The 57114-nt window shown below is 63.1% G+C and carries 51 protein-coding genes and 3 pseudogenes (2 of these 54 only partly in view); 18 read left to right on the top strand and 36 right to left on the bottom strand.

Features of this window, described 5'->3' with window-relative positions; translation table 11 throughout:
- The 10 genes in view from HB675_RS09240 to HB675_RS09195 are tightly spaced (at most 12 nt apart) and all read right to left on the bottom strand, a layout consistent with a single transcriptional unit that may run on beyond the window.
- Nucleotides 1-10: the start of a type II secretion system protein N gene (locus HB675_RS09240; RefSeq protein ID WP_213877906.1), read on the bottom strand. It extends 503 nt beyond the left edge of the window; the window shows 10 of its 513 coding nt (coding positions 1-10); its start codon is at nucleotides 8-10; the stop codon falls past the left edge of the window.
- A complete protein-coding gene (gspM, locus tag HB675_RS09235; protein WP_213877904.1) occupies nucleotides 7-612 on the bottom strand; it encodes a type II secretion system protein GspM in 606 nt (201 codons plus the stop codon). The genes HB675_RS09240 and gspM overlap by 4 nt, the downstream gene beginning before the upstream one ends.
- The gene (locus HB675_RS09230; RefSeq protein WP_213877903.1) at nucleotides 587-1633 is read right to left on the bottom strand and encodes a type II secretion system protein GspL; all 1047 of its coding nucleotides are present in this window, start codon (nucleotides 1631-1633) and stop codon (nucleotides 587-589) included. The genes gspM and HB675_RS09230 overlap by 26 nt, the downstream gene beginning before the upstream one ends.
- Nucleotides 1633-2352 (bottom strand): type II secretion system protein GspK, encoded by a 720-nt coding sequence (locus HB675_RS09225; RefSeq protein WP_213877901.1) that lies wholly within the window; start codon nucleotides 2350-2352, stop codon nucleotides 1633-1635. Before HB675_RS09225 ends, HB675_RS09230 begins: the two co-directional genes overlap by 1 nt.
- Nucleotides 2349-2954 carry a prepilin-type N-terminal cleavage/methylation domain-containing protein gene (locus tag HB675_RS09220; RefSeq protein ID WP_213877899.1) on the bottom strand — a complete coding sequence of 202 codons (606 nt, stop codon included), beginning with the start codon at nucleotides 2952-2954 and terminating at the stop codon, nucleotides 2349-2351. The genes HB675_RS09225 and HB675_RS09220 overlap by 4 nt, the downstream gene beginning before the upstream one ends.
- Entirely contained in the window at nucleotides 2951-3316 is a 366-nt protein-coding gene (locus tag HB675_RS09215) for a prepilin-type N-terminal cleavage/methylation domain-containing protein (RefSeq protein ID WP_213877897.1), read from the bottom strand. The genes HB675_RS09220 and HB675_RS09215 overlap by 4 nt, the downstream gene beginning before the upstream one ends.
- The gene (locus tag HB675_RS09210; RefSeq protein WP_213877889.1) at nucleotides 3313-3765 is read right to left on the bottom strand and encodes a GspH/FimT family pseudopilin; all 453 of its coding nucleotides are present in this window, start codon (nucleotides 3763-3765) and stop codon (nucleotides 3313-3315) included. The genes HB675_RS09215 and HB675_RS09210 overlap by 4 nt, the downstream gene beginning before the upstream one ends.
- Before the next feature lie 10 nt (nucleotides 3766-3775).
- Entirely contained in the window at nucleotides 3776-4195 is a 420-nt protein-coding gene (gene gspG, locus HB675_RS09205) for a type II secretion system major pseudopilin GspG (protein WP_213877888.1), read from the bottom strand.
- A gap of 12 nt (nucleotides 4196-4207) precedes the next feature.
- Complete coding sequence (gene gspF / locus HB675_RS09200) at nucleotides 4208-5416, bottom strand: type II secretion system inner membrane protein GspF (RefSeq protein WP_213877887.1); 1209 nt, start codon at nucleotides 5414-5416, stop codon at nucleotides 4208-4210.
- On the bottom strand, nucleotides 5409-7118 hold the full coding sequence (locus HB675_RS09195; RefSeq protein ID WP_213877885.1) for an ATPase, T2SS/T4P/T4SS family: 1710 nt from the start codon (nucleotides 7116-7118) through the stop codon (nucleotides 5409-5411). The genes gspF and HB675_RS09195 overlap by 8 nt, the downstream gene beginning before the upstream one ends.
- Before the next feature lie 524 nt (nucleotides 7119-7642).
- Between HB675_RS09195 and HB675_RS09190 the strand changes: the two genes are divergently transcribed.
- Both HB675_RS09190 and HB675_RS09185 read left to right on the top strand, forming a co-directional pair.
- Nucleotides 7643-7897, top strand: a complete 255-nt coding sequence (locus HB675_RS09190) for a hypothetical protein (protein ID WP_256737503.1) — start codon at nucleotides 7643-7645, stop codon at nucleotides 7895-7897.
- Entirely contained in the window at nucleotides 7894-10632 is a 2739-nt protein-coding gene (locus HB675_RS09185; RefSeq protein ID WP_213877883.1) for a glycoside hydrolase family 3 C-terminal domain-containing protein, read from the top strand. Before HB675_RS09190 ends, HB675_RS09185 begins: the two co-directional genes overlap by 4 nt.
- A 15-nt stretch (nucleotides 10633-10647) precedes the next feature.
- Here HB675_RS09185 and HB675_RS09180 read toward each other — a convergent pair whose 3' ends face one another.
- The 12 genes and pseudogenes from HB675_RS09180 to HB675_RS09130 form a co-directional block, all read right to left on the bottom strand.
- Entirely contained in the window at nucleotides 10648-11307 is a 660-nt protein-coding gene (locus HB675_RS09180) for a TetR/AcrR family transcriptional regulator (RefSeq protein WP_256737502.1), read from the bottom strand.
- A 28-nt stretch (nucleotides 11308-11335) separates the two neighbouring features.
- Nucleotides 11336-12685, bottom strand: a complete 1350-nt coding sequence (locus HB675_RS09175) for an MATE family efflux transporter (protein WP_213877882.1) — start codon at nucleotides 12683-12685, stop codon at nucleotides 11336-11338.
- The gene (locus HB675_RS09170; RefSeq protein WP_213877880.1) at nucleotides 12682-17907 is read right to left on the bottom strand and encodes a DUF4011 domain-containing protein; all 5226 of its coding nucleotides are present in this window, start codon (nucleotides 17905-17907) and stop codon (nucleotides 12682-12684) included. Before HB675_RS09170 ends, HB675_RS09175 begins: the two co-directional genes overlap by 4 nt.
- Nucleotides 17908-18028: 121 nt before the next feature.
- Nucleotides 18029-18154 (bottom strand): annotated as a pseudogene (locus HB675_RS25795) (VapC toxin family PIN domain ribonuclease); the annotation flags it as partial.
- Nucleotides 18147-18815, bottom strand: a complete 669-nt coding sequence (locus HB675_RS09165) for an HAD family hydrolase (protein ID WP_213877878.1) — start codon at nucleotides 18813-18815, stop codon at nucleotides 18147-18149. The pseudogene HB675_RS25795 and the gene HB675_RS09165, both read right to left, overlap by 8 nt.
- A 66-nt stretch (nucleotides 18816-18881) precedes the next feature.
- On the bottom strand, nucleotides 18882-20420 hold the full coding sequence (locus HB675_RS09160) for a sodium:solute symporter family protein (protein WP_213877876.1): 1539 nt from the start codon (nucleotides 20418-20420) through the stop codon (nucleotides 18882-18884).
- Nucleotides 20417-20662 carry a hypothetical protein gene (locus HB675_RS09155; RefSeq protein WP_213877874.1) on the bottom strand — a complete coding sequence of 82 codons (246 nt, stop codon included), beginning with the start codon at nucleotides 20660-20662 and terminating at the stop codon, nucleotides 20417-20419. The genes HB675_RS09160 and HB675_RS09155 overlap by 4 nt, the downstream gene beginning before the upstream one ends.
- Before the next feature lie 226 nt (nucleotides 20663-20888).
- On the bottom strand, nucleotides 20889-21824 hold the full coding sequence (locus tag HB675_RS09150) for a choline kinase family protein (protein ID WP_213877872.1): 936 nt from the start codon (nucleotides 21822-21824) through the stop codon (nucleotides 20889-20891).
- Nucleotides 21821-22765, bottom strand: a complete 945-nt coding sequence (locus tag HB675_RS09145; RefSeq protein WP_213877870.1) for an aminoglycoside phosphotransferase family protein — start codon at nucleotides 22763-22765, stop codon at nucleotides 21821-21823. The genes HB675_RS09150 and HB675_RS09145 overlap by 4 nt, the downstream gene beginning before the upstream one ends.
- Nucleotides 22762-24042: a Zn-dependent hydrolase gene (locus HB675_RS09140; protein ID WP_213877868.1), complete on the bottom strand. Its 1281-nt coding sequence runs from the start codon at nucleotides 24040-24042 to the stop codon at nucleotides 22762-22764. Before HB675_RS09140 ends, HB675_RS09145 begins: the two co-directional genes overlap by 4 nt.
- The gene (locus HB675_RS09135; protein ID WP_213877866.1) at nucleotides 24020-24778 is read right to left on the bottom strand and encodes a DeoR/GlpR family DNA-binding transcription regulator; all 759 of its coding nucleotides are present in this window, start codon (nucleotides 24776-24778) and stop codon (nucleotides 24020-24022) included. Before HB675_RS09135 ends, HB675_RS09140 begins: the two co-directional genes overlap by 23 nt.
- Nucleotides 24779-25006: 228 nt before the next feature.
- Complete coding sequence (locus HB675_RS09130) at nucleotides 25007-26410, bottom strand: amidase family protein (protein WP_213877926.1); 1404 nt, start codon at nucleotides 26408-26410, stop codon at nucleotides 25007-25009.
- 275 nt (nucleotides 26411-26685) lie between these two features.
- Here HB675_RS09130 and HB675_RS09125 point away from each other — a divergent pair, with 275 nt between their 5' ends.
- Nucleotides 26686-28569 (top strand): methyl-accepting chemotaxis protein, encoded by a 1884-nt coding sequence (locus HB675_RS09125; protein WP_213877864.1) that lies wholly within the window; start codon nucleotides 26686-26688, stop codon nucleotides 28567-28569.
- Between the two features lie 29 nt (nucleotides 28570-28598).
- On the opposite strand, the gene HB675_RS09120 is transcribed toward HB675_RS09125, so the two are convergent.
- A complete protein-coding gene (locus HB675_RS09120) occupies nucleotides 28599-29567 on the bottom strand; it encodes a hypothetical protein (RefSeq protein ID WP_213877862.1) in 969 nt (322 codons plus the stop codon).
- A 107-nt stretch (nucleotides 29568-29674) separates the two neighbouring features.
- Nucleotides 29675-29899, bottom strand: coding sequence for an arginase family protein (locus HB675_RS25790; protein WP_345945757.1), 225 nt, complete (start codon nucleotides 29897-29899; stop codon nucleotides 29675-29677).
- 14 nt (nucleotides 29900-29913) lie between these two features.
- On the opposite strand from HB675_RS25790, the gene HB675_RS25785 reads away from it, so the two are divergent.
- From HB675_RS25785 to HB675_RS09100, 4 genes and pseudogenes are all read left to right on the top strand, one after another.
- Nucleotides 29914-30108 (top strand): hypothetical protein, encoded by a 195-nt coding sequence (locus HB675_RS25785; protein ID WP_345945756.1) that lies wholly within the window; start codon nucleotides 29914-29916, stop codon nucleotides 30106-30108.
- Between the two features lie 84 nt (nucleotides 30109-30192).
- Nucleotides 30193-30435, top strand: a complete 243-nt coding sequence (locus tag HB675_RS09110) for a CopG family transcriptional regulator (protein ID WP_213877858.1) — start codon at nucleotides 30193-30195, stop codon at nucleotides 30433-30435.
- Nucleotides 30395-30709 carry a type II toxin-antitoxin system RelE/ParE family toxin gene (locus tag HB675_RS09105; RefSeq protein WP_213877924.1) on the top strand — a complete coding sequence of 105 codons (315 nt, stop codon included), beginning with the start codon at nucleotides 30395-30397 and terminating at the stop codon, nucleotides 30707-30709. Before HB675_RS09110 ends, HB675_RS09105 begins: the two co-directional genes overlap by 41 nt.
- Nucleotides 30710-30862: 153 nt before the next feature.
- A pseudogene (locus HB675_RS09100) lies at nucleotides 30863-31270 on the top strand (phage baseplate assembly protein V); the annotation flags it as partial.
- A 9-nt stretch (nucleotides 31271-31279) separates the two neighbouring features.
- Here the strand turns inward: HB675_RS09100 and HB675_RS09095 are convergent.
- Nucleotides 31280-32003: pseudogene (locus tag HB675_RS09095) on the bottom strand (site-specific integrase); the annotation flags it as partial.
- Nucleotides 32004-32104: 101 nt separating this feature from the next.
- Here HB675_RS09095 and dusA point away from each other — a divergent pair.
- Both dusA and tal read left to right on the top strand, forming a co-directional pair.
- The gene (gene dusA, locus HB675_RS09090) at nucleotides 32105-33118 is read left to right on the top strand and encodes a tRNA dihydrouridine(20/20a) synthase DusA (protein ID WP_213877856.1); all 1014 of its coding nucleotides are present in this window, start codon (nucleotides 32105-32107) and stop codon (nucleotides 33116-33118) included.
- A 144-nt stretch (nucleotides 33119-33262) separates the two neighbouring features.
- Nucleotides 33263-34192, top strand: coding sequence for a transaldolase (gene tal, locus HB675_RS09085; RefSeq protein ID WP_213877854.1), 930 nt, complete (start codon nucleotides 33263-33265; stop codon nucleotides 34190-34192).
- Nucleotides 34193-34264: 72 nt separating this feature from the next.
- On the opposite strand, the gene rssC is transcribed toward tal, so the two are convergent.
- Together rssC and rssB are read right to left on the bottom strand one after the other, a co-directional pair.
- Nucleotides 34265-34747: an anti-sigma factor antagonist RssC gene (gene rssC, locus HB675_RS09080; protein WP_213877852.1), complete on the bottom strand. Its 483-nt coding sequence runs from the start codon at nucleotides 34745-34747 to the stop codon at nucleotides 34265-34267.
- Entirely contained in the window at nucleotides 34744-35931 is a 1188-nt protein-coding gene (gene rssB, locus HB675_RS09075; RefSeq protein ID WP_213877922.1) for a two-component system response regulator RssB, read from the bottom strand. The genes rssC and rssB overlap by 4 nt, the downstream gene beginning before the upstream one ends.
- Nucleotides 35932-36204: 273 nt before the next feature.
- Here rssB and HB675_RS09070 point away from each other — a divergent pair, with 273 nt between their 5' ends.
- On the top strand, nucleotides 36205-36498 hold the full coding sequence (locus tag HB675_RS09070; RefSeq protein ID WP_213877850.1) for a PilZ domain-containing protein: 294 nt from the start codon (nucleotides 36205-36207) through the stop codon (nucleotides 36496-36498).
- Between the two features lie 66 nt (nucleotides 36499-36564).
- On the opposite strand, the gene HB675_RS09065 is transcribed toward HB675_RS09070, so the two are convergent.
- A complete protein-coding gene (locus HB675_RS09065; protein WP_213877843.1) occupies nucleotides 36565-37266 on the bottom strand; it encodes a VacJ family lipoprotein in 702 nt (233 codons plus the stop codon).
- A 202-nt stretch (nucleotides 37267-37468) separates the two neighbouring features.
- On the opposite strand from HB675_RS09065, the gene HB675_RS09060 reads away from it, so the two are divergent.
- Nucleotides 37469-38038 (top strand): phosphonoacetaldehyde phosphonohydrolase-related protein, encoded by a 570-nt coding sequence (locus HB675_RS09060; RefSeq protein ID WP_213877841.1) that lies wholly within the window; start codon nucleotides 37469-37471, stop codon nucleotides 38036-38038.
- A 106-nt stretch (nucleotides 38039-38144) separates the two neighbouring features.
- Nucleotides 38145-38408, top strand: coding sequence for a DUF4404 family protein (locus HB675_RS09055; protein WP_213877839.1), 264 nt, complete (start codon nucleotides 38145-38147; stop codon nucleotides 38406-38408).
- A gap of 3 nt (nucleotides 38409-38411) precedes the next feature.
- On the opposite strand, the gene queF is transcribed toward HB675_RS09055, so the two are convergent.
- The 4 genes from queF to HB675_RS09035 all read right to left on the bottom strand — a co-directional run bounded on the left by queF (nucleotide 38412) and on the right by HB675_RS09035 (nucleotide 42574).
- Nucleotides 38412-39242, bottom strand: coding sequence for an NADPH-dependent 7-cyano-7-deazaguanine reductase QueF (gene queF, locus HB675_RS09050; protein WP_213877838.1), 831 nt, complete (start codon nucleotides 39240-39242; stop codon nucleotides 38412-38414).
- Nucleotides 39243-39388: 146 nt separating this feature from the next.
- Complete coding sequence (locus HB675_RS09045; RefSeq protein ID WP_213877837.1) at nucleotides 39389-40633, bottom strand: lipoprotein-releasing ABC transporter permease subunit; 1245 nt, start codon at nucleotides 40631-40633, stop codon at nucleotides 39389-39391.
- Nucleotides 40633-41316 (bottom strand): lipoprotein-releasing ABC transporter ATP-binding protein LolD, encoded by a 684-nt coding sequence (lolD, locus tag HB675_RS09040; RefSeq protein WP_213877836.1) that lies wholly within the window; start codon nucleotides 41314-41316, stop codon nucleotides 40633-40635. Before lolD ends, HB675_RS09045 begins: the two co-directional genes overlap by 1 nt.
- A gap of 7 nt (nucleotides 41317-41323) precedes the next feature.
- Nucleotides 41324-42574, bottom strand: coding sequence for a lipoprotein-releasing ABC transporter permease subunit (locus tag HB675_RS09035; protein ID WP_213877835.1), 1251 nt, complete (start codon nucleotides 42572-42574; stop codon nucleotides 41324-41326).
- A gap of 95 nt (nucleotides 42575-42669) precedes the next feature.
- Between HB675_RS09035 and HB675_RS09030 the strand changes: the two genes are divergently transcribed.
- Nucleotides 42670-43254, top strand: coding sequence for a PilZ domain-containing protein (locus HB675_RS09030; protein WP_213877834.1), 585 nt, complete (start codon nucleotides 42670-42672; stop codon nucleotides 43252-43254).
- Nucleotides 43255-43292: 38 nt separating this feature from the next.
- Nucleotides 43293-44015, top strand: a complete 723-nt coding sequence (locus HB675_RS09025) for a glycerophosphodiester phosphodiesterase (RefSeq protein WP_213877833.1) — start codon at nucleotides 43293-43295, stop codon at nucleotides 44013-44015.
- Between the two features lie 42 nt (nucleotides 44016-44057).
- Here the strand turns inward: HB675_RS09025 and sthA are convergent, their stop codons facing one another.
- Nucleotides 44058-45452, bottom strand: a complete 1395-nt coding sequence (gene sthA / locus HB675_RS09020; RefSeq protein ID WP_213877832.1) for a Si-specific NAD(P)(+) transhydrogenase — start codon at nucleotides 45450-45452, stop codon at nucleotides 44058-44060.
- A 392-nt stretch (nucleotides 45453-45844) separates the two neighbouring features.
- Here sthA and HB675_RS09015 point away from each other — a divergent pair, with 392 nt between their 5' ends.
- Nucleotides 45845-47134: an MFS transporter gene (locus HB675_RS09015; protein ID WP_213877831.1), complete on the top strand. Its 1290-nt coding sequence runs from the start codon at nucleotides 45845-45847 to the stop codon at nucleotides 47132-47134.
- An 89-nt stretch (nucleotides 47135-47223) separates the two neighbouring features.
- Here the strand turns inward: HB675_RS09015 and HB675_RS09010 are convergent, their stop codons facing one another.
- Nucleotides 47224-48687 (bottom strand): glyceraldehyde-3-phosphate dehydrogenase, encoded by a 1464-nt coding sequence (locus HB675_RS09010; RefSeq protein ID WP_213877830.1) that lies wholly within the window; start codon nucleotides 48685-48687, stop codon nucleotides 47224-47226.
- A gap of 181 nt (nucleotides 48688-48868) precedes the next feature.
- Between HB675_RS09010 and mfd the strand changes: the two genes are divergently transcribed.
- Complete coding sequence (gene mfd / locus HB675_RS09005; RefSeq protein ID WP_213877828.1) at nucleotides 48869-52321, top strand: transcription-repair coupling factor; 3453 nt, start codon at nucleotides 48869-48871, stop codon at nucleotides 52319-52321.
- Complete coding sequence (locus HB675_RS09000) at nucleotides 52322-54631, top strand: DEAD/DEAH box helicase (RefSeq protein WP_213877826.1); 2310 nt, start codon at nucleotides 52322-52324, stop codon at nucleotides 54629-54631. It begins immediately after the preceding gene.
- Nucleotides 54632-54672: 41 nt separating this feature from the next.
- Here the strand turns inward: HB675_RS09000 and nagZ are convergent, their stop codons facing one another.
- Nucleotides 54673-55683, bottom strand: coding sequence for a beta-N-acetylhexosaminidase (gene nagZ / locus HB675_RS08995; RefSeq protein ID WP_213877824.1), 1011 nt, complete (start codon nucleotides 55681-55683; stop codon nucleotides 54673-54675).
- Nucleotides 55684-55692: 9 nt separating this feature from the next.
- Complete coding sequence (locus HB675_RS08990; protein ID WP_213877822.1) at nucleotides 55693-56403, bottom strand: TetR/AcrR family transcriptional regulator; 711 nt, start codon at nucleotides 56401-56403, stop codon at nucleotides 55693-55695.
- Between the two features lie 242 nt (nucleotides 56404-56645).
- Between HB675_RS08990 and lexA the strand changes: the two genes are divergently transcribed.
- Nucleotides 56646-57114, top strand: the 5' portion of a protein-coding gene (lexA, locus tag HB675_RS08985; RefSeq protein ID WP_213877820.1) for a transcriptional repressor LexA. 143 nt of this gene lie beyond the right edge of the window; only the first 469 of its 612 coding nucleotides appear in the window; its start codon is at nucleotides 56646-56648; the stop codon falls past the right edge of the window.

Genomic DNA, 57114 nt, shown 5'->3' with positions numbered 1-57114 from the left:
GCGGCTTCATGCCTGGGGCTCCCTGGCGGCCGCGAGGTAACCGCGCAGCAACAGTTGCACCTTGAGTCGACCGGGGCCGCCGGAGGACGCCGCCGTGGTGGGGCGATGAACACTCAAATCCTCGACAAACAGCGTGGGCTGCGAATACTCGAAATCATGCAACAGGCGCATCAAAGGCTCAGTGGCGCATTCCAGCGTCAGGCTCACCTTGACCTGCCGATACGGTACCGTCGCGTCTTGCTCGGGCACCATGGGCATGCGCTGCGTCACGACGCAGCCCGGCCCGACCAGGGCCTGGGCCTTGACCCTGTCGACAGCGTATTGCATCAACTGCGCGGCCGCCGCGTTGGCGTCTTCGCCGGCCAGCAGGCTGGCGCGGCTGTCCGGGTCCTGACGGGCCTGATCGAGTGACGCACGCAGCGCCGGCCCCTGTTCCAGCACGCGGGCATAGCGCTGGTGCTGGCTTTGCAGCAGCTGCGCCTGCTCATCCAGTGCCGCCATGGGCGTGGCGAACCAACTGTCGATCAGCACGTACCAGCCTGTCCACAATAGCAACGCCAGCAGGGCCAGCGCTGCGATGCGACGTTCATTGACGGTCAGGGCGCGGCGCATCAGGGCTCTCCTGTGTGAGGTGGGCGACCAGCGAAAAGCGGTCATTGCCGCTCTGCGGGTCGGGCTGGATGACCCCTTGAAATTGCGGCCCCTGCACGCTGAAGCACGCCGAGACTCGGCCGATCAAGGCACTGGCATGCTTGCTTTGCCCGGTCAGAGAGAGGTCTGTCCCGTCCTGGACCTGTAACTGTTCAAGCCAGGTGTCGTCGCCCAGGCAAGCGCTCAAATCGGCCAGCATGAGGCTGACGGTGGGCCGCTGGGACTTCAGGCGGCTGAGGTAGCTGGCGGCATCACGGGTAACCTGCAACTCGCGCCGGGAAGTTTCCAGCTCGGCCACCTCGGCGCGCTGGCTCATGACCGCCTCGCGCAGGCGCTCCACCTGCCCTTGGCGCTGGTTCAGGGTGGTCACCATCAAGGCCACCAGCAACACCAGCGCAATGCCCGCCAGCATCCGGTTGCGACGCGCCGCCACCGCCACTTTCGGGCGCAGCGCAGCGGGCAACAGGTCACCGGGCAGGATCGGTCCCGGGGGAGCCTGCACGCGCAGGCCGATCACACTCAGGCCAGCAACCGCCGACTGTTGCAGGATTGCGGCCAGGCGTTCCTGAGCGATGGCCAGCAGCAATACCGAGGCCCGGCCCGCCGCCTGGCCCACCACGGTCGCCGTGAAATGCACCTGCTCCGGGGCAAAGGGGGTGTATTTGTCGATCTCGAACGCCAGCACACGCAGCAGGTCCCGGGTGGCCGTGGTGGGCAACGCGATGTGCTGCACCAGCACCTCATGGGGCGCCAGCAACAACACGGCCGGCCGCGTCGGGTCCGCCGCTGCGGTCAAGGGCCAGGCCAGCCGCTGCATCTTGGGCCCCAAGGTCACCTGGTCGCGCAGGCGCACCGGTAGCAGGCCATGCAATTCCAGCAACCAGGCCTGCAACCCGCGCCGGGCGAGACTGGCCCACCAGCGGTTGTTCCATTCGGTCGCGAGCTGCTGCAGATGCCGCAGCGCGCTTGAAAATAATGCCATCATTCTTGCCAGCGCAGGACACGGTATGGCCTGGCGCCCTCCTTTGCCGAAGTCAAAATCAAGGTCACTCGCAACTCCGCGTGCCCGCCATCAGGCAGGCGTGCCTCGCTGTCGAGGGTGAATATCTGCCCCGCCTGCGGATTGGCTGCCCGGGCCGCCGGCAAGCCCAATGCTCGAGCCAGCTGCGGGGGCGCCAGGCTGGGGTCCGGTTGGGCCTCTCCCGACCACACCGTCACCAGCGGTGCCATGGCGCGGTACAGCTCGAAACTCATGCCGGGCAACGCGCGCAACGCTTCCACGGTGCGCACGGGTGCCGGGCCGTTGCGCTGTTGCTCAAGCGCCCGGGAAATAGCCTCGGCGGCCTGAGGCGAAGCGCCGGCGCTTTGCAGCAAGCGCCGTACGGCACTCAAAGGTGCGGAGTTGAGGTCCAGCTTGCCGCGCTCGCTGCGCACCCTCACCACCAGTCCCGCATCACCCAGACGCGCGATGTGCGGCTGCCCATCAGCCGCCCAGCGGGCCGCCGGATCACGGGCCTGCAGCGCAATCACGGCCTGATCGATACCGCCCTCGGCCGCCAACAGCGCCTGAGTCTGCCCTCCCAGCCACTGCGCCTGGTGCAGTTGCAGTTGCACCGTGGCCGCCAGCGCCGCCAGCAACACGCTGAGCAACGCCAATAACCACAACACCAGCAACAGCGCTACGCCACGCTCAGGCTTCATCCGGCATCGGGCTCGCTGGCCAGGTCCAGGTGCAGGTTCACTTCCTCGGTGACCCACGCCACCGGGCCGCCCAACCGGGCCTGGATGCGCACCTGCCGAGGCAACCGCTGCGGCCACGGCCAGGCCGTCAGCCAGCCACTGTCCTGAGCCAGTGGCGACAAGCCGCGATAACTGAAACTGACCTGCTCGACATCTCCCAGCAGGGGCTGAAACTCACCCACCGGCGCTAACGCCTGGCCATCGAGCAAGGCAAAACGCACCAGCAAACGGTGCTCGCTGTGGCTGACCTGCTGCTGATAGAGGCCGCCCCCGAGGGCGTCCGGCAAGGGTGCAAAAAACACCATGTGCTCGGCCTCCCCGATAAACCGGACCGGCTGACCGGCGGCCGGGGAACCCGCCGCCACCGGCAACGCCTGAGCGATCCCCATGCGCAAGTACTGCTGGGCAGCGCGAATTTCATCCAGCCGCGCACTGAAACGCTGGGACTTGGCCTGAGAGGCCGTGGCACTCAACAAAAAGGTACCGATCAGGCCCAGCAGCATCCCCAGCAAACTCAACACCACGAGCATTTCCAGCAAGGTAAAGCCTGACTGACGCCTCATGGCGGGGTGCCCCCACTGCGGGCCCTGAGGGTGCTGAACAGCACCTGGTGGCGACCGTCCCGGACTGTCAGATCAATGCGCCACAGGCGCGCCGCGCCGGCAACCACCGGCACCTCGGACACCTCGCGCTGCCAGCTCAGGTCATCCCACTGCCCTTCACGGCGGCCCGCCTGCAAGGGGCCGGCCTCCAGATCGTCCATCACCGAGCGTGCGGCCAGACTCATGCGGTCGCGGCTGGCCACTTGTTGCAAGGTGCGCGCGCCTTGCCCGAAGGCCACCAGCAAGACGCTGGCACACAGCGCCAGTACCGCCAGCGCGGCGAGCATTTCAAGCAAGGTGAAACCGCGCTGCCCCCCTTTCATGGCAGCTCACGGGCCACAACGGTACCCGTCAGCCAACTCACATCGATGCGCCACTGACGCGCCTCACGGCTGATCAGCACGTTGCCACCGCTGGAGCCGCCATCCGGGTAAAACGCGTACGCAGCGCCAAGCTGTTCGGAGGTCTGCAAGCGCACCTGCCAGTCGGCAGGCCAATGCACAGGCTGCTTGCCGAGTGCCTGTACGGTGCGTTGCTGCAGGTCGAAGACCGCTCGCGTCGGCTGGCCACTGACCACTGCCATGACCCGCGCCGCCCGCAGCGTGTCGACCATCTGCGTCAACGCCTTGCGCTCGGCTGCCGCATGCAGGCCACGACCAAGGCCGACCCCCAGCAGCACCATGGCCACGCCGATGAGCACGATCACCACGAGCATCTCGAGCAAGGTGTAGCCGCGATCACGCCGCACCGGGGCCGCCCACGTGGCAGACATCGACACCCGATTATTCCCAGTTGCCCAGGTCAGCTTTGTAGCCTTCACCTCCGGGCTGGCCGTCCTGGCCGTAGAAAATCAGGTCGAAGCTGCCATGCTCACCGGGAAAGCGATAGCCGAAGGCATGGCCGAACGGGTCGTTCAGATCCGATGGTTTGGCATAGGGGCCGGCCCAGCCTTTGGCCGTAGCAGGCTTGTGCAGCAGTTGCTCAAGGCTGGCCGGGGGCGCGCCGACGTCCAGCGCGTAGCTCTCCACCTTCATGCTCAGGCTGGCCAGTTGCGCTTTGCCCGCGCCGTACTTGCCCTTGTCGACATTGCCGCCGACCTGGCGCACCACAATGGTCGCCACGATGCCCAGCAACACGATCACGGCGAGCATCTCAAGCAAGGTGAACCCGCCCTGGCGACGGGCAGACGAAATGGATTTCATGGGGGTAGTTCCTCAAATATTACTGGTAAGGCTCATCAGCGGCAGCATGATGGCGAGCATGATCAAGGCGACCATGACCGCCATGACGAGGGTCAGGGTGGGCACCAGGGCGGCCAGCAGCCGGTCGATGCCACGCTTGACCTCGATGTCGAATACATCGGCGACCTTGAGCAGCATCGCGCCCAGCTGACCAGACTGCTCGCCCACCTCGATCATCTGGATGGCCAGCTCCGGCAACAGCGGTTGCAGGCCGAAACCGGCAGCCAGCGTGCCGCCGCCCTTGACGTGTTCGGTGGCCTGCTCGACTTGGGCGCGCATGGCGAAATTGCTGCTGACCTGGCGCACGATCAGCAGCGCCTGCAACAGCGAAACGCCATTGCCCAGCAAGGTGCCCAGGGTGCGGGCCAGGCGCGCGGCCTCGAGACGCTGCAGCAGCGGCCCGAGGACTTTCAGGTGCAGCAGGCGAACATCGTGACGCTGGCGCCGCGCGGGGTTGCGCCGGGCAGCGGCCAACCCCATCACCGCGACAATCGAGCCGCCGAGTAACAGCAGCCCGTACGCGCTGACGAACTCCCCCAGGGCAAGAATCGCCTGAGTGATCCACGGGATCGGCACCCCCAGGTCGCGAAAGATCGGCACGAACTGCGGCACCACATACGCCAGCAGCAAAGCCAGGGAACCCAGCACGCCCACCACCAGAAACGCGGGGTAGATCAGCGCATTGGTCACTTCACCGCGCAGCTTCTGACTGCGCTCCAGATAGGTCGCCAGTTGCGCGAGGGCAACATCCAGCGCGCCACCGGCCTCGCCCGCACGCACCAGGCTGACGTACAGCGGCGAGAATTGCCCGCCTTCATCCTCCAGCGCCTGGGATAACGGAGCACCCGCTTTGACCTGCTCGCGAATGCGTTGAAACAGCACCGCGCGGCGCGCCTGGCCGGCCTGTTTGAGCAGGATGCCCAGCGCCCGCTCCAGCGGCTGGCCCGCATTGAGCAGGGTTGCCAGTTGCTGGGTGAAGCTGACCAGTTGTGCACCATCGAGCACGCGCGCCACTGCCCTCTGCTGCCCCGCCAGGCCACCGGGCTGGAGGTTGAGAACCAGCCAGCCACGCGACTGCAAGCGCGCTGCGGCACCGTGTAGGTCATCGGCGTGGATAAAGCCTTTGTGCTGTACACCATCACTGGCCAGCGCTCGGTAGCGGAAGCTCTGCGGGTCAATCATTGCGCGCTACCCGCAGAACTTCTTCCAGTGACGTGATGCCCGCCAGGGCCTGGCGCAAACCGTCTTCGAACAGGCTGAGCAAACCATGACGGCGCGCCGCCTGCTCCAAGGTGGCCACATCGGCCTGGCGCATGAGCAAGCTGCGCAATTCATCGTTCATCACCAGGAGTTCGGTGATCGCGCTGCGGCCGTGGTAGCCGCCGCCGACACTGTCAGGGTCGGGTCGGTACAGCACAATCGGGCGCTGCTCGGTGTACAGGTCCAGGCGATGGCGGGTGATCAGTTCGGCGGGCGCTTCAAAAGCAATACGCGTGGCCGGATCGAGCCGGCGCACCAGCCGCTGGGCGAGGATACCCTGCAGGGTCGAAGCGATCAGGTAGTGTTCCACGCCCATGTCGAGCAGGCGGGTGATGCTGGCCGCCGCGCTGTTGGTGTGCAGGGTGGAGAGCACCAAGTGACCGGTCAGCGACGACTGGATGGCAATGCGGCAGGTTTCCAGGTCGCGCATCTCGCCGATCATGATCACGTCCGGGTCCTGGCGTACGATCGAGCGCAGCGCGGTGGCAAAGGTCAGGCCGATGGCTGGCTTGACCTGAATCTGATTGATGCCCGCCAGCTGATATTCCACCGGGTCTTCAGCGGTGATGATCTTGCGCTCGGCGGTGTTGAGCCGCGACAAAGCGGTATACAGCGTGGTGGTCTTGCCCGAGCCGGTCGGGCCGGTCACCAGGACGATGCCGTGGGGTCGTTCGAGGAGGTCGAGCAAGGTCTGCAGGCGCGGGCCATCGATGCCCAGAGCGGGAAAGTCAAAGCTGACGGTTTGCCGATCCAGCAGCCGCATCACCACTGACTCGCCGAAGCTGGTGGGCACGGTGGAGATGCGCAGGTCCAGTTCGCGGCCTTGCAGACGCAGCATGATCCGGCCGTCCTGGGGCAACCGACGCTCGGCAATGTCCAGCCGGGCCATGATCTTGAGCCGCGAAATCACCGCCGCGGCATAACCGGCCGGCGGCGCCTCGCCGTGAACCAGTAGACCATCGATGCGGTAACGTACCTGCAGGCGGTCTTCAAAGGGCTCGACGTGCACGTCCGATGCGCGGTCCTGGGCGGCCTTTTGCAGGATCATGTTGACCAGCCGAATCACCGGCGCTTCGGAGGCGAGGTCCTTGAGGTGCTCGATGTCATCCAGGCCAGGCGCTTCGTCGAGGGACTCCAGCAACGCATCCATGGCACTGCGGCCGGCACCGTGAAAGCGCTCGATCAGGCTCTGGACTTCGGCTGCGGTGGCCAATTGCAGCGCCACCCGCTTGCCGGCGCAGTAGCCGATGGCATCCAACGCGTAACGGCTCAGCGGCGGGCTGGCGACCACACTCAGGGTCTGCTCGTCGGCGCCAATCACCACCAGCCCGTGGTGGCGCAGGAACCGTTCGCTGCCGATGGCCAGCGGTACTGCATGGGCGACTTCATCCAGCGTCAGCCGCTCTGCACCCAGCAATGCCACGTACGCCGCCACCGCCTGCTCGTCACGCACGGCGCCCAGACGCAACAAGGTGTGCAGCAGGTTTTCATCACTTTGGTTTTCAACTTCGCACAGTTTTCGCGCCCGTTGAATATCACCCGCGGCGACATCAGCGTTTTCATGCAACCACTGACACACTTGAACTTGCGTGGGCAATAACGACGAAACTTCCGGCATCAACATGGTCGGCGGCCAATAACGACTCGGTGACCGCACCTGAGACCAGATGAAGTAGTGAGTTTAATAAGAAGTTGTCGTAGCGCCCCTTCCGATTCCTCTTCAACCTCCAGAAATCGGGGTATTACGGACACACTCTCAGCGATAGAAACCGGCGAGCGCGGGGCGTTTTTTCAGTACCGGCACAGCATAGCAAATCCTTAAACCTATTATCAACTAGGTTTAGATGTTGATTTTTAATAGCTGTTTTATGGAGGAAAACGGGTATTTATTGCCAACACACACAGACTTACAGCCATTAAATACACATTTATCCGCTTTGTAGCTAAATCCTTACGATGGATCCGAAAAAAAATGCTGCACCGGGTGCTTTTTGCAAGTGCTCCCCCATTGGTTTTTTCACCGCGTCTAAATTCTCTTTGCCGCCATTGAACTTTTAAGTGCATCATCCGGCCTTAGCACCCGACCCGGTTCGTGGAACTTCCACGCGGCGTCTTCGTTCTCTTTCTACCACCGCCGAGATGTCATCGATGATTCGACCCTTGCTGCCTGTCTTGGGCGCGCTCTTTTTGTGCGCCCAGCCTTTTGCTGCGTTTGCCGCCGATTCCCCTGCCACTGCGACCACTTCCGTGACGCCCGCACAACTTCGTCAACAGATAGAAGCCAAACGCGATCAATTGTCCGGTGTCGCCAGCGTCGCCACGACCACTGCCACTGGCGCCGCCACGGTACTCGACACACCGGTGCAAACCGACGACACACCGACCCAGGTGCAACAGCCATGACCGGCTCTCAGCCAACCGCCGCCAGCAAAAGGACGCTCCCCTTGTCAGCCTTCAAACAGACCCTGGGCCTGAGCCTCTTGGCCTTCAGTGTCAGCCAGGCCAACCTGGCCCTCGCCGAAGTCACCCCGGCCACCGGCAATGCGGTCGAAGCGCGGGTCAGCTCGATTCTCGACAACATGAGCGAGTCGGAAAAAATCAACTTTACCCGTGTCGATGACGGCCACATGATCCCGGCGCTGCTCAAGTGGGGCATCAAGGGCACCACCGCCTACGACTCGTCCATGGGCGTGCACGTCAACAGCGCCACCTTCGGCGCGCAATACCCGTCGCAGTCAGCACTGGCAGCGACCTGGAGCATCAACCGGGCCAAGGAATTCGGCCTGGCCATCGCCTACGAAACGCGCATTTCGGGGGGCCAGCAAATGCTGTCGCCCGGCGCCAACCTGTATCGCACCCCCTACGGCGGCCGCGCCGCTGAATACGTCAGCGGCGAAGACCCTTTCCTCGGCGCTGTCATGGCGCCGGCCATCGTCAACGCCATTCAAGCTCAGGGCATCCAGGCCAGCGGCAAGCACTTTCTGGCCAACGAGCAGGAAGCCAACCGCCAATTAGTCAACATCAAGGTCGATGAGCGGACCCTGCGCGAGATGTACCTGCCGGGCTTCGAGTCGATGGTCAAGAACGCGAACGTCGCGTCGATCATGTGCGGCTTCAACCAGATCAACGGCGACTATGCCTGCCAGAACCACCACCTGATCACCGACGTGCTCAAGGGCGAGTGGGGCTATCAAGGCATGGTGATCAGTGACTTCAACGCCATCCACGATCCTTTCAAGGGCGCCTGGGCCGGCACCGACCTGGACATGCCGTCGGGTCTGCAATTCACCGAAGCCAACCTGATGCCGTACGTGTGGAGTGGCCAGCTGACGCAGAACGTCATCGACGACAAGGTCAAGCGCAACCTGCGCGGCGTGGTCAGCTACGACTTCCAGGACAACCTCAACACCGCGCAGACCCTGGAGCACACCGAGTACGGCGCCAAAGCCGCTCTGGACGCCGCCCGTGAAGCCATCGTGCTGTTGCGCAATGAGAACACCAGCGCCGGCAAGCCATTGCTGCCACTGGCCCGCTCGGCCAAGATCGCCGTGATCGGTGACTGGGCCAACGAGGTGCCAGGCTCGCCATTCGGCACCGCCAACTCGCCGCCCACCAGCTACGTCAACGAACTGAGCGGCCTGCAACAGCTGGCTTCGCGCAGCTCGAACGTGACCTTCCTCTCGGCACTGAGCCTCAACCCGCAAACGGCGCTGTGGTATCAGCCGAGCACCGGACAGAACGACATCAACAACGCCGGCGTGAAAGCCGAGTACTACAGCAACACCAGCTTCTCTGGCAGCCCGGCGCTGACGCGGGTTGAACCCGGGGTGAACCTGAACTGGACCACCAGCACCAACGTGACCGCCGCCGGCACCACCGCCGTGTCAGGTTTCAGCCCGACCGCAGGTGCCTTCTCGGCACGTTTCACCACGGTGATCAAACCGACGATTTCCGGCGCCCAGGTGTTCAAGGTCCGTGCCGACGGCCCGTACAAGCTTTGGGTCAACGACCAACTGGTCCTGCAGAGCGACGGCGTGCCGTTCTCCTCGGACGTGGTCAACGCTCTGGTCACCTCCGGCCAGACCGCGGCGTTGGTGGCCGGCAAGTCTTACAGCGTCAAGCTTGAGTACCAGCGCGTGCAAGGCAACTTCACCCCGGCACTGGGTGGCCTCGCAGGCGTTCAGATGAGCTGGGCGTCGATGCGTCCTGCCAAGGACCTGGCCCAGTACGATGCGGTCGTCGTTGCGGTCGGCAACACCTTCGAGAACGAAGGCGAAGCCTCGGACCACAGTTACGAGCTGCCTGACCAAGAGGCTGACCTGATCACCAACGTCACCAAGGTCAACCCCAACACCATCGTCGTGATGCACGGCGGCGGGGTGCTGGACATGCAGCCGTGGGCGAAGAAAGTCGGTGCTTCCCTGCAAGCCTGGTTCCCGGGCCAGCAAGGCGGTCAGGCACTGGCCGAGATTCTCTTCGGCAAGGTCAACCCGTCGGGCAAGCTGCCGGTGACCATCGACAAGCAGATCGAAGACAACGCCAGTTACGCCTCTTACCCGGACCCGGCGCAATACCGCGGTGACAGCGCCCTGAGCGAAATGACCTACAGCGAAGGCCTGTACCTGGGCTACCGTGCCTACGACAAGAACCACACCAAGCCGCTCTACCCGTTCGGTTTCGGTCTGTCGTACACCACCTTCGGTTACAGCGACCTGCAACTGTCGAGCAATGTCCTGACCCCTGGGGCGACCATCAACGCCACGTTCACCTTGACCAACACCGGTGACAAGGCCGGCTACGAAGTGGCACAACTGTACGTGCAACCGGTGAGCCCGACCGTCGACCGTCCGGAAAAGGAACTCAAGGGCTTCACCAAGGTGTACCTCAAGCCGGGTGAGAGCAAAACGGTGAGCATCCCGCTCGACTCGCGCTCGCTGGCTTACTACGTGGACAGCAGCGATAGCTGGAACGTCGATGCCGGCAAGTTCAAGATCCGCGTGGGCACCAGCTCCCAGGACCTGGCGCTGACCAAGACGCTGACCACGCTGTACCCCGAGCAGTTGACCACCCGCGACAGCAACCCGCTGCCGCTGCCCCTGCGCAAGGCCGTCCAGGTCAAGGCCGCGCAGACCTACTGACGGCGAGCGGCAGGCTCAAGGATGAGCCTGCAAGGAAGGTTTGAGGTCATTGGCCAGGCGCCGCAGGTAAACATCGAAGACGTGCAACACGTCGACGCTGCTGCGGCCCCTGAGCCATTGGATCTGCAGGCCGTCCATCAGTGAAAAGATCTCCTGGGCCAAGGCTTTCACGTCAATATCCGCCCGTATCTCCCCCCCTTCGAGCAACGACGCCAGGTGCGCCTGGGCGTGACCGTGGACCATGTCGAATTTCTCCTGATACCACGGGTAAGCCGGGTGTTTGTCGGACAGACTCTCGGTGTTGATCATCACCGACGCCTGACACTCGTCGGCACTTTCCACACTGAAGCCCATGCTCAGCCGCAGAAATTGCAGGAAACCCTCCAGGTCCGGGGACGTCACCAGGTCACCGAAGCGTTCGGTAATGCGCTGGTCGCGGCGGTCAAGCAAGGCGCGCAGCAGCGCCACCTTGTTGGGAAAATGATGGAGCAGGCCCACCGTGGTGATCCCGGCAATGTCGGCCACATCGCGCATGGACGCGCCCAGGTAACCATCGCGGGCAAACACCTGAGTGGCGGCATCAAGCAAGGCGGCACGGCGCATCTCGCCCTTGGGCGCTCGACGGCGCTTGGGTGCGGGCGCCTCGGTGCTCGGATCGGTATCGGTCACTGACATACGGTATCCATTCAAACGTTGAGCGCTATCAGCCTGTGGCCTGGGCGCGTTCAGCCAAAAATTGGCGTGTGCGACGCGAGGCAAAGCAGACCGCCGCAAACGCCACCAGCCCATTGCCCACCCACATGCCGATCAAGGCACCCGGGCCACCGCCATAACGGGCGCCGAGCAAGACCAAGGGCACACTGCCCAAGGTGCCGCGCAACCAACCGAACACCGACACCCACCAGGCCCGATGGGTGGTCAGAAACACCGATTGCGCAACGAAATCCAGCCCGAACAAAATCCAGAAACCCGCGCCGAAGTGACACATGGCCAAAAACATCGCCCGGCCGCTGCTGGTCAACTCGAACCAGTCGGCAATGGTCGGCCCGAACACCAGCAGCCCACACCACACGGCCAGACCGTAGAGCACCACCAGCCGGCGACTGAGCACGACACTGGTGCGAAAGCGCTCATCGCAGCCCGCTCCGATGTTCTGCCCCAGCACAGGCACCAGCGCCCCAGGCAATGCAAAGAACACGCAGTAGGCAAACTGCAACACGCGGTCTATCACTGCCATACCGGCCAATGCCGATGCACCCTGCCCGGCCACCACCACCATCAAACCAATGATGCCGACCGGCATGGCCAGGTTGCCCAGCATCGCCGGGAGGGCAATGCGCAACGTCTGGCCAGTGTGCAACTTGAACAGTTTCCAGCGCAACGTCGTCGACACGCCAATATGGCGCTTGACCAGCACCAGCCCCACCAGCAACGACACCGCGCTGGAAAGCAGATAAGCCATGGCGGCCCCGTCCAGGCCCAGGTCGAAGACGAAAATGAACAGCGGGTCGGCCAACGCCAGCGTTGCCGCGCCGGACAGCAGTACCCCCAGCGCCCGGCGCACATGGCCCTGGGCCTTGAGCATCTGCGCGCACATCTGCATGGCCGCCAGCAACAGGCTGGCGGGCAGCGCCATCCAGATGAAATGCCGGGCCGCTTCATAGACGGGGGCATCCGTGCCCAACCAGCCGCTCACCGGGGCGACGCAGGCCAGCTCCAGCAGGCCGATGAAGGCACTGGTGGCCAGGGCCAGAATCAGCAAATGAGTCACCCACCGCGCCAGGGCCTGGCTGTCATGTTTGCCAATGCGCTCCGACAGCACGACCCCGGCCGCAATCACCATCCCGGAAGCAAAGGCGCCATTGATGAACACCAGGGTCTTGGCCAGACCTACCGCCGCCAACAGTGCCTGATCGTGGAGCATGGACACGTAGACCAAGGTCAGGATGTCCACCAGAAACCCCGCCAACGCGCCCAGCGCGCTGGTGCCGGCCATGGCGACAATGTGCCGGGCCAGAGGGCCCTCGGTAAAGCGTGCGCGGGCTTCTGTCACAGCGCGGTTTGCGTCGATGGCTGTGGCTCATCGGCCAACGGTGCGGGCAAGGCGGCAGGCAGGTTCTGGCGTGACGTCTCCAGCAACGCGTTCAACGCCCCATGCAGGCGCTGCAACGCCCCTTCCTTGTCTACCCACCAGTCGGTCGACCACACGCGCAGCAGGTTCCAGCCCAATCCTTGCAGAATCGCGCCACGCACCTTGTCGCGGTCACGGGCCGTGGCGGCGCTGTGATAGGTGGCGCCATCGCACTCCACGCCGGCGAGGTAATCGCCAGGGCGGTCCGGATGGACGATGCCCAGGTCGATGCGAAAGCGCGACACACCGATCTGCGGTACCACGTGCCAGCCCATCCGGCGCAGCCCTTGGGCCACAGCCTCTTCGAACGGCGAATCGTAGCCGCCTACCGAGCCCTGCACCGCTTCGGCCAACGCCCGGGGGCCGCGCTGGGCGAATTCGATGAAGTGCTTGAGGTCGCGCACCGCCCGGGCATTGGTGCGATTGAGGTCGATCATCGACGGGTCGAAAGAGGTGAACACCAGCATCTCCCGGCGCGAGCGGGTGATGGCGACGTTCAGGCGGCGCCAGCCACCGTCTTTGTTCAACGGGCCGAAGTTCATCGACATCACCGGCGCACCCGGCTCGGTCGGACCGTAGCCAATGCCGAGGATGATCAGGTCACGCTCGTCGCCCTGCACGGTCTCCAGGTTCTTGACCACCACCGGTTCCATCTGCCCTTCCTGGAAGAACGGCTCGATCTGCGGGTATTGGAGCCGCGCCTTGTCCAGCAGGTCGCTGACCAGCTTTTGCTGATCGGCGTTGAGGGTGATGATGCCGATGGAATACCCGGCCGCGACGAAGGCCGGATCGGTCAGGCGCTTGACCGTCTCCTCGACAATGGCCTCGGCTTCGGCCTGGTTGTGGCGGCCCTTGCCCTTGGCGTAGACCCCGTCGACCCGCCGCCAGTGCACAGCGCTGGCGCGGGTCTCGGCGGCCGGGAAGGTGATCAGGTTGCTGTCGTAGTAGCGGTGGTTGGAAAAGGCGATCAGGCTCTCGTGGCGGCTGCGATAGTGCCAGCTCAGGCTATGGCTGGGCACCCCGGCGCCCAGACACTCGTCGAGGATGCTTTCCATGTCTTCGGCAGTGTCGTCGTCGCCGGCACTGGCGCCGCGATTGAAGAAGTTGGTCGGCGGCATCTGCCGCGGGTCACCGGCGATGACCACCTGCTTGCCGCGGGCGATGGAGCCGATGGCGTCCCAAGGGGCGATCTGTGAGGCCTCATCGAAGATCACCAGGTCGAACGGCGGTTGATCGGCGGGCAAGAACTGGGCAATGGACAATGGGCTCATGAGCATGCACGGCGCCAGTTTGTTCAGCGCATCGCCCATTTCCACCGCCAGTTGGCGCACGGGTTTGTGCCGTCGGGACTTTTGCAGTTCATGCTTGAGGATGGCGAAGCCACTGCCCTTGCCGATGTCGTTCTTCGACGGGATCAGCCCGCACAGCCTGGCGCGAATGTAGCGCACGCTGAGGCTGCCCAATGCGTCGTCCAGTTGGTTGAACGCGGCGATGTCACTCATGTGCTCGGCAGCGACGAAGTTGCGCAGCAAGGGTTCGCTGTCGATGCCTTCGGTGGCGAACCAGCGGGCATAGGCGGTGACGAAGGTCGGTTCGATGGCGTCCGCCGCCAGCTGGTTTTGTTCCAGCGCGACGGCCAGCGGCATCAGCCCCGCCTCGCTGGCCTGCTCGCGCACACGGCGCCAGTCGCACCAGGCCTTGAGGCGCTGCTCGTACTGTTCGATGGAGGCGCAAGTGGCCCGCAGCGCGGCCATGGACAAGGCCATCTCGCTGCCGTCGGCCGCCAGGGCATTGAACGTCTGGGCGCTGGTATCGTGGAGAACCAGGGCCTGCTTCAGGGTGGACAGGGCCGTGTCGATCTGGCCACCGGCGGCGAGCATGTCGTTGGCATCCACCACCAGACGCGCGGTGGCGGCGCGAAGGGCGATCAGGTGTTCAGGGGACTCAGCCAGCGCGCTGAGCTGGCTGCGCAGACGCTCGGTAAGGCCGACCGCGTGAAGCAGGCGCTTGCTGTCGCTGGCAAGGCCGTGCCAGCCGGGAATCGACTGCACGTCCACCGCCAGGCCGTCCAGCTCTACCAGCAAGGCTTGCAGGCGCTCGAAAATTGCCAGGTCGGCAGGCACGTCGGGCAGCCCCGCCGCGCCGCCGAGCAAGGCCAGCTGGCGCGCCACTTTCTTCTTGGCGAAGCTGGCGAAGAACCAGAACTTGCCCTCGGCTTCCTGCCATTGCTGCCGCAGCGCCGCCACCGGAATTCGTCGGCAGGCCTCGTCGGCATAGCTCAGGGACAAGCCCTTGAGGTGTTCGTGATAGCGTTCGATCAGGTCCCGGGCACGCCGTGCGGCCTTGAGGCGATGGCTGGCGTCGGGGGCAAAGGCCACGGCCAGGTCCAGGCCATGGGTCTCGCCCATCAAGGCAACCAGGCCGTGAAGCTGACGCAGGTCGGCGACTTCGCCGATGGGCAGCGGCACGTGAGTCAGGGCCAGCAAGCGCTCGCCAGCGCCGCTCAGCGCATCCAACCTTTGGGGCAGCTCGCGGGCGCTGGCGGCCATCTGCGCTTGCCAGGCGTTTGACCACTGGGTCTGGGTCAGCAGCCCAAAGCGCTCGGACAACTCGCGAGCCGCCTCGCCATTGAGCCCCAGACGCCGCGCCAGATCCAGCAGGGCGCTGTACTGACCGGCATCGTGCTCGGTGCCGGTGGGCCACAGCAGGACGGGGGTCGAAGGCAGATGATCGCGCACCACGCGGCCGATGGCCTGGTGCAACGACAGCCCCGCAGGCCGCCGCCGATGCAGCACCTCGACCACTTCGTTAAGCCGCGCGCGCAAGGTCTGCAAACGCTGCGCTTCGTGCTGCCATTGCTCGGCGCTGAGGGTGTCGCGTACGTCCCAGGCGCGGTCCAGCTGCTTGAGCACCTCGACCTTGGACGCCTTGCTCGAATGCAGCTCGAGGCAGAACTCGCCGAGGCCCTTTTCGGCCAGGCGCCGATACACCACGTCCAATGCCGCGCGCTTCTCGGCGACGAACAACACACGCCGGCCCAAGGCCAGGTTGTGGGCGATCATGTTGGCGATGGTCTGCGACTTGCCGGTGCCGGGCGGGCCATCGAGGACAAAGCTGTGTTGGCCGGCCGATGCCACCACCGCCGACAGCTGGGACGAGTCCGCTGCCAATGGCGTGAACAGGTCGGCGACCTTGACCGTCGCATCCAACCGCTCCGGTCGTGGGAATTCACCGTCGCTGGCAAATCCTTCGCCGGCGGGGTCGCGCTCCAGCAGGTGCTTGACCAGCGGGCTTTGCAGGAGCTGTTCGGCGTTGGCGGCCAGGTCTTTCCACATCAGGTATTTGGCGAACGAGAAAGTGCCCAGTACCACCTCGGGGCTGACCTCGAAGCCGGGCACGTCACGCACCGCGCGGCGCACGCGGTTCCAGATGCCCTCGACGTCGATGCCGCTGTCATCGGCGGGCAGGTCACCGTCCAGTTCCGGGATGGTCAGTTCGAAATCGTGGCGCAGCAATTCCAGCAGGGTCAGGTTGAAACGCGGTTCTTCGTCCAGCAGGCCGAGGGTCACCCCGGACAATGCGCTTTTGCGCTCCAGCTTGACCGGCAGCAGGATCAGCGGCGCGGAATAGGTCTTGGGGTCGTCGGCAGTCTTCTTCCATTTGAGAAAGCCGATGGCCAGAAACAGGGTGTTGGCCCCGCCCTCCTCCAGGTCGGTGCGAGCCTTGCGGTAGAGGTCGATCAGGGTGGCGTCAAGCTTGACCTTTTCCAGGCTGGCCAGCACCTCGCCCCGACTCAGGGCCTGGCGCGCCACTTCGTCCAGCAGGCTTTCGTGGTTCTGCTGGGCGTACAGCGCCGGGTCGCGGCCGCCGCTTTCCAGGTCCGGCACCGGCACCACGCGGATGCGCTGACCTTTGGCAAGCACATCCTCCAACGCGGCCGGGTCGGCGCAGTGCAGGCGCACGCCCTTGGCACTGTCGGGCAGGTGCAGCAGGCGGTTGCGGGTGGTCAGGTCCAGCAGCTTGCGCTGCCACAACACCAGCTTGCCGGCCGGGCCCACGGCGCTGTCGTCGATTTCGACGTCGAAGCCCGGCAGAGCCGGGGCTTCTTCCAGGCCTTCGAGCACGGCCGGGGTGTCTTCAGCACCCTCGGTACCGGGCGCCGTCAACAGCGCGAGGGGGCGGATCTTCTGCATCCGCGCGCGGTGCAGGTCGATGGCCATGATGAACTGCTCATCGTCCAGTTGCCGCTCGGCCGCGGTAATCGCCTGATTGAAACCGGGCGCTGGCGCACGGGTCGCCAGGGTGGTCTCGAATACCAGCAATTCCTTGAGGTCCAGACGCTTGCGGACCGCCGATGCTTCGTCGGTCAACAGTTGCGAAAACTCCTGGGGCTGCAGCCACACGCCGGCAAAGGCATGGCCCTTGGTCATGATCAGCAAGGCGTTCAACCCGGCCTGCTCAAGGGCAGCGGCAAACAGCAGAGCCGTGTCCAGGCAGGTAGCCACGCCGTTTTCGAGGATCTGTCCCGGTGGGCGGATCTTCTGCCCCTGCTGCTCGAAACTGGCCGGCGGCAGCGCGTAACTGAGCTTGAAACCGCAGACCGCCGACCAGATCGCCGACGTCAGTTCCCACACGCGGGTGCGCGACTTGCTTTCGTAGCCGTCGATACCGTCAGGCTTGCCGGCGCGGCGCAGCACCTGCGAGGCGGCCTTGAGCACGCGGTCTACGGCCGGGTCGTTGGGCATGCAGAACGCTGCCAGCAATTCGGGCATGGCACTCAGGCCACCCCATTCGGTGCGGGCCAGCAGTTCGGTGGGGTAGCGTTGCTCCACCAGCAGGGTCTCTCCCTGGGTCACCCGCAACACCACCTCGGCCCCGAGGCTTTCACTCAGGCCCGAGAGGTAACCGGCATTGAGCTTGATGTCACGTTCACTGATGCCCAGGCGATCGCCTGGGTGCAGACGGTCGATGTTCCAGCGCCGGGTTTCGACGAAGGCAGGGTCGGTGTCGAGGCTTAGCACCAAGTCTTGCAGGCTGTGTTCGCCCTGGTTGCCGATGCTCAACTCGCGGACGAGAGGAACGGAATTCTGATGCGAGGCAAAGCCGATCTTGCGGGCGATCAGCGCCTCGATAACGATGGTCATTCATGGACTCCTGGAGCGACCTGCGCTCGCCCCGGGCGCAGGAGCGAGTAAATGGCGCCTATAGTCCATGAGTGATGGGGGTTTTGGAATCGGTTTGTCAAAATGAGTCAGGATGAGGGGGTCAGTGACCGCTCCATGGATCGAGAATCTCCACTCCCCCATGCTCGGAATCCTTGACGTTGCGGGTAACGACGGTCATCCCGTGGACCAAGGCCGCAGGGGCGATCAGCGCGGTTGCGTCATGCCGAGCGCCGCGCCTGCCACTCCAACACCTTCCACCCCGCCGCCTGGGCATGGGCCAACAGCACCGGGTCAGGATTGACCGCCACCGGGTGGGTGATGCGCGTGAGCAACGGCAAGTCATTGCGCGAGTCGGAATAGAAGCTGGCGTCGGCCAAGGTCTCGCCGTGCAGTTCCAGCCAGTCGGCCAGGCGGATGACCTTGCCTTCGCGGTAAGTCAGCACCCCCTGGGTACGGCCGGTGTAGCGCCCGTCACGCACTTCAAGGTCGATGGCCAGCACCGCGTCGATGCCCAGCCGGGCGGCGATGGGTTTGACCAGAAAGGCCGCCGACGCCGAGATCACCAGCAGCCGCTCGCCCGCCGCGCGGTGAGCCTGCACGGTGGCGCAGGCGCCGGGATAGAACAGCGGTTCGATGACCTCGTCGATGTAGTGCAGCACCTGCTCGTCCACGTCGGCCGGCGTGCGGCCGATCAAGGGTTCCAGGCTGAAGGCCATGTAGTCTTCCATGGCCAGTCGGCCCTCGCTGTACAGCGCCATCAATTCCCGGTCGCGGGCGGGAAAGAGGTCTGCATCGACCCAGCCGATGCGCGCCATCCAGGCACTCCACAGGCTGGCGCAATCGCCATGGATAAGGGTTTCGTCGAGATCGAAAATAGCCAGAGGCATGGAGGATTCCAGAGTGGGAGATAATAAAAACAGGCTGCCCCTGGCGGGCAGCCTTGATGACCGGTCTCAGTTGAGGACGGGTGTAGCGCCGCCCTTGCTCGCCAGGGCTTGCGGCGCGGCGGTGGCGAATAACTCGGCCACGCGCCGGGTCTCTTCGGCCGACGGTTTGAACACCAGCGCGCAGCCGACGAACACCAGCGCATTGAAAATCACGCCGACGATGCCGCTGGTGAGCGAACCCAGCCCGGCGATGTCATCGGGGTAGATCGTGGTCAGCACAATGGCGATGACGATACCGGTGAGCATGCCTAGAATCGCGCCCTGCTTGTTGCCCCAACGCGTGAACAAACCGAAGAACAACGGTACCGCCAACTGAATGATGCCCTGATAGGAAATCTGCGCCAGCAGTTGCAGCCGCGAGTAGTTGAACGTGAGGTAGGCCACTACCGCCGCGGCGACGATGAACACGATCATCGCGCTCTTGGCCAATACCGTCAGCTGACGGTCCGTGCGCGGCTTGGTCCAGGTCGCCAGGTCATTGGCGAACTGCACACCGCAGACCTGCACGCAGCCATCCACATGGCCGATGCTTGCCGCCAGGACGATGGCGATGGCAACCGCCAGCAGCACCGGGCCGCCGATGTCGAACAGCGCCAGGAACCAGCCTTGCTGCGGATGTGCAGCGACGTTCGGGTCTTGGCTTACGGCGGTGGCGAACAGCATCAGGATCCCGTAGAAACCGCCCATCAGCAGGATGGTATAAACCGTGCCCTTCTTTACCGAGCGCACACCGCTGGCGGTGTAGATGCGCTGAAAGCTCATAGGCCAGCACATCGAGCCGATGACCCCGGTGAAAATCAGGCTGAACATGTACCACGCGCCATAACCGGTGCCGGTGTCGCCGGGAATCAACAGCATCTTGGCGGGCAAGTGCGCCAGGTTGGAGAACGACGCATGGGCGCTGCCGCCCAGCAGAAATACGCACAAGGCCGCCGCCAGCACATAGGCGATCAGGCCCTGGTACATGTCGGTCATGATCAGCCCGCGCATGCCCATGCTCACCGTCCAGTATTGGCGGATCAGCACCACCAGCACCCCGGCGCTCAGGCACGCGGTGACGCCCCAGCCGCCGAAGCTGGCGAACTGGAACAACATGGCCAGCGCCTGGATGCCCATCACCACCCAGGGAAACACCGAGATGATGCCGATGATCGAGGCCAGTCGCTTGACCGCCGGGCTGTTGAAACGCATGCCCAGCAAGTCCGGCTGGGTGGTCAGGTTGAAGCGCTTGCCCCAGGTCCAGGCGCGGGTGGCCATCAGGTACATGGCGGTCACGCCCAGGGTGGAATAGACCATCCCATAGAAGCCCAGCGCACTGCCCACCGACAGCGAGAAGAATGCCGTGAAGGTCGCGCCCGGCCACCAGGAGTTGGTGTAGCACATGGCGATGAACCACGGCCCATAGGAACGCCCACCTACGGCGTAGTCGGCAAAACTGTGGCTCTGCTTGTTGGTGCGGTAGAGCACCGCGATCATGCCGGCCAGGAACAGGCCGATCACGCCGAAACTGATGAAGACGTCAAAGCTGCTGCCGGACGGGATCATGGCTGAGTCTCCTCGGGGATGTCCCCGTTGCTGGATTCGACGAGGTACAAGGCCCAGACGCCCAGGCCCAACAGCACGGCGATGAGAATCCAGTAGAACATCGGCAGAGGGATGCCCAGCACCAGCAGGCGGCTGCCGCTGATGCTCAGGTAGAACGGTGGGAATACGGCCATCATCAGCAGCGCAAAAAAGTACAGGCCGAAGACGATGCCCTTGGGCGAGAAGCGCGAAGGCGTGCTCATAGGCCCACCTCCCCGGTGCAGAGGATGGCCAACGAAGGCGGCCGCAGGCGATGCAAAGAATCAAGACTGTTCACGAGAGTGGGCTCCTGTAGCGTGCGACCCGTGGGTCAAAGTGGTGTGCTCGCGGCAGTCATCAGCGGCCTGGAGACGTATCCGTCAGGCCGTAAGTGTTCAACATCACCGGTGGGCACCCTCTGCGGGGTACTCGACACCTTTTTCCGGGGCTTCAGACCTGACGCAGCCACGTCTCCCAGCGCGAATCCTGAATCACGCTGCGGGCGCGCATGTGCTTGAGCGCGCCGTATTTGTAGAAGTCGAAATCCAGCTGCGACACCGCATGCTGAACCATCGCCCAGGTCGACCACTTGAGGTCGGCCAAGGCCTTGTTGACCCATACTCGCGCTTGGATCTGCGGGGTGACGCTGCCGAAATAGTCCTCCAGCAAGGCCAGCTCCATGTCTTGCGCGAAGAACATCTCGCCGAACCACAGGGCCAGTTCGTAGTGCCGGTCGTTGTTGGAGGCGTATTCGAAATCCACCAGCCGCACATCACCGACATCGTTGAGCATGAAGTTGCCCGCCAGGGTGTCGTTCATGCACGGTGCCAAGTCGATGCCCGAGGCCTCCAGGGCTTGGCGGGCGCGGCGGTACTGGCGGTCGAGCCAGGCGTGATCATCGGGCTGGCGACCGCCCAATTGCTGCACCTGCCGCTGGTGCTCGTCAATCATGTCGAAGGCAGTCTTGGTCTGCACCAGCAACGGCTGGTCGTTGAAGGCCTTGAGGCCGTGCAGCGCCTTGTGGCGCACATCACGGTCGAGGAAGTCGCGGTTGGACGAGGCCCGCCACCCTTCCATGAACTCGAACACCTCGACGCCCTGGGCTTCGAGAAACGCCACCACCGGCGCGCCGTAACCGGTGGCCGCCGCTTTCAGGCTGGCGTCGTGGGCGGTGCGCCGATCAATGAACATCTCGGTGCCCTGCCCCGGCACCTTGAAGAAATAGGCCGTGGGCGCACCTTCGATGGACACCCGGTAGTTGGTGTTGGAGATTCCGCCGCTGACCGGCGCGTAACTGGCGCTGCGCCCGGCCCAGGCAGCATGGCCGAGAATGGCTTGCTCCAGCTGGCGCTCGGCCGTGGTGCTTGCTTCGCCCAGTCGCTTCATGACACGGCTCCTTGTACTTGACGCAACCAGCTTTCGAAACGCGGCTCGCGCACCGTCATGCGACAGCGCAACAGGGTCCATTGGCCGACCTTGGAAAACTCCAGCGGCCGACTCGACACGACGCCGGCCCACAGCCCCCACAAGGTCCAGTACCAGTCATCCAGCAGCGCGTACAGGCGGCAGCGAGCGTAATCGGCATCCCTCGCGGCACCGCTCCATTGGGCGATTCCCGCGCGCCACTGGGGCTCGAAGGGGTACAGCTCGTTGAGCACGGTGGCCACGTCGTACCAAGGGTCGCCGCAGCCACCACGGTCGAAGTCCAGCAGCCGCAATTGGCCCTGAGCATTGATCATCACGTTGCCGGCCAGGCCATCGCCGTGGAGCGGACGGGACTCGGCTTGCGCGCCCAACAAGGCGGTAGCCGCCAAGGCGACGCATTCAGCGAGCCACGGGTGGTCGTCGCCGACCGTGATCGCGGCTGTCTGACACAAGGCCTGCAAGCGCTGGATGTCGGCTGCGGGCGAGCGGGAAAAGTCGGGGGACGGGCCGTTGTGCACGGCACGCTTCAACTGCCAGAGCGCAGCCAGCCGTGCCGTGTCCTGCAGGGCATCGGGCCGCGCCCAATGCCATTGTTCGGCGGGCAAGGCATCCAACAGCAACACGCCCTGCTCGGCATCGGCCAGCCGTACCGCCGGCGTCACCCCGGCCTCGGCGGCGCAGCGGGTGGCGAGCACGCTGCGGTCGAAATCGATCAGCGGGCGCATGTCGTCGTGCAACACCTTGGCGTAGAAGGGACCGGCATCGGTATTGACGAAAAAACCGGCCCATTCGCAGGCATGGCGCATGGGCGACGCCACACCCTGGGTGTGCTCGCCGAGGCTGACCTGCTGGGCCCCCGCCGTCGCCAGGGCAGCCTGCAAACGCTGGATCACGCCGCTCATAGATAGCGATCCGGCTGGCAGCAGGCGCGATAGAGCAAGGACGTCAACAGCTCCAGCCCGCGATGCAGATCCGCGCTCTCGGTAAACTCGGCCTCGTTGTGGGACAACCCGCCACGGCTCGGCACGAACAGCAGGCTGACCGGGTAGCGTCGGCTGACACTGATCGCATCGTGACCGGCCACGGTGACGCTGTTCTCGGCCGCCAGCCCCAGCTCGGCGCAGGTGGCCAGGGCCAGTTCGCTGAGGCCGTCGTGCAGGCGGCTCGGCTCGCGCAGCAGCTCGCTTTCAAGGGTGAAGCCCGTGCCGGTGCTGGTGGCGATCGAATCGAGGGTCGCCCGCAGGCGCTCGCCGGCCTCGGCCAGCAGTTGCACCGACGGTGACCGGTATTCCACCAGCAGCCGGGTCAGCGCCGGCACCACATTGGGCGAGTTGGGCTGCACTTCCAGGCGTCCCACTGAACTGTGCATCTGCAAGCCATGCAGCGCCGACTCGGCGCGCACCGCCACAATCGCATGGGCCGCCGCCAGCAAGGCGTCACGGCGCACCGCCATGGGCGCAGGACCGGTGTGGTTCTGTTCGCCGTCGAAGCGCACGCGCCACTTCAATGCCGCCCAGGTCTCGCGGACCACCCCAATGGCCAGGCCTTGGCTTTCCAGATGGGTGCTTTGTTCCACGTGCAGTTCCAGGTAGGCCGCGATGGGCAGGTTCAGCATGCCGTCACCGCGATAACCGATCAGCTCCAGGGCATGGCCCAAAGTGATGCCGTCGCCATCACGAGCGGCCAGGGCATCGTCCACCGACAGGCTGCCCATGAAGGCGCTGCTGCCGATCAGGCTGGGTTGAAAGCGTGCACCCTCCTCGTTGGTCCAGTTGACCACGGCGAGGTTGAAGGCCGGTGTTTCGCCACGCTCGCGCAGTTGCCGGGCGACGCTGGCCACGCTGACCGCGCCGGCCAGCACCCCGTAGATCCCGTCGAAACGACCGGCGTTAGGCTGGCTGTCCAGATGAGAGCCGCACACGACGTAGGGTGCTTCAGGGTCGAAGGTGAGCAAGCCGAACACATTGCCGACCGCATCGATGCGCACCTCGAAATCCCGCTCGCGCAGCCAGGCGCAAAAGGCATCCCGCATAGCACCGTCTTCGGCCGACGCCGCCAGCCGGTGCAGGCCGCCCTTGGCAGTGGCGCCGATGGCCGAGCTCTGCACGAACAACGCATCGAAGGCGGCAAGGTCGGCGGCATCGGCCGTGACGATATCAGGGGTGGAAAAGCTCGACATGGGCGGACTCCAGACAGCGAATAAAGTCGGCGGACGGCGGACGGTTGGTCACCAGCCGGTCCACCGCCGAAAACGGCAGGGTGTTGATAAAGGTGCGGTGCCCGAACTTGGCATCATCGGCCAGCATCACGCTTTTGCGGCAATGGGCAGCGAGCACCCGGCGCAGATGGGCTTCAGGCTCTTCGTAGTCCATCAAGCCCAGCGCCAGGTCCACCGCGCCAATGCCCATGAAGGCGATGTCGTAGTGAAACTGGGCGGCAAAGGCCAAGGTGTGCGGGCCGATCAAGGCGTTGTCGTTGCGGCGGACATCGCCAGGGGTCATCAGCACCTGGTTGTCACTGTGCTGGGTCAGCAACAGACCGATGTCCAGGGAATTGGTGATGACCCGCAATTCGCTGAAGCGGGTCAGTTGCTGGGCCAGAGCCAGGGTCGTAGTGCCGGTGTCGAGGAACAGCGCCATACCCTCCTCCACCTGCTCGGCGGCGCAGGCCGCCAAACGCGTCTTGGCCTTGGTCTGGATGCGGTTGCGCACCTGAAATGGCTGCTCTTCGTTGGGTTTGGGCAGGATGGCGCCACCGTGGATACGGCGCAGCTTGCCGGTTTCCTCTAGATGCTTGAGGTCGCGGCGCACGGTTTCTTCCGAGACGTGCATCGACTGCGCCAGATCGGTGGCCTTGACCCGCTGGTGCAAAGTGATCAGGCGCATGATTTCGTCAAGACGTGGCTGGTTCAGCATGGCGTGGCAATTCCGCTCGGAAGAAAGGCGACCAGTGTAGCGACTCGGCCTCTGCAAGCCACGCGCACGCGGCCGCCGAGGGCCCGGAATACGGCTAACGCGGCGGAGTGAGGCTTGCAGGGATGACGCCATGGAACGGCCCTTTCACACGTGAAGACGATGAAAGGCAGATTGGAAAAGGTCTTGCCCCGGGCTGGCTTCTGATGAGCCGGCTCCGTGTGTTTCGGTTTACCGCAGCATCGGTGGCAAGCGATCGGCCCACGGCAGCAAGGCCTCGACTGCTGCGCAGAATTGCAGGACCTGGGCGTCGGCATGCCGGGGGCCGATCACTTGCAGGCCCACCGGCAGCTCCTCCGCGCTCCAGCCACAGGGCAGGCTGGCTGCCGGGTTGCCGGAGAGGTTGAACGGGTAGGTAAACGGCGTCCAACGCGCCCAGGCCACGGCGCTGTCGCCGCCGTCGTGGCTGTCTGCCGGGCCGGTGAGGTGCGCCGGGAACGGCATGATCGGCAAGGTCGGCGTCAACAGCAGGTCATAGCGCTCGAACAGCGCGTGCACGTGGTGGGCGAATACCGCGCGTTGCTGGTTCGCGGTCAGGTAGTCGCTCAGGTCGTAGCCCTGGGCGCGTTCGATCAAGTGGGCGAAACCTGGGTCCAACTCGCTTTCCCGACCCTTCAGGCTCTTGCCGTAGGCGATGCCGCGACCGGCCACCCACAAGGTTTCGAAGGTGGCCAGCGGGTCGTGCCAGTCCAGGGTCAAGCGCTCGATTTCGACGGGCAGACCGTGGGCCAGGCTGTTCACGGCCGACTCGACGATAGAGGCCACCACCGGGTCCACCGGCGTGTCGAACAAGGTCGGGCAATAAGCCACGCGCAACGGGCGCAAGGGCTGATCACAGCGGCTCAGGAAGGATTCGTCCGGTGCCGGCAAGGCTTGATGATCCCGCGCGTCCGGGCCGGACAGCACATCGAACAACAACGCACTGTCACGCACGGTGCGGGTGATGGGGCCGGCATGGCTGAGCATCTCGGTGGCCGACCACGGCCAGGTGGGAATCCGCCCTAGCGAGCCCTTCAGCGCGAAGGTGCCGCAGAAGGCGCTGGGGATCCGCACCGAACCACCGCCGTCCGACCCCAGCGCCGCCGGCACCATGCGCGCCGCCGTGGCAATCGCCGAGCCCGAGCTTGAGCCGCCGCTGCCAAGCGCAGGGTCCCAGGGCGTGCGACCGTCGCCGAAGACCCGCGAGGTACTGGCGCCAGTCCAGCCGAATTCGGTGGTCGCGGTTTTGCCAAGGAGGATGGCGCCGGCCTTTTTAAGCCGCTCGATGATCGGCGCGTCCTGGGTCGGCACGTGATCGAGCGCCGTCAACGAGCCCCGTGTCGTGCGCAGGCCGGCGGCATGGAACAGGTCCTTGATGCCAAAGGGTACGCCATGCAACGGGCCGGCAAACTGGCCGCGCTCGGCTAGGGCATCCAGCTGGCGAGCGTGGTCGAGGGCCGCTTCGGCATAGACATCACCGAAGGCATTGAGTGTGGCATTGTTGGCCTTTATGGAATTCAGGCATTGCTCCACCAGCGCCACGGAGGTCAGCCGTCCGTCACGGATCTGCGCGACGGCTTGCAGCACGTCGGGCATGGCGGCGTAGTCGGGTTTCTGGCTCATTCGCGGAAAGGCTCATCGGGTGGAAGCGATGGGCGTAGTTAAACGGTTCAGGGGGATGAGCGTCAAGTGGTAATTGTGGGATATTTATGGATTCTGTGGGGTTTGGGTATTTGGAGGTATGGAGGAGAGGCCGTGCCCTACAGCCCAGGGACGAACAACCGCTGGCCTGCAGATTTGCCGTCAGCGGCCGATACCTCAATATCTGGGTGCTCGCCTGCCCTTGGGCACCCAATCGACCCGGAACGAAAATGAAACTCACCCTCGGAAAAAAACTCGCCCTGTGCACCAGCGCCGCTTTGTTGGTGGTGGGCTCTGCCCTGACCCTGACCCACTACCTGGAGAGCAGCAGCACGCTGGAAACCAACATCGCCGACCAGGTGAGCAACACCGGCAAAGTCTTCGCCGGCAACATCAGTTACTGGCTCACCAGCAAGCAACAGGCGATGGCCTCGGTGACGTCTACGGGGAATGCAGCCGACCTGCCTTTCCAGATCCAGCAAGCGAAAATCGCCGGCGGCTTCGACAACGTCTTTCTCGCCCGCCCGGACGGCACCCAGATCAACGCCAATGGCGTAGCGCTGCCGGCGGACAACAATGACCCGCGCCGCTGGAAGTGGTATCAGCAAGCCCTGCTCAAAACCAACGACGTGTATTTTTCCACCCCCTCCATCGCCGCCGCCACGCAGAGCTTCGTGCTGTCGCTGGGCAAGGTCCTCGCCGCTAACGGCACAACCTTGGGCGTGCTGGGGGCCGACGTGAGCATGAGCGAGATACTCGCGCAACTCAAACAGATCAAATTGCCGGGCAACGGCTCGGCCTTTTTCGTCGACCGCGACGGGGTGATCCTGGGCCATAACGACGCCGGCGCCCTGGACAAAGCCGTCGACAGCCGCTACCCCGCCCTGACCCCGAGCGTGCTGAACGACCTGGCGGCCAGCGACGGCGCACGCTATCTGCTCAACGACCGCGACGAGCGCCTCTACGTGATCCAGATCAATCACCAGCAAGAAAAGCTGGTGCTGGTGCTCGACAATGGCCTGCTGCTTGCACCCTTGCACAGCAGCCTGTGGCACAGCCTGGCCACACTGGCGGTGATCCTGGTGCTGTCGTTGCTGGTGGTCAACGCCCTTTGCGTGTGGCTGTTGCGTCCGCTAGGCGCCATGTCCAAGGGCTTGCAGGTGATCGCCAGCGGCGACGGCGACCTGACCCAGCGCGTCCCCCAGCAGTCACAGGACGAAGTGGGTGACCTGGGCCAGCACTTCAACCAGTTTGTCGGCAGCCTGCACACCTTGATCAGCCACGTGCGCCAACAGTCCGAGAAGATCGGTGAAGAGTCCACTCACGTGCTGCACCGCAGCAGTGACGCGGCCAAGAGCCTGGAACGCCTGCAGCAGGAACTGAACCTGGTGGCCACCGCCGTGACCGAAATGGCCTCGGCGACCCAGGAAATCGCCGGCAACGCCGAACGCACTGCCGCCTCCGCGCAGCAGTCGTCAGTGAGCACCCTCAAGGGTCTGCAACTGGTGCGCAAGACCCAGGATTCCATCGTCGACCTGTCCGGCGAGATCAACACCGCCACCGGCGTGGTGCGTGAGTTGAGCGACTATTCACAGGCCATCACCGGCCTGCTGACCACTATTCAGGGCATCGCCGAGCAGACCAACCTGCTGGCCCTCAATGCCGCCATTGAAGCAGCCCGCGCCGGTGAGCACGGACGCGGCTTTGCCGTGGTGGCCGACGAAGTGCGGATGCTCTCGCAACGCACCCAGGAGTCGACCAAGTCGATCCAGAGCACCGTGGCCAATATCCAGCGCATCACCCAGGATGCCGTGGCGCGCATGGGCACCAGCACCGGGCTGGCCGAACGCAGCGTGGCCGATGCGCAACTGGCGTACGCATCGCTGGAGGAAATTACCCAGGCCGTGGACGAGATATCCGGCATGTCCCAGCAGATCGCCTCGGCCGCCGAAGAACAGTCGGCCGTGACCGAAGAGATCACCCACAACGTGGTCACGATCAAGACCCTGGGCGAAGACCTGGTAGAAGGCTCGCTGAGCGCCGAAGCCCAGTCGCGCTCGCTGCAGGATCATGCTCGGGATCTGAATGGGGTCGTGGCGCGGTTTATTCTCTGAATCCGCCGGCGCAGCCCGTTCGCAGACGCTTACTTGCTCTCGACATGCCCCAGCGCCGACGCTGAACCGCTCAGGGCTTCACAGGCCTGGGCCCATGCCCCGTCATCGCCTGTCAACGCCGAACGCAGGTACGCGGCGGTCAGGCGTTGCGTTGCTGCCAGCCGGTCCGGGTTTTCGTCATCGGTCTCTGCCGCGTCGTAACCGGCGACCCCGCCCAGCCCATGCTTGCCGCCGGTCAATACCAGCAGGGTTTTGCGCCCTGGGCTGCAGTGGTAGGCATCGGCGTGCCAGTCCACGCCTCGCACGGTGAGATGAGGCGAAGCATCGCTGTCACCGGTGACCACCAAGGTCGGCGTGACCATGTGGGAAAAGTCCGGATTCAGCGCCGAATAATGCTCGGCAGCAAATGCGCTCAGGTCGGCCCCGCCATTGCCCGGCGGTGCCAGCAGCACGCCGGCCTTGATCCGCGGCTCGAAGAGGTTCACGTTGGTGGCTGCCGGGTCCTGGGGATCGTTCAGCCGCGCGCCAAGCAACATGCCGACCGTTTGCCCGCCGAGGGAGTGGCCCAGCGCCGCGATACGCGCCTTGTTCCAGCGTCCGGCCACGAAGGGTGCCTGGGCCTGGATCTCGTCGAGCTGATCGATGATCAAGCTCATGTCCTCGACCCGCGAGCGCCAGAACAACGGGGCTCCCGGGGCGTCGGCACCCAACCCGGCGACCTTGGAGTTCAAGTGGGTCGGCTGGATGACCACGAAACCCTGCTCGGCCAGAAAGTTGGCGAGCGGCCCGTAGCCGTCCTTGGACGGGGTATAGAGAGACGGACCATGCCCGTGGGACAGCAGCAGGATCGGCAGATCATCACCGACTGCCGGTGCCGTCAGGCGCAGCTCCAGCGGCAGGCCGCGACGTGGGGCGGCGAGAACGACCCGACTGATGGACAGTGCCGGCACGGGCTCGCCGATGGGCAGGTGGCGGGCCAGGTTGATCAAGTTATTCATGGGGCAACTCCCGGAGAAACGCAAAAGGAGTTGCTACGGTAAGCCCCTGAATCCGGACTCACCAACTTCCAAAGTCCTCTATTGATTAGCAAGCGTCCAATAAAAGCTCAGGACGCCCGCTGACTGCCGTACACCGCAAAGGTAAACGCCAGGTACGCGGCCAGCGTGGAGGTCATGTCCCCCACGTCTGTGGTCGGGTTGACCTCGGTGATGGTCATGGCCGCGCAATGGGGTGCCAGCAGTTCGACCATCTCCAGGGCCTGGGCCGAGCTGATGCCGCCCGGCTCGTGGGCACCCGCGCCCGGTACATAGGCCGGGTCGATGGCATCGATGTCGAACGACGGCGCTGGAGGATTGGGCCGGACATCTGCTGCAGCGGCCGACGGGGCCGGAGCGGCGGCGGATGTTGAGGTCCATTGCGCAGACGTTGCGCCGGAGTCAGCAGCGGCCAGTACGGGCTGCGGGACCGGGTGGACCGTCACGGACCGCTGGTGGCATACCAGCGACGCCGATTACCAGGGCTGACCACTGCCGAACTTGAAACCATTCGCGACAGCCTGCTCACTTACCTGACCGATTGAGGGTGTAATATGCGTCTTTACAAGTCCTTTTGCCTGAGGTCCATATGACGGGTAAATCCCTCAATTTGCCGGAAGATGTGTCCACATCGCTGGCTGATTTGGCACGAAACAGTGGTCAAAACCCTGATTTTCTGGCCGTAGATGTCCTGCGCGACTACATCGCCCATGAACGCGAGGTTACCCAGGAAATCGAGCGCGCCGTGCAAGAAGCGAACGATGGACTGTTCGCTACCGACGAAGAAGTAGCTGCGCTTCGAGCCAAGCGCTGGGGCACCGACGCGGGTTGAGTGGCTGGGTCGTGCAACACGCAAGCTCACGGATGAGGCTGCCTACATCGCGCTCGACAACCCAAAGGCGGCTGACGCCCTGGTCGATGTCATTTACGCCAGCGTCGATACACTCGTAAAGTTTCCGGCCATGGGCCGTGAAGGTCGAATCAAAGACACCCGGGAATGGGCGGTTCCTGATTGGCCCTACATCATCGTCTATCGAGTACGTGACTATCGCTTGCAGGTTCTGACTATTGTCCATACCCGGCAACGGCCACGAACCAAATGGTGATCTCCAAGTCGTCAGGGCACAACATCCCAGACCTGCGGTTGTAGTCATCTGTACGGTTGCCGCCCGGCTGGCAGCTCGACCGTCTCGTTGTAACTACATAGCGTACATCCCTGCACCCGTGCATGCAGCCCTTGCACTCTGCATCATCGGCGCATGACAACCCTCTCCAGCCTAACCCGCCTCCTGGAAAACCTCATCCGCTACGGCACCATCGCCGCCGTCTAGATGAAGCCCCCGCGCGTGCAAGTCAAAACCGGCGCCCTAACCACTACCTGGCTCCCCTGGCTAGCCCCCCCGCGCCGGCGCCGACCAGGAATGGGACCCGCCCGCCCAAGGCGAACAAGTCCTGCTCATCAGCCCCTCCGGCCAACTCAGCCACGGCGTCGTCCTCACGGGCCTGTGGTCATCGAGTACGACAGTGAGGTCCACCACCTGCGCGCGGTCCTCACTGCCGGAGGCACCACGGACCTGGTCAGCGACGGCGGGATCAACATCACCGGCCCGATCCGCCACCAGGGCGACTACACCCAAACCGGCAACCCACTCATCACCGGCAAGGTAGAAGGCCAACGCCTCGGCTGGCAAGTGGCACCGGACGTCGTTGCCAATTTTGGCCCGGGTTTTTCATGTCGCGCACCAGGATGCGGCTGTTGGCTTCGTCGAGGTCGGCCCAGCGGATGCGGGTGATTGCTTCCTGCCGGCGGGTGGAGAAGATGGCGAAGGCGGCGACCTCGAGCATGTTGAGCGAGGTGGGGCGGTAGGCCTGGATGCTCTGGAAGTGACTGAGCAGCTTGTCGAGTTCGTCGGCCATGGCGTGGGGGTCGACCTCGTAGCCCCAGGCGGGCTTGGCGATGGAGAGAACCGCGCCGAGGTGGGCCAGGTCGTTACCGGCTGTCTGGGGTTTGACGGTGCCGCCTGCAGGGCTCATGCGCCAGAGGGCAAATTCGACCAGGTGCTGGCTGTTGATTTCGTGATCGAGGAGTTTGCCCAGGTAGGTCTGGCTGATCATCAGTAGCGTGCCGCGCTTGGTTTTGCCCAAGGGACGCGCCCTTTCGAGCTCGACCAGGTAGCGATCAATCATATCCTTGACGGTGTTGACCTTGCGGTGGGCGCGCTCAATGGCACCCGGCTGGTTCAGTTCGGTTTCGCGCTTCTTGGTCCAAGCCTGGGCAGCCTGTTTGCGGGCGAAGGTCTGGCTCTCTTGGTAGACTTGCTGGCCATCACGGATCAGACGTATCTGGGCGGTGTAGCTGATGCTGCCATCGGTACGTTTGCGTGCTCTGATCGTGGCCATGGTCAACTGGTACAATTCAATTATCGACTGGTACATTGTACCAGTAGCCCTCGAAAAACGGCCTGAAACGCCTGAAAACGGCCTAAAACGCGTAGAGTAAAATGGTACAGAATATTGCCTCAAACCCGCAGAGCATAAAGCCTGAGCCTTCCAGGCGGTTCTCCGTTGCGCCCATGATGGATTGGACAGACCGCCACTGCCGCTACTTCCTGCGCCAACTCTCCACCAACGCCCTGCTCTATACCGAAATGGTCACCACGGGCGCGCTGATCCACGGCGACAACAGCCACCGCTTCCTGCGCTACGACGAAGCCGAGCACCCCATCGCCCTGCAGCTCGGCGGCAGTACCCCAGCCGACCTCGCGACCTGCGCCCGCATGGCCCAGGAGCACGGCTACGACGAGGTCAACCTCAACGTCGGCTGCCCCAGCGACCGGGTGCAGAACAACATGATCGGCGCCTGCCTCATGGGCCATCCCGCGCTGGTAGCGGACTGCGTCAAGGCCATGCGCGACGCGGTATCGATTCCGGTCACGATCAAGCACCGCATCGGCATCAACGGCCGAGACAGCTATGCCGAGCTGTGCGATTTCGTCGGTCAGGTAGAAGCCGCCGGTTGCCGCAGTTTTACCGTGCATGCCCGTATCGCGATTCTGGAAGGACTGTCGCCCAAGGAGAACCGCGATATTCCGCCCTTGCGCTATGACGTGGCGGCGCAACTGAAGAAGGACTTTCCTCAGTTGGAGATCATCCTCAACGGCGGCATCAAGACCCTGGAAGAGTGCCAGACTCATCTGCAGACGTTCGATGGCGTGATGCTGGGCCGTGAGGCTTACCACAACCCTTATGTGCTGGCGCAGGTGGACAGCCTGCTGTTCGGCTCGCAGACACCGGTGGTCAGCCGCAGCGAAGCCCTGGCCCGCATGCGGCCCTATATTGCGGCGCATCTGGCCGATGGCGGTAACATGCACCACATCACTCGGCACATGCTGGGCCTGGGCACGGGTTTTCCGGGGGCGCGCAAGTTTCGCCAGATGCTCTCAGTGGACATTCACAAGCATCCGCAGCCGCTGGCGCTGCTGGACCAGGCCGGCGAATTGCTCGAGGGGCGTTAAGGGCGGGAACCTGGGGCCCATTGGCCACTCAGATAGAGAGTCCGTCTTTAATTCTCTCCAGCAATGTGCGCGATGTCTCAGTTCACTTGAGCGACGCCCACTGCTGGAGTAATGTCATCCATCCGCACAGGACAGAGCACGCTCATGACTTCGAAGCTGGAACAACTCAAGAAAATCACCACCGTGGTGGCCGACACCGGCGACCTCGAAGCGATCACCAAGCTCAAGCCGGTCGACGCGACCACCAATCCTTCCCTGCTGCTCAAGGCCGCTTCCATCGCCAGCTATGCCCCGCATCTGGATGATGCGATCACCGATGTAAAAGGCGATCTGGGCCTGGCGTGCGACCGTTTCGCGGTGGCCGTGGGCGGCGGTATTCTCAAGGTGATTCCGGGGCGTATTTCCACCGAGGTGGATGCACGGTTGTCGTTCGACGAGAAGGCGCTGCTGGGCAAGGCTCATCAGTTGATCGATCTGTATGACAAGGCCGGCATCAGCCGTGACCGCGTGTTGATCAAGCTGGCTTCGACCTGGGAAGGTATTCGCGCGGCCGAGAAGTTGGAGAAGGAAGGCATCCAATGCAACCTGACCCTGCTGTTCTCCTTCGCCCAGGCCCAAGCCTGCGCCGATGCCGGCGTGTTCCTGATTTCGCCGTTCGTGGGCCGTATCTACGACTGGTACAAGAAGTCCACCGGCCAGGATTACACCGGCGCGGAAGATCCGGGCGTGCAGTCGGTGACGCGCATCTACAACTACTACAAGGCCAATGACTACAAGACCGTGGTCATGGGCGCGAGCTTTCGCAACCTGAACCAGATCGAACAGTTGGCCGGTTGCGACCGCCTGACCATCAGCCCGGATCTGCTGCAAAAGTTGTCCGACGACGAAGGCACCTTGGCGCAGAAACTCAAGCCGGGTAACCCAGGCGAGCCGCGTCAGACGCTGAACGAAGCGCAGTTCCGCTGGGCCTCCAACGAAGACGCCATGGCCACCGAGAAACTGGCCGAGGGCATCCGCCAGTTCGCGCGGGACCAGGAAAAGCTGGAAGCGTTGCTGGCCGCCAAGGTCAAGTAAGCTTATGGCAACGAAAAAGGGCGGCTCCTTCGGGAGCCGCCCTTTTTTATGCCCGTCAGGCCCGAATGCAGATCAGCTGCGCTCGAGGGCGTTGACCAGGTCGTGGAACGCGTCACGATTGGAATCGTTGAGGCCCATGAGGATCTTGTGGGCTTCCAGCACTTTGGCTTTGACGATGTCTTCGTTCTGGTCCTGGGACGGCAGATCGGTGAGGCACTCAGTGCAAGGGATGGGACGATCAACGATGTTGAATACCTGGTCGAAGCCCATGGAAGACAACAGGCGCGTGATGTCCTCGTGAGTCGTCACGACCGTCGGTAACAGACCCACTTTCTGCCGGGACAGAATCGACAGCTTGGCCAGGAGGCCCAGCGTGGTGCTGTCGATGCTGCGAGTTTCGGTCAAGTCGATGACGATTGCCGAAAAATTCAGGGCAGTGAAGATCTTTTCAATCGTTGCATCCAACGCCGAACACAAGGTCAGGCGAACTTCGCCGACAAATTTCAGGACGAACGTCCCGCTTTGTTCGGCGAACTGGATTCTACCAGTACTCATTCAAGGTTCCTGCTCAACACCATGAGGGCGATATCATCCGGCATCTCCCCTAGCGTGGCCAATCCAAACTTGCGGCGCAGACCGTCCAGGCTGCCACCGGCGGCATCGACTATCACAGGCAATGCTGCTTCTTTGTCTTTCAGTGTCTCACCTGGGAGAAGGTCCAGGATGCCATCGGAAAACAACGTCAGGCTGAAAGCTTCGGGCAGGTCGATCACAAGGTCAGTATAGGTCGCTTCGTTGAACAACCCCACTGGCAGACCGCGCCCTTGCAGATAACTCACACCTTTGTTCGGTGTGTACAACACAGGTAACGGCAGGTGACCGCCAATGCTGTAGGTCAATTTACCGGTTGTTTCGTCAATTACGCCGCCGACCATGGTGACATGCTTGCCCAGCTTCGTGTTGATCAACCCGCGGTTGATGTGCCCCAGCACGTCCGAGGGTTTGAATTGTGGCATGCTGCCACCACGTCGGGACTCGAACATCAGACGTGTGGTCATGAATTTCAGCAGAACGGTCACGAATGCCGACGAGGCGCCATGGCCCGAGACGTCGGCCAAGTAGAACGCCACCCGATGCTCGTCGACACGGAAATAGTCAACGAAATCTCCCGAGAGGTACAACGACGGGATGATCTGGTGCTCGAAGTTCAGCCCGGCAGTGCTCCAAGGGCTTTCGGGCAGCATGTTCATCTGCACTTGCCGACCGGCGGTCTGGTCTTCCTGCAACAGGTGCAGGCTGGCCTCGAGCTCGCGGTTGGCGGTTTCCAGCTTCTGTCGATAGCGCTGGTTTTCCACCATCAGGTGAGAGCGATCCAGCGCGCGGTGCACAGAGTGCTCCAGCACCGCGAGGTCTTCCAGCGGCTTGATCAGGTAGTCCGAGGCACCGAGGCGCAACGCCTCGACCGCGTCGTTCATGACGCCGGCGCCGGACAAAACGATCACGGGGGTCTGCGGTGAACGCTCGGTGACCTGGCGAATCAGCTCCAGGCCGCCTACTTGGGGCATGCGCAGGTCGCATATCACGAGGTCCGGCTGTTGCTGCTCGAATACCTCCAGCCCCTTCAAGCCGTTGTTGGCCTGCAGGACGGTGAAACCGCTGTCTTCCAGGTAGGCCGCGAGACTCGCGCGCACTACATCGTCGTCATCGATTATCAGCAGCGTGGCACTGGGTTTCTGCATGTGGGCAAACGGCGCCAGAAATTGGGTGGCGTAGGCGGCCTGGTGTTGCCCAGGAGCACTTACTGGATTCACTTCTAGCCTCTCTTCCACTTGGCATGGGGGGCAAAAAGCCCTGCACGCGAAATATCGGAGGTGCCCTATAAGGCGCAGACGGTACTCCCATCCGCCTGGCGTTTCAAGCATCGGCCGATGGTCGCTTTACGTCTTTACACGACAAATCACCGGGAGTTATAAAAACACCTTGTACCGAGACCAAAACACAGGACGTAACCCATGAGCCTTACCGATCACAATTACGACGAAAAACGCGATTTCATTCGCATGACCGTCGATGCCAAAGTCACGCTGACGGTAGAAGGCAAGCCTGTCCAAGCGACCTGCCGTGATCTTTCCAGCACCGGCTTCCAACTGGACGCGCCCACCACCCTCTCGACGGGGGATATCGTCGATGTATACGTGCCCTCTCACAACCCGAACCTGGACGGCCTGAAGGCCAAGGCCAGAGTCATTTGGACCAAGACCAGCGATACCGGCGGCCAATTGCTCGGCCTGGTCAACGTGAACTGAAGACCCCGGCCAACTGAAAAAGGCGACCGATAAGGTCGCCTTTTTTTGTGTCACAACGAACGTCGATCAGAAATCGTCGACGACGTGACCGTCCTTGACCTTGTACTCGCGGTTCTGCAGGAATGCATTGCGGATGAACGAGTAGCGGTCGCCGGTGACCATCTTCTCGGCCGCGAACAGGCTGGCACGAGTGTCGATCAGGTTCACGCCCAGCATCCAGTTACGGGCCGGAATGTTGTCCATGTAGGGGTAGGGTTGGGTATAAGCGTCAGGCACCTTGCCGATGGCGTCACGCACGGTGCTGGGGCCGAAGAACGGCAACACGACGTAAGGACCGCTTGGCACGCCCCAGTGACCCAGGGTCACACCGAAGTCGACATTGTTGCGCTGCAAGCCCATACGGGTACCTACGTCGATGAAGCCCAGCACACCGAAGGTGGTGTTGAAGATCAGCCGGGCAGTATCGATACCCGCCGCACGAGGCTTGGCCTGCAAGGCGTCGTTGACCAGGTTGCCGACATCCCCGATGTTCTGGAAGAAGTTGTGGATGCCATCCTGGGCGAACTGCGGCGTGATCCACTGGTAGCCCTTGGCGATAGGCTTGAGGGTGTAGGTGTCCAGCGTATCGTTGAAGCGGAAGATCGCCCGGTTGGCGCCTTCCCACGGGTCGCTGTCGGCCGCGTGGGCAGCCATGGGCAATAGCACCGCACTAGCAAACAGACAGGCCCGAGCCAGTCGATAGAGCGAACCTGATCCGAACACGTGCATAAACATACTCCCAGAAAGGTTGACGGGCAGCCTGCCCGCGCCAGGGCGATGCCCTGATAAAGTGCCTCAGTATAAAGCGATGCAAAGTGTTTAGGCAGCTAAGTATTTGCCTGCTGGACATTTTCTGTTGCAGTGTCGTCTAACCGTCACAAAGCTGTCACGGCAGGGACTTATGCTCAGCGGTCATCCAGGGAATGTCGATATGCCTGAAACCGCTGCTTTTCCCCCATTGACCGCCATTCTACTGGGCCTTGGTGACTGCCTTGTGGACGATGCCGATCGCCTGATGCCTGGCGCTGCCCAGCTATTGGAGCGTCTCCATGGAGAAAAGGTGCCATGTGCCTGGATCGATGAACTTGAGAGTGAGACGGCCCGGCGGCGCAGCGCCGCGTTGCCTGACTGGGTCACGGGGTGCAATCGCCTCCCGGGGGAGGCCCCCTGGCCCTCTCCCGCCAGTTGCTGGCGAGCGCTGATCACCCTGGGCGCCACGCGGCTTGACGGCTGTCTGCTGGTCAGCGGCGAGCCGCGCTTGCTGCAGGCCGCCCTGGCAGCCGGGCTGTGGACCGTGGGCCTGGCCTCCTGCGGAGCTCGTGCAGGCCTGGCGAATGTCGAGTGGCTGGCGCTGACGCCCCATGCGCGCGACCTCAAGCGCGGCAAAGTGACCCTGGAGCTGTTCAAGCTGGGTGTCCACTCGGTCATCGATCACCTTGAAGAACTGGACAGCTGCCTGGAAGACATCGGCTCGCGTCGCGCCAAGGGCGAAAAGCCCTGATACAACTTTGCCAGACGCCGAACTCACTCAGGCACTAGGCTTGCCTGGGACCTTTACCCTGGGCCTGTGGTCCGATGCAGTGATCATTATCGAAAGGAAAATCGTCATGGCTGCCGCCGAACTGCAACAACAACTGATCGAACTGCGCGAACAACTGGAACAAAATCCACCGCTGTCTGATCAGGAACGCGTGGAGCTGCACGAACTGATGGCACAGATCCAAGCCCGAATCGAACTGGAGTCTGCCGTCGGCGAGAACGACATCAGCACCGGGATCAACCTGGCGGTCGAGCGCTTCGAGGTCAGTCACCCGAGCCTGGCCATGAGCCTGCGCAACATCATGCAGACCCTCGGCAGCATTGGCGTCTAGGCATTACTGCCGGACCAGTCGCGCGTTGTCGGGATTCACCGCTTCGGTACTGCGATAAGGGTTGATGTCCAACCCACCGCGTCGCACATAGCGCGCAAATACGGTCAGCGTCTGCGGCTTGAGCAGGCGCTGCAGGTCCATGAAGATCCGCTCCACGCACTGTTCATGAAAATCCGAATGCTGACGAAAGCTCACCAAGTAGGCCAACAGGCTGGCGTGGTCGAGCGCAGCACCCCGGTAGTGGACACCGACGCTGCCCCAGTCGGGCTGGCTGGTCACCGGGCAGTTGGATTTGAGCAGATGGCTGTACACATGCTCTTCCACCACGCGATCTGCGTCGCAGCGCAAAAGTTCCGGCTGCGGATGCTCGTAGCTGCTGACCGTGATGTCCAGGTCATCGATACAAGTCCCGGGCATGGCCACGACGCCTTCGGCCTGTACTTCAGCCAGACCGCGCACGCGTACGCCCACGGACTTGCCAGCAGCCGCACTCAGATCACGCTCCAGGCATGCTGACAGCTCGGACGTACTGGTGAACGCCGTCTGGTTCAGCGAGTTGAGATAGAGCTTGAAGGACTTCGACTCGATGATGTTGGGCGAATCTGCAGGGATGCTGAATTCACCGATGGCCACCACAGGCTTGCCGGAAGGCAGCAGCCAGGACAGCTCGAAGCAATTCCAGAAATCCACGCCTTTATAAGGCAGGGTCTCGGCAGTCAGCCCCAACTCGGCCCATTTGGTGGCGCGCGGAATGGGAAACAGCAAGGAAGGCGTATAGGTAGCGATGTATTCGCTGGATTTGCCCAACGGCGAATGTTCGGCTGCGGGGTGCATGGCAAAAACCTGACTGGATGAACGAGGGGAAGTTTATCGGGTTTGGGCCGAGGACTGCAAAAGCTGTCAAGGAACGCTCCACTGCACCTGCAGGACCGAGCAAGCTCGACCCTGCAAAATCAGTGCGTACCTGTCACCGAGCGCAATCAGGAATACCGCAACGCATGGGCCGGCTCGATCTGCGCCGCTCGCCAGGCCGGGTAGATGGTTGCCAAAAAGCTCATGATCAGGCCAGCGCTGCAGATCAGCGCCACATCAGGCCATTGCAACTGCGAAGGCAGGTTGCTGATGAAGTACACATCGGAGGTAAAGATATGCTCACCGGTGACCCGCTCGACCCAGCCCACCATCTGGCTGACATTGAGCGCTGCGATCACCCCCAGGACACCCCCGATCAAAGTACCGACCACGCCAATCACCGTGCCCTGGACGATGAAGATAGTCATGATCTGCCGGGGCGTCGCGCCGATGGTGCGCAGGATCGCGATATCGGCGCCTTTGTCGTTCACCACCATGATCAAGGTGGCGATGATGTTGAACGCGGCGACAGCGACAATCATCAGCAACAGCAGCCCGATCATGGTCTTTTCCATCTTCATCGCGCTGAACAGGCTGCCCTGGGTGTGCGTCCAGTCGTCCGCCTTGTACTGGTCACCCAGCCCGGCGGCAATCGCAGCCGAGACCTGGGGCGCGGCGTACAGGTCCTTGAGCTTGAGCCGCACGCTTTGCACCTGATTGGGCGCCCAGTGCTGCATCTGCGCCGCGTCGGCGACGTTGATCAGCGCCATGGAGCTGTCCAGTTCGGCACCGACCTTGAACACGCCCACCACGTTGAGGCGCTGCAACCGCGGAGTGATACCCCCTGGCGCGCCGCTCAATTCCGGCACGATCAAGGTCAGCTTGTCGCCGATGCTCAGGCCGAAACGCCGGGCGGTGATATCGCCGATGACCACGCCAAACTCGCCGGGCTTGAGATCTGCCAGCTTGCCTTGGGTGATATGGTCGGCCACGATCGACACCTTGCCTTCTTGAGCCGGATCGACACCACTGATCTGGATCGGCTGCATCGCCCCCTTGAAGGACAACATGCCGTCCATTTCGGTGAACGGCACTGCGGCCAGCACCTCAGGATTCTTCAGGGCTGCGGCCGCCACCGGCTGCCAATCGTCGAGCGGCTTGACCCCGGCGATGGTCGCATGGGGCACCATGCCCAGCACCCGCGAGCTCATTTCGCGCTGGAAGCCGTTCATGACCGACAACACCACGATCATCGCCAGCACACCCAGGCCCAGACCGATCATCGAGGTCATGGAGATGAACGAGATGAAGTGGTTGCGGCGCTTGGCGCGGGTGTAGCGCGCGCCGATAAAGATTGCGAGAGGGCGAAACATCAGAGGGGCACCAGTTGGCCGTCTTCCAGGCGCAGCACGCGATCCATCTGCCGGGCCAGGTTAAGGTCGTGAGTCACCACCAGAAACGCGGTGCGCAGCGAAACACTGAGCTCCAGCATCAGGTCCTGAATGCCTTGGGCGGTGTGGTGATCGAGGTTGCCAGTAGGCTCGTCGAGCATGACCAGGCCGGGGCGATTGACCAGCGCCCGAGCAATGGCCACGCGCTGGCGCTCGCCACCGGACAATTCCGACGGTTTGTGCTGCAGGCGGTGCCCCAGGCCGACGCGTTCGAGCAGCGCCGTGGCCCGCTGACGCGCCTCGGGAATGGCGACCTTGCCAATCAGCAGCGGCATACAGACGTTTTCCAGCGCGGTGAACTCAGGCAACAGGTGGTGAAACTGATAGACGAAGCCCAACGAGCGATTGCGCAGCAAGCCGCGGGCTTTTTCATTGAGCGCCGACAGCTCTTCACCGGCCAGCCAGACGCTGCCCTGGCTCGGCGTGTCCAGTCCGCCCAGCAGGTTGAGCAAGGTGCTCTTGCCCGAACCCGAGTTGCCGACGATGGCCACTCGCTCGCCCGCCTGCAACTCGAGCTGCAGATTGGCCAGCACCACCACGGACGCCGGACCTTCCTCGTAGGACTTGCCCAGGTTGCGGCAACTCAAGACTGCTTGTTCGTTCATGCCAGGTTCACTCATAACGGAGCGCCTCCGCCGGCTGGGTACGCGCTGCGCGCCAGGCCGGGTACAGAGTCGCAAGGAAGCTCAGAAGCAACGCCGCGCCACACACCATGTAGACGTCATGGGCCTGGAGTTGCGACGGCAGGTAGTCGATGAAGTACACGTCGGAACTGAGAAACTTGTGCCCGATCAACCGCTCCAGCAATGCGATGGCCGCACTGACGTTGAGCGCCGCCAGCATGCCCAGGCCGGCCCCGATGGCCGTGCCCACCACGCCGATCACCGTGCCCTGGACCATGAAGATGCGCATGATCTGCCCCGGCGTCGAGCCCAGGGTGCGAAGGATGGCGATATCGCCACGCTTGTCGTTGACCACCATCACCAGGGTGGAAATGATGTTGAATGCCGCCACCGCCACGATCAGCAACAGCAGCAGGCCGATCATGGATTTTTCCATGCCGATGGCCTGATACAGGTTGCCGTGGCTACGGGTCCAGTCGCGGGCGTAGTATTCGTGCTCGCCCAGCTGCTGAGCCAGTTGCCAGGCAATACGCGGCGCCTGGAACAGGTCGGCGAACTTGAGGCGGATGCCCTGCACCTGGCCAGGTTTCCATCGGTGCAGGCGGCCCATGTCTTCAAGGTTGGTCAGGCCCACATAGCCGTCGATCTCACCGGCGCCGACATGGAAGGTGCCGACCACGGTGAAGCGCTTCATGCGCGGAAACATCCCGGCCGGCGTGACCGTGACTTCCGGCGCGACGAAGGTGACCTTGTCGCCCAGGCCGACGCCCAGTTTGGTCGCCGCCTTGTCACCGATCATGATGCCGAAATCGCCAGGCTTGAGATCGTCGAGCTTGCCCTGCTTGACGAAGCTGTCGATGATCGAGACATTGCGTTCCTGGGCCGGATCGATGCCGTTGAGCAGAATTTTCTGCACTTTGCCATCGTTGGTCAGCAGCCCCTGCATCTGCGTGAAGGGCGCTACCGCCAGCACTTGCGGGTTCTGTCGCACTTTCTGCGCCAGCACCGACCAGTCGTCGATGGGTTGCGGCGATTCGATGGTGGCATGAGGCACCATGCCCAGGACGCGGGTACGCATCTCGTGGTCGAAACCGTTCATCACCGAAAGCACGACGATCATGACGATTACGCCGAGGGCGAGTCCAATCATCGAGGTCAGGGAAATGAAGGACACAAAATGATTACGACGTTTGGCGCGGGTGTAACGGGCACCAATAAAAACGAAGAGAGGTCTGAACATGTAGGGGCTTGTTCGGGTGAAAGAGGGAACGTCCTTGTGGCGGGGCTTGATCAGCAGCTTTACACTCGGACCATCGCCGCTACCATGGGTTCGCCATGTCGACACTAGATGAAGAAGAACGTCGCGAATACTACCGTATCGACGACCGCATCGCACTGGAAATCCGCGCCTTGACTGACAGCGAGGCTCGCGACACTGAATTGTTGCAGGATGACTCTCCGTTATTCAACCTGCTCAGCGAGCTGCACCTGAGCGAATTCGAGTCCCAGCACCTGCTGCGTCAGATCAGCGAGACCGACCGCGCCCTGGCTGCCTTCCTCAAGGCGCAGAACAAGCGCATCGATCTGCTCAGCCAACTGGTGGCCCAGACGCTGACCAGCCGCATCGGCGAGCCCCAGCCTGTGACCTTGTCCGAGGGCGGCGTCACCTTCACCCAGGATAAACCGCTGCTCCCCGACACGCCGCTGTCGATCAAGATGGCCTTGATGCCACAGGCATTGGGTCTGCTGCTGCGTGCCCGCGTGGTGCACTGCTATGACATTGACGGGCGCTTTGAAATCGGCACTGAATTCGTCAGCCTTGCCGATGCCCAACGCCAGTTGCTGGCGCGATACATATTGCAGAAGCAGCAGCTGGAGCGTCGTCTGGCTCGCGAGCAGGAAGAGTTGCCCGTCCCCTGACCCTCCGTTTTTCTCGCCTCTATCTTGAAGGAACAGACGTGACCCTAATCTACGGCCACCGCGGCGCCAAGGGCGAAGCGCCGGAAAATACCCTGACCAGTTTCAAAGAGTGCCTCAAGCACGGCGTACGCCGTTGCGAGCTGGACCTGCACCTGTCCAGCGACAACGAGCTGATGGTCATCCACGACCCCACCCTCAAACGCACCACCGAACGGCGCGGCAAGGTGTCCGAGCATAGCGCCGCCAACCTGGTGACGTACGATGCGCGCAAGGGCGGGCCTGGCTGGGTGCAACCCTGCCCCATTCCGCGCCTCGCCGAGCTGTTTGAAGCCTGCACGTTCGATCACTGGCAGCTGGAAGTGAAGGTGGCCTCTCGCACCCGCGCGGCCACCACGGTCCTGGCCATTCGCGAACTGGCTCAGGAATACGGGTTGCTGGACAAGATCACCATCACCTCCAGCTCACGGGAAGTCCTGCGCGCCGCCGCCGAACTGACCCCGGACATTTCCCGCGGGCTGGTGGCTGAATACGCCTGGCTGGACCCGCTGAAGGTGGCGCAGAACCATGGCTGCAAGATTCTCGCGCTGAACTGGACCCTGTGCACCCCTGAACGCCTGGCCAAGGCTCAGCGTCAGGGGCTTCATGTGTCGGTGTGGACAGTCAACGAGCCGGCGCTGATGCGCCGGCTCGCCGATTTTGGCGTCGACAGCCTGATTACAGACTTTCCCGGTTTGGCCAGAGCCACCTTGGGACAGGACTGAAATCGGTCTCCCCGACCGGCTCAGGCCACCGGCCGGAGCCGCTCAAAAAAGCCGGTTGAGGCCGTCGTAGGCCGCTACCCGATAGGCTTCGGCCATGGTCGGGTAGTTGAAGGTGGTGTTGACGAAGTACTTGATGGTGTTCAACTCGCCAGGCTGGTTCATGATCGCCTGGCCAATGTGCACGATCTCCGACGCCTGGTCGCCGAAGCAGTGCACACCCAGCACCTGCAAGGTTTCACGGTGGAACAGGATTTTCAGCATGCCCACCGGCTCGCCGGAAATCTGCGCCCGGGCCATGCTCTTGAAGAATGCCTTGCCCACTTCGTAAGGCACCTTGGCCTGGGTCAGCTCATGCTCGTTCTGGCCGATGGAGCTGATTTCGGGAATGGTGTAGATCCCGGTCGGCACGTCATTGACGAAACGCCAGCTGCCATTGTCCACCAGGCTGCCCGCTGCCGAGCGCCCTTGGTCATAGGCAGCACTGGCCAGGCTCGGCCAGCCGATCACGTCACCGGCGCCGTAGATGGTCGAAACGCTGGTGCGGTAGGTCTCGTCGACATCGATCTGGCCGCGGCCGTTGACCTTGATGCCGATGTTCTCCAGGCCCAGCTTGTCGGTATTGCCAGTTCGCCCGTTGCACCACAGCAAGGCGTCGGCCTTGATCTTCTTGCCCGACTTCAAGTGCAGGATCACCCCGTGATCCCCCGGTTCCACACGCTCGTACTCTTCGTTGTGGCGAACCATCACGTGGTTGTTGCTGAAGTGATAGCTCAGGCCCTCGGAGATTTCGGCGTCGAGGAAGCTCAGCAGTTGCTCGCGGTTGTCCACCAGCTCGACCATCACCCCCAGACCGCTGAAAATCGAGGCGTATTCGCAGCCAATGACCCCAGCCCCATAGATGATCAGCTTGCGCGGGGTGTGGGTGATGCTCAGCACCGTGTCGCTGTCGTAGACGCGCGGGTGATTGAAGTCGATGTCGGCGGGACGGTAAGGCCGCGAGCCGGTGGCGATGATGATCTGCTTGGCCACCAGTTTCTCGACGGCGCCATTGGCGCATACCACCTCGATGGTCTGCTCGTCGGCGAAGCTGCCAGTGCCGAAGAACACATCGACGCGGTTACGCGCGTAATAGGCCGTGCGCGACGCTACCTGCTTGTTGATGACCCGCTCGGCACTCTTGAGCACATCCGGGAAGGAAAACCAGCGCGGCTCGCCAATGGCGCGGAACATCGGGTTGGTGTTGAACTGGATGATCTGTTTGACCGAATGGCGCAAAGCCTTGGAGGGGATGGTACCGAGGTGAGTGCAGTTGCCGCCGACCTGACGCCGGCTGTCCACCATCGCTACCTTGCGGCCCGCCTTGGCCGCGTTCATCGAGGCCCCTTCACCCGCGGGACCGGAACCCAATACCACGACATCGTAGTTGTAGACAGCCATGCGTACTCCTCAGAACAGGCCGGAAAAAAACACGCGGTTTTCCCCGGCGCGACCTGCCGCGAGGCGGCAGCATAAAAATCGAGATGCAATCTATCTGCGTCAGAATGTCGCGAACATTAACCTTTGGTCGCGCCTCAAGCAATTATATAGACGCCTTGACCCGCACGGGATGAACTTAGATGAGAACCATTCCACGCCCAAGCAATGGCTCATTGCCCACCCATTGTCCGGCGGACCGCCTTTTTGGTTGATCTGACCCAGCATTTACACATACTGTTACAGATCCGCTCCCGCGGTGAACACGCGTCCTGCATTCGTGTCTGGAATGGATAGTCCAGGCCGTCGCAACCATGGATCTCCTTATAAGACCGTACAAATGTGAGTGTAATTTCATGGCCTCGAACACGGGCAAAGGCGGCGCGATCTTTCGCGTTGTCAGTGGCAACTTTCTGGAAATGTTTGACTTCATGGTGTATGGCTTTTATGCCACCGCCATCGCCAAGGCCTACTTTCCATCCGACAGCGCATTTGCATCGCTGATGCTGTCCTTGGCGACGTTTGGCGCCGGCTTCCTCATGCGCCCGCTGGGTGCCATTTTCCTCGGCGCCTACATTGACCGCCATGGCCGCCGTCAGGGCCTGATCGTGACCTTGATGATGATGGCGGCCGGTACCGTGCTGATCGCCTGCGTCCCGGGCTACGCCACACTGGGCGTCGCCGCGCCGTTACTGGTGCTCCTGGGGCGCCTGATGCAGGGCTTTTCCGCCGGTGTCGAACTGGGCGGTGTCTCGGTGTACCTCGCCGAAATCGCCACGCCTGGCCGCAAGGGTTTCTTTGTCAGCTGGCAATCGGCTAGCCAACAGGCTGCGGTAGTATTCGCCGGGCTGCTCGGGGTGGGACTCAATCATTACCTGACCCCGGAAGCCATGAGCGACTGGGGCTGGCGTGTGCCGTTCCTGGTGGGTTGCGCCATCGTGCCGGCGATCTTCATGATCCGTCGCTCGCTGGAAGAAACCCCGGAATTCGAAGCGCGCAAACATCGCCCCAGCCTGGGCGAGGTGATGGCTTCCATTCGCAAGAACTTCGGCCTGGTGCTGGCGGGCATGGCGTTGGTGGTCATGACCACTGTGTCTTTCTACCTGATCACCGCCTATACCCCGACCTTCGGCAAGGCCGAACTGCACCTGTCCGACATCGATACGCTGATCGTCACCGTGTGCATCGGGCTGTCGAACTTCTTCTGGCTGCCGGTGATGGGCTCGGTGTCCGACAAGATTGGACGCAAGCCACTGCTGCTGGGCGCTACCATTCTCGCCATTCTAACCGCCTATCCGGCGCTGTCCTGGCTGGTGGCCGAGCCGAGTTTCGAGCGGTTGCTGATGGTGGAGCTGTGGTTGTCGTTCCTGTATGGCTCGTACAACGGTGCCATGGTGGTAGCACTGACCGAAATCATGCCGGCGGATGTACGCACCACCGGTTTCTCGCTGGCCTATAGCCTGGCGACCGCGACCTTTGGCGGCTTTACGCCGGTGGCTTGTACCTACCTGATCCATGAGCTGGGCAACAAGGCCGCGCCAGGGATCTGGTTGAGTGGCGCGGCCGTACTGGGCCTGGTGGCGACCTTGGTGTTGTTCAAAGGCAACCGCCACGAGCTGCAGGCAGCCAAGGCCGCTCGGGCGTAAGCCTTGCGCCCACAGGCTGCTCTCACAGTGGAATCAAAAAAAGGCGGTGGCTTTCACAAGCCCCCGCCTTTTTTTGTGACCCCTTCAGCTTACTGAGGAAACGACGGTGGGTTCACGCCCGCCATGTCTTCCATGACACGCACCACCTGGCAGCTGTAACCGAATTCGTTGTCATACCAGACGTACAGCACGACACGGTTGTCATTGCAGATGGTGGCCTCGGCATCGACCACACCGGCGTAGCGCGAACCGACGAAATCGGTGGACACCACTTCCTGGGACGCCACGAAATCGATCTGACGAGAAAGGTCCGAATGCAGCGCCATATAGCGCAGGTATTCGTTCATCTCTTCGCGGCTGCTGGCCTTCTCAAGGTTCAGGTTGAGAATGGCCATGGACACGTTCGGCGTCGGAACACGGATCGCGTTACCGGTCAGTTTGCCGGCCAGCTCAGGCAGGGCCTTCGCCGCAGCGGTGGCGGCACCGGTCTCGGTGATCACCATGTTCAGCGCAGCGGAACGGCCACGACGGTCACCCTTGTGGAAATTGTCGATCAGGTTCTGGTCGTTGGTGTACGAGTGCACCGTCTCGACATGGCCGTTGACGATGCCGAACTTATCGTTGACTGCCTTGAGCACCGGCACGATGGCGTTGGTGGTGCAGGACGCCGCCGAAACGATCTTGTCTTCGTCGGTGATCTGGCCGTGGTTGATGCCGTGCACGATGTTTTTCAGCTTGCCCTTGCCCGGCGCAGTCAACAACACGCGGCCGATGCCCGGGCACTGCAGGTGCTGGCCCAGGCCCTCGGCGTCGCGCCAGACACCGGTGTTGTCCACCAGCAACGCGTTTTCGATACCGTACTGAGTGTAATCGACCTCAGTCGGGTTCTTCGCATAGATGACCTGGATCAGGTTGCCGTTCACCGTCAGGGTATTGGCCTCTTCGTCGACATGGATAATGCCGTCGAACGAACCGTGCACCGAGTCGCGACGCAGCAGGCTGGCGCGCTTGGCCAGGTCATTGGTGGCGCCCTTGCGCACCACGATGGCCCGCAGGCGCAAGCCATCGCCGCCGCCCGCCTTTTCCACCAGAATGCGCGCCAGCAGGCGGCCGATACGGCCAAAACCGTAAAGCACCACGTCCGTGCCCTTGCGCACGCCGATATCCTGCTTGCCGACCACTTCGCCCAGCTCGGCACGCACGAACTCTTCAGCACTGCGGCCCGCACCGCTTTCCTTGAACTTGACCGCCAGCTTGCCCATGTCCACCGACGCGGCGCCCAGCTTGAGATCGCTCATGGCCTTGAGCAGCGGATAGGTTTCATGCACCGACAGCTCGCTCTCGTCGGCCTGGCGGTGGCGAGCGAAACGATGAGCCTTGAGGATTTCGATGACGGAACGGTTGATCAGACTGCGGCCGTAGATGGAGGTCACGACGTTGTTGTTGCGGTAGAGCTGACCAATAAGCGGGATCATCGCCTCGGCTAGCGCTTCACGATCTATCCATTCACCAAGACACTGTTCGGGCTTCTGATTCACGGGGACCTTCCACATGTAGGAGCTGAAAAAAGGGGCTACATTATGACTTCAAGCACCGGAAAGGAGCAATCATCACCTGTCGTCATGGCGTGATTGACTCATCATTTATAGTTCAGTTTCGTTTTGCCTCGCAAGAACCGGACGGCGCCCGGTACAATCTGTCGATTAAGCCGCAACCCTTGGAGCTCAACCTCCCGTGCCCGTTCTGCGTCTACCGCTTCTTCCTGCCAGTGCAGGCAAACAATCCTGGGGCAACCTGCCGGGCGCCGCGCTCAGCCTGGCGATCGCCGAGGCCGCCAGCGCCGCCAAGCGCTTCACGTTGCTGCTGACCGCCGACAGCCAAAGTGCCGATCGCCTGGAGCAGGAGCTGCGTTTTTTTGCGCCCGGCCTGCCGGTTTTGCACTTTCCCGACTGGGAAACCCTGCCCTACGATCTTTTTTCGCCCCACCAGGACATTATTTCCCAGCGCATCGCTGCGCTCTATCGCCTGCCGGAGCTCGATCACGGCATTTTGGTAGTGCCGGTGACCACCGCCCTACATCGCCTGGCGCCGACCCGCTTCCTGCTGGGCAGCAGCCTGGTGCTGGACGTCGGCCAGCGGCTGGATGTAGAGCAGATGCGCACGCGCCTGGAGGCCAGCGGCTATCGATACGTCGATACGGTCTACGAACACGGCGAGTTCACGGTCCGTGGCGCGTTGATCGATCTGTTCCCCATGGGCAGCAAGCTGCCCTATCGGATCGACCTGTTCGACGACGAAATCGAGACCCTGCGCACCTTCGATCCGGAGACCCAGCGCTCCATCGACAAGGTCGAGTCGGTGCGCCTGCTGCCCGCCCGGGAATTTCCGTTGCAGAAGGAAGAAGTCACGCGCTTCAAGGCGCGCTTTCGCGAACGCTTCGATGTGGACTTTCGCCGCAGCACGATCTTCCAGGACCTGAGCAGCGGCATTACCCCGGCCGGCATCGAGTACTACCTGCCGCTGTTCTTCGAAGACACCTCGACCCTGTTCGATTACCTGCCCCAGGACACCCAGGTGTTCTCGCTGCCGGGTATCGAGCAGGCCGCCGAGAACTTCTGGAGCGACGTGCGCGCCCGTTACGAAGAGCGACGCGGCGATCTCTCCCGGCCACTGCTGCCGCCAGCCGAGCTGTTCATGCCGGTGGAGGACTGCTTTGCCCGACTCAAGTCCTGGCCCCGCGTGGTGGCCAGCCAGGAGGATGTCGGCACCGGCGTCGGCCGCGAGCGCTTCCCGGCACGTGCCCTGCCCGACCTTGCCATTGAGGCCAAGGCCAGCCAGCCGCTGGCGGCGTTGTCGGGTTTCCTCGATTCCTTCCCCGGCCGCGTGCTCTTCACCGCCGAGTCGGCCGGCCGCCGCGAGGTGCTGCTGGAACTGCTCGAGCGCCTGAAGCTGCGCCCGCGCACGGTGGACAACTGGAACGAATTCACCGCCGGCAGCGACCGGCTGGCGATCACCATCGCGCCTTTGGACGAAGGCCTGGTGCTCGACGACCCAGCCTTGGCCTTGATCGCCGAAAGCCCGCTGTTCGGCCAGCGGGTCATGCAACGTCGGCGCCGCGAGAAGCGCAGCGATGTCAGCAACGACGCGGTGATCAAGAACCTCACCGAGCTGCGCGAAGGCGCACCGGTGGTGCACATCGACCATGGCGTGGGGCGCTACCTGGGCCTGGCCACCCTGGAAATCGAAGGCCAGGCGGCCGAATTTCTGACCCTGGAATACGCCGAGCACGCCAAGCTCTATGTGCCGGTGGCCAACCTGCACCTGATCGCTCGCTACACCGGCAGCGACGACGCGCTGGCACCGCTGCACCGCCTGGGCTCGGAGACCTGGCAGAAAGCCAAGCGCAAGGCCGCCGAGCAGGTGCGCGACGTAGCTGCCGAGTTGCTGGACATCTATGCCCGCCGCGCCGCCCGAGAAGGCTACGCGTTTGCCGACCCGACCCTGGATTACGCCACCTTCAGCGCCGGCTTTCCGTTCGAGGAAACCCCGGACCAGCAGTCGGCCATCGACGCGGTGCGCAGCGACATGCTCGCGCCCAAGCCCATGGACCGCCTGGTGTGCGGCGACGTCGGCTTTGGCAAGACCGAGGTGGCCATGCGCGCGGCGTTCATCGCCGTGCACGGCGGCCGCCAGGTGGCGATTCTGGTGCCTACCACCCTGCTCGCCCAGCAGCACTACAACAGCTTTCGCGACCGCTTCGCCGACTGGCCGGTGACCGTTGAGGTCATGAGCCGCTTCAAGTCGACCAAGGACATCAATGCCGCCGTCGCCGATCTGGCCGAGGGCAAGATCGACATCGTCATCGGTACCCACAAGCTGTTGCAGGACGACGTCAAGATCAAGAACCTGGGCCTGGTGATCATCGACGAAGAGCACCGCTTCGGTGTGCGCCAGAAAGAGCAGCTCAAGGCCTTGCGCAGCGAAATCGACATTCTCACCCTGACCGCCACGCCGATCCCGCGCACCTTGAACATGGCCGTGGCCGGCATGCGCGACCTTTCCATCATCGCTACCCCGCCCGCCCGACGGCTCTCTGTGCGCACCTTCGTGATGGAAGAGAACAAGAGCACGGTCAAGGAAGCTCTGCTGCGCGAACTGCTGCGCGGCGGCCAGGTGTATTACCTGCACAACGACGTCAAGACCATCGAGAAATGCGCCACCGACCTTGCCGAACTGGTCCCCGAGGCGCGGATCGGCATTGGCCATGGGCAGATGCGCGAGCGCGAGCTGGAACAAGTCATGAGTGACTTCTACCACAAGCGCTTCAACGTGTTGATCGCCTCGACCATCATCGAGACCGGCATCGACGTGCCCAGCGCCAACACCATCATCATCGAACGCGCCGACAAATTCGGTCTGGCGCAGTTGCACCAGCTGCGCGGCCGGGTCGGACGCAGTCACCACCAGGCCTATGCCTACCTGCTGACGCCGCCGCGCAAACAGATCACCCCGGACGCCGAAAAGCGCCTCGAAGCCATCGCCGCGACCCAGGACCTGGGGGCCGGCTTTGTGCTGGCCACCAACGACCTGGAGATACGCGGTGCCGGCGAGCTGCTGGGCGAGGGCCAGAGCGGGCAGATTCAGGCCGTGGGCTTCACCCTGTACATGGAAATGCTCGAACGCGCCGTCAAGGCGATCCGCAAGGGCGAGCAACCCAACCTGGACCAGCCGCTGGGCGGCGGCCCGGAAATCAACCTGCGTCTGCCGGCCCTGATTCCCGAAGACTACCTGCCCGATGTGCACGCGCGGCTGATCCTGTACAAGCGCATCGCCTCGGCGGTCGACGAGGACGGCCTCAAGGACCTGCAGGTGGAGATGATCGATCGCTTCGGTCTGCTCCCCGAGCCGACCAAGAACCTGGTGCGTATCACCCTGCTCAAGCTGCAGGCGGAAAAACTCGGAATCAAGAAAGTCGACGGCGGCCCTCAGGGCGGTCGCATCGAGTTTGCTGCCGACACTCCGGTCGACCCGTTGACCCTGATCAAACTGATCCAGAGCCAGCCAAAGCGTTACAAGTTCGAAGGGGCGACACTGTTCAAGTTCATGGTGCCCATGGAACGTGCCGATGAGCGCTTCAATACCATTGAGGCACTGTTCGAACGTCTCACCCCCAAAGTTGGCAAGTAGATGCCAGAACGGGTGATCGTCGACCTGCCGCCCCGGCCACGCCTGTGGCTGGGCAGCATCGAGTTCAGCGCCTTCGAGCCGCGCAATGGCCGGATGCAGCGGCACATGCAACATCGCGCTGCCCTGGCCTTCGGCTACGGCGATGCGTATGTGTCCAGCGTGCGCAGCCCGGCGATTGTGTGTCAGAAGTCTGATGAAACCTGGCGTATCCAGCGTCATCCGGCCGCCGAAAAGGCACTGCGGGACACCTTGCAAGCCATTGGTTTCAAGATCGCAACCCGCCAGAGCAAGGCGTTGCCCGAAAGCGCCGGGGACATTTTCGAGCTGCCCAGCGAGGCGGCCTGGCTGCGCTTCATCCTCAACGACCTGCCGGGCCTGCGCGCCCAGGGCTGGGAGATCGAATACTCGGAAGAATTCGCCTTCGACCTCACGCCGGTGGACGACTGGTATGCGGTCATCGACGAATCACCGACCCGGGACTGGTTCGACCTGGAACTGGGCATCGTGGTCAATGGCGAGCGTTTGAGCCTGCTGCCGATCCTGCTCAATCTGCTGCGCACCCACCCCGAGTTGCTCAACCCGACGCAGATGGCCAAGCGCCGGGATGACGAACAGATGCTGGTGCCCATCCACACCGGCGGCCCTGCCAATCGCCAGCGGCTGGTGCAGGTCGCCCTGCCCTACGGGCGGCTGAAGACGGTGCTGGCCACTCTCGGCGACTTCTACCTGCGCGAAGCCGGGGAAACCAGCGTGCGCCTGGCAACCCCGGATGCCAGCCGCCTGACCGAATTGCAGCAGTTACCCTTGACCTGGGAGGGCGGCGAGCGTCTGCGCAGCTTTGCTGAACGCCTGCGCTGCATCCGCAGCACCCCGGCGCCCACCCCCGAAGGCCTGGCGGCGACGCTGAGGCCCTACCAGGTCGAGGGGCTGAGCTGGATGCAGGCCCTGCGCGAGTTGGACGTGGGCGGTATCCTGGCCGACGACATGGGCCTGGGCAAGACCCTGCAAACCCTGGCCCATGTGCTCAGCGAGAAACAGGCCGGGCGCCTCGACCGCCCGGCCATGGTGGTGATGCCCACCAGCCTGATTCCTAACTGGCAGGACGAGGCCGCGCGGTTCGCGCCGTCCCTGCGGGTATTGGCGCTGCACGGCGCCGGCCGCAAACGTCACTTCGAGCAACTGGCCGATTACGACCTCCTGCTGACCACCTACGCCTTGCTGCCCAAGGACCTCGAAGCCCTGAGCAAGGTGCCGTTGCACTTGCTGATCCTCGATGAGGCGCAGTACATCAAGACGCCGGGCAGCAAAGCCGCCCAGGCCGCGCGACAGCTACAGGCGCGGCAACGTCTGTGCCTGAGCGGCACCCCGCTGGAAAACCACCTGGGCGAGCTCTGGTCATTGTTTCATTTCCTGTTGCCGGGCTGGCTCGGTGACGCCAAGGCTTTCAGCCAAGCCTACCGGGTGCCCATCGAGAAACACGGCAGCGAAGTGCGTTTGCAACATTTGAATTCACGGATCAAACCGTTTCTGCTGCGCCGCACCAAGGAACAGGTGGCCACCGAGCTGCCGGCCAAGACCGAGATCACCCACTGGGTCGAGCTCAACGAAGCCCAGCGCGACGTGTACGAAACCGTGCGCCTGGCCATGGACAAGAAAGTCCGAGCCGAGATCAACCGCAAAGGCATGGCGCGCAGCCAGATCATCATCCTCGAAGCCTTGCTCAAGCTGCGCCAGGTCTGCTGTGACCTGCGCCTGGTCAACGATGTCACCCCACCCAGCCGCGGCAGCAGCTCGGGCAAGCTCGACAGCCTGATGGACATGCTCGACGAACTGCTGGCCGAGGGCCGCCGGATCCTGCTGTTTTCGCAGTTCACCTCAATGCTGGCGCTGATCGAACACGAACTGCAGCAGCGCAGCGTCGCCTATGCCTTGCTGACCGGTGCCACGCGTAACCGGCGCGCGCCCGTGAATGACTTCCAGCAGGGCAAGGTGCAGATCTTCCTGATCAGCCTGAAGGCCGGGGGTGTCGGGTTGAACCTGACGGCGGCCGACACCGTGATCCACTACGACCCGTGGTGGAACCCGGCAGCCGAGCACCAGGCCACCGACCGCGCGTACCGCATCGGCCAGGAAAAACCGGTGTTCGTCTACAAGCTGATTACCCGGGGCACGGTGGAGGAAAAGATCCAGCACTTGCAGCTGGAGAAGTCCGCGTTGGCTTCAGGGGTGCTGGATGGAAGGCAGCCGGGAGATTGGAAATTGCTGCCGGATGATATCGATGCGCTGCTGGAGCCGTTGCCGAAAGGGTGATGGGCAGGTGCCTGGCTTGATATCTCATCAAGCCAAACGCCCTACCCAACCAACCCTGCCTCACGCAACGCACCCAACGCCTGCAACCACTGCGGGCCCTGCTTGTAATCGGCCCCGGCCACCGCTTGCCCACGCATCCGCGCAATCCGTGGCGAGGGTGTGACCTTCAAGCGCTGCGCAGCGGTGAGGGCCAACTCTGCGGCAGCGCGGTCATTGCACACCAACCCCATGTCACAACCGGCCGTCAACGCCGCTTCGATACGACTGGCCGCGTCACCCACCACGTGAGCACCGGCCATGGACAGGTCATCACTGAAAATCACGCCGTCAAATCCGAGCTCGCCCCGCAGGATATCCTGCAGCCACTTGCGCGAGAAACCGGCGGGCTGGTTGTCCACCTGTGGATAGATGACATGGGCTGGCATCACGGCTGCCAACTGACGGCTCAAGCGGGCGAAGGGCAGCAGGTCCAGCGCACGGATCTGTTCAAGGCTGCGCTCATCGACAGGAATGGCCACGTGGGAGTCGGCCTCCGCCCAGCCATGACCCGGAAAGTGCTTGCCACAGGCGGCCATGCCTGCTGCGTTCATACCTTTGATGAAGGCCCCGGCCAGCGCCGTGGCGCGCAGAGGGTCACCTTCGAAGGCGCGCGTGCCGACCACGGCGCTGCGCTGATGATCGAGGTCGAGCACGGGAGCGAAGCTGAGGTCCAGGCCCACCGCCAACACTTCGGTGGCCATCAGCCAACCGCATTGCTCGGCCAGGTATTCGGCATGGTCACAGCCCGCCAGCGAACGCATGGCCGGCAACCGCACGAAACCTTGGCGCAAGCGCTGCACCCGGCCCCCCTCCTGATCGACGGCCAGGATCAGATCGGGGCGCACGGCACGGATCGCTGCTGTCAGTTCGCGTACCTGGCGCGGGTGCTCGATGTTGCGACCGAAGACAATCAGACCGGCCACTTCGGGCTGGCGCAACAGTTGGCGATCTTCGGCGGTCAGCCAAGTACCGGCAATATCCACCATCAGGGAGCCTTGGAGGCTGGAACTCATCATCAATCCTTAAACTTTTGCAGCGGCAGGCGCGCTTGATTTATTGCGCGGACGCAGTTGTGCGGCGGCCATGACCGAGTCGGTGACCCCGGATTCGGCCCGCATGCCGGCGGCGAGAAACGGCACCATCAGGCGCATGACCTGTTCGATGGAGGTGTTGACGCCGAAGTCGGTCTCGGCAATGGCCCGCAGTGCCTTGATACCCGACATGCTGAAGGCTGCGGCGCCGAGCATGAAATGCACCCGCCAGAATAACTCCAGCGGCGGAATGCGCGGCGCGGCTTCGTTCACCAGCAGCATGTAGCGACGGAAAACCTTGCCATACATGTCTTCGAGGTAGCGGCGCAGGTGCCCCTGGCTCTGGCTGAACGCCAGGCCCAGCAGGCGCATGAAGATGGACAGGTCATTGCCGCTGCGCGGCTGCACGCCCATGGCCTGTTCCACCAGGATCTCCAGCAGCTCTTCCAGGCTGGCCTTGTGCTCTGGCCGTGCCTGGCGGCGCTCCAGTTCACGGTCAAGACTGACGCAAAAGGGACCGAGGAAACGCGAGAACACCGCCTGAATCAAGGCTTTTTTCGAACCGAAATGATAATTTACCGCTGCCAGGTTGACGCCTGCCTTGCTGGTGATTAACCGCAACGAGGTCTCGGCAAAACCTTTTTCCGCGAACAGCTGCTCGGCGGCATCAAGGATGCGCTCAACGGTTTCTGACTGGGCCATGGCAACTCCGCCTGACAAACACTTGTTTGAAACATACGTTTCAAAGCATTGCGTTGTCAAGTCTGACGGCCACCCTTTGGCTGATCGGTTGCCTATTCAAGCATACCCTCGCAGCCACTGGCCATCACCGATACGGTTGCGTGGCAAAGCCTTAAATTCGTGTTCAGGGCAACAGCGCCATTGCCAAGCCGCTCGCACTGTATATAATCCCAGTCACTGTATAAAAAGACAGAGCGCCCAACATGCTTAAACTGACGCCACGCCAAGCCGAGATTCTCGCTTTCATCAAGCGCTGCCTTGAAGACAACGGCTTTCCGCCAACCCGAGCGGAAATCGCCCAGGAATTGGGTTTCAAATCACCCAATGCCGCTGAAGAACACCTCAAGGCTCTGGCGCGAAAGGGTGCAATCGAAATGACCCCCGGCGCATCACGGGGCATCCGTATTCCCGGGTTCGATCCCAAGGCGCTCGAAGAAAGCGGGCTGCCGGTGATCGGTCGAGTCGCGGCCGGCGCGCCGATCCTCGCCCAGCAGCACATCGAAGAGTCCTGCAACATCAACCCGGCGTTCTTCCACCCCAAGGCGGACTACCTGCTCAAGGTCCATGGCATGAGCATGCGGGACATTGGCATCATCGACGGTGACCTGCTGGCGGTGCACACCACCCGCGAGGCCCGCAACGGCCAGATCGTGGTGGCGCGCATCGGCGATG

The organism is Pseudomonas sp. dw_358, from assembly GCF_018449655.1.
In the GTDB taxonomy this organism is placed as follows: Bacteria; Pseudomonadota; Gammaproteobacteria; order Pseudomonadales; family Pseudomonadaceae; genus Aquipseudomonas.
This window is presented reverse-complemented; position numbering and strand designations above follow the sequence as displayed.

Bases quoted from the DNA above. Each gene is read 5' to 3' on its own strand.
- gspM (WP_213877904.1), bottom strand. From the start codon at position 612: ATGCGCCGCGCCCTGACCGTCAATGAACGTCGCATCGCAGCGCTGGCC.
- HB675_RS09230 (WP_213877903.1), bottom strand. From the start codon at position 1,633: ATGGCATTATTTTCAAGCGCGCTGCGGCATCTGCAGCAGCTCGCGACC.
- HB675_RS09225 (WP_213877901.1), bottom strand. From the start codon at position 2,352: ATGAAGCCTGAGCGTGGCGTAGCGCTGTTGCTGGTGTTGTGGTTATTG.
- HB675_RS09220 (WP_213877899.1), bottom strand. From the start codon at position 2,954: ATGAGGCGTCAGTCAGGCTTTACCTTGCTGGAAATGCTCGTGGTGTTG.
- HB675_RS09215 (WP_213877897.1), bottom strand. From the start codon at position 3,316: ATGAAAGGGGGGCAGCGCGGTTTCACCTTGCTTGAAATGCTCGCCGCG.
- HB675_RS09210 (WP_213877889.1), bottom strand. From the start codon at position 3,765: ATGTCTGCCACGTGGGCGGCCCCGGTGCGGCGTGATCGCGGCTACACC.
- gspG (WP_213877888.1), bottom strand. From the start codon at position 4,195: ATGAAATCCATTTCGTCTGCCCGTCGCCAGGGCGGGTTCACCTTGCTT.
- gspF (WP_213877887.1), bottom strand. From the start codon at position 5,416: ATGATTGACCCGCAGAGCTTCCGCTACCGAGCGCTGGCCAGTGATGGT.
- HB675_RS09195 (WP_213877885.1), bottom strand. From the start codon at position 7,118: ATGTTGATGCCGGAAGTTTCGTCGTTATTGCCCACGCAAGTTCAAGTG.
- HB675_RS09190 (WP_256737503.1), top strand. From the start codon at position 7,643: ATGATTCGACCCTTGCTGCCTGTCTTGGGCGCGCTCTTTTTGTGCGCC.
- HB675_RS09185 (WP_213877883.1), top strand. From the start codon at position 7,894: ATGACCGGCTCTCAGCCAACCGCCGCCAGCAAAAGGACGCTCCCCTTG.
- HB675_RS09180 (WP_256737502.1), bottom strand. From the start codon at position 11,307: ATGTCAGTGACCGATACCGATCCGAGCACCGAGGCGCCCGCACCCAAG.
- HB675_RS09170 (WP_213877880.1), bottom strand. From the start codon at position 17,907: ATGACCATCGTTATCGAGGCGCTGATCGCCCGCAAGATCGGCTTTGCC.
- HB675_RS09165 (WP_213877878.1), bottom strand. From the start codon at position 18,815: ATGCCTCTGGCTATTTTCGATCTCGACGAAACCCTTATCCATGGCGAT.
- HB675_RS09160 (WP_213877876.1), bottom strand. From the start codon at position 20,420: ATGATCCCGTCCGGCAGCAGCTTTGACGTCTTCATCAGTTTCGGCGTG.
- HB675_RS09155 (WP_213877874.1), bottom strand. From the start codon at position 20,662: ATGAGCACGCCTTCGCGCTTCTCGCCCAAGGGCATCGTCTTCGGCCTG.
- HB675_RS09150 (WP_213877872.1), bottom strand. From the start codon at position 21,824: ATGAAGCGACTGGGCGAAGCAAGCACCACGGCCGAGCGCCAGCTGGAG.
- HB675_RS09145 (WP_213877870.1), bottom strand. From the start codon at position 22,765: ATGAGCGGCGTGATCCAGCGTTTGCAGGCTGCCCTGGCGACGGCGGGG.
- HB675_RS09140 (WP_213877868.1), bottom strand. From the start codon at position 24,042: ATGTCGAGCTTTTCCACCCCTGATATCGTCACGGCCGATGCCGCCGAC.
- HB675_RS09135 (WP_213877866.1), bottom strand. From the start codon at position 24,778: ATGCTGAACCAGCCACGTCTTGACGAAATCATGCGCCTGATCACTTTG.
- HB675_RS09130 (WP_213877926.1), bottom strand. From the start codon at position 26,410: ATGCCCGACGTGCTGCAAGCCGTCGCGCAGATCCGTGACGGACGGCTG.
- HB675_RS09125 (WP_213877864.1), top strand. From the start codon at position 26,686: ATGAAACTCACCCTCGGAAAAAAACTCGCCCTGTGCACCAGCGCCGCT.
- HB675_RS09120 (WP_213877862.1), bottom strand. From the start codon at position 29,567: ATGAATAACTTGATCAACCTGGCCCGCCACCTGCCCATCGGCGAGCCC.
- HB675_RS09110 (WP_213877858.1), top strand. From the start codon at position 30,193: ATGACGGGTAAATCCCTCAATTTGCCGGAAGATGTGTCCACATCGCTG.
- dusA (WP_213877856.1), top strand. From the start codon at position 32,105: ATGGTACAGAATATTGCCTCAAACCCGCAGAGCATAAAGCCTGAGCCT.
- tal (WP_213877854.1), top strand. From the start codon at position 33,263: ATGACTTCGAAGCTGGAACAACTCAAGAAAATCACCACCGTGGTGGCC.
- rssC (WP_213877852.1), bottom strand. From the start codon at position 34,747: ATGAGTACTGGTAGAATCCAGTTCGCCGAACAAAGCGGGACGTTCGTC.
- rssB (WP_213877922.1), bottom strand. From the start codon at position 35,931: ATGCAGAAACCCAGTGCCACGCTGCTGATAATCGATGACGACGATGTA.
- HB675_RS09070 (WP_213877850.1), top strand. From the start codon at position 36,205: ATGAGCCTTACCGATCACAATTACGACGAAAAACGCGATTTCATTCGC.
- HB675_RS09065 (WP_213877843.1), bottom strand. From the start codon at position 37,266: ATGCACGTGTTCGGATCAGGTTCGCTCTATCGACTGGCTCGGGCCTGT.
- HB675_RS09060 (WP_213877841.1), top strand. From the start codon at position 37,469: ATGCCTGAAACCGCTGCTTTTCCCCCATTGACCGCCATTCTACTGGGC.
- HB675_RS09055 (WP_213877839.1), top strand. From the start codon at position 38,145: ATGGCTGCCGCCGAACTGCAACAACAACTGATCGAACTGCGCGAACAA.
- queF (WP_213877838.1), bottom strand. From the start codon at position 39,242: ATGCACCCCGCAGCCGAACATTCGCCGTTGGGCAAATCCAGCGAATAC.
- HB675_RS09045 (WP_213877837.1), bottom strand. From the start codon at position 40,633: ATGTTTCGCCCTCTCGCAATCTTTATCGGCGCGCGCTACACCCGCGCC.
- lolD (WP_213877836.1), bottom strand. From the start codon at position 41,316: ATGAACGAACAAGCAGTCTTGAGTTGCCGCAACCTGGGCAAGTCCTAC.
- HB675_RS09035 (WP_213877835.1), bottom strand. From the start codon at position 42,574: ATGTTCAGACCTCTCTTCGTTTTTATTGGTGCCCGTTACACCCGCGCC.
- HB675_RS09030 (WP_213877834.1), top strand. From the start codon at position 42,670: ATGTCGACACTAGATGAAGAAGAACGTCGCGAATACTACCGTATCGAC.
- sthA (WP_213877832.1), bottom strand. From the start codon at position 45,452: ATGGCTGTCTACAACTACGATGTCGTGGTATTGGGTTCCGGTCCCGCG.
- HB675_RS09015 (WP_213877831.1), top strand. From the start codon at position 45,845: ATGGCCTCGAACACGGGCAAAGGCGGCGCGATCTTTCGCGTTGTCAGT.
- HB675_RS09010 (WP_213877830.1), bottom strand. From the start codon at position 48,687: ATGTGGAAGGTCCCCGTGAATCAGAAGCCCGAACAGTGTCTTGGTGAA.
- HB675_RS09000 (WP_213877826.1), top strand. From the start codon at position 52,322: ATGCCAGAACGGGTGATCGTCGACCTGCCGCCCCGGCCACGCCTGTGG.
- nagZ (WP_213877824.1), bottom strand. From the start codon at position 55,683: ATGAGTTCCAGCCTCCAAGGCTCCCTGATGGTGGATATTGCCGGTACT.
- HB675_RS08990 (WP_213877822.1), bottom strand. From the start codon at position 56,403: ATGGCCCAGTCAGAAACCGTTGAGCGCATCCTTGATGCCGCCGAGCAG.